This window comes from Streptomyces griseus, from assembly GCF_900460065.1.
In the GTDB taxonomy this organism is placed as follows: domain Bacteria; phylum Actinomycetota; class Actinomycetes; order Streptomycetales; family Streptomycetaceae; genus Streptomyces; species Streptomyces griseus.
Window position 1 is genome coordinate 346029 of sequence record NZ_UAVD01000026.1, and the last position, 40440, is coordinate 386468.

General features: G+C 70.9%; 38 protein-coding genes and 3 tRNA genes (1 of these 41 cut by a window edge). 26 read left to right on the plus strand and 15 right to left on the minus strand.

Features of this window, described 5'->3' with window-relative positions; genetic code table 11:
* From dnaN to DTB53_RS15550, 8 genes are all read left to right on the plus strand, one after another.
* Positions 1-833: the 3' portion of a DNA polymerase III subunit beta gene (gene dnaN, locus DTB53_RS15515; protein WP_003967886.1), read on the plus strand. Its footprint begins 298 nt before the window's first position; only the last 833 of its 1131 coding nucleotides appear in the window; the start codon falls outside the window, past its left edge; it ends in the stop codon at positions 831-833.
* A gap of 161 nt (positions 834-994) precedes the next feature.
* Positions 995-1879 carry a phosphogluconate dehydrogenase (NAD(+)-dependent, decarboxylating) gene (gene gnd, locus DTB53_RS15520; protein ID WP_003967887.1) on the plus strand — a complete coding sequence of 295 codons (885 nt, stop codon included), beginning with the start codon at positions 995-997 and terminating at the stop codon, positions 1877-1879.
* 66 nt (positions 1880-1945) lie between these two features.
* Complete coding sequence (gene recF, locus DTB53_RS15525; protein ID WP_003967888.1) at positions 1946-3076, plus strand: DNA replication/repair protein RecF; 1131 nt, start codon at positions 1946-1948, stop codon at positions 3074-3076.
* A 200-nt stretch (positions 3077-3276) separates the two neighbouring features.
* Complete coding sequence (locus tag DTB53_RS15530; RefSeq protein ID WP_012380084.1) at positions 3277-3780, plus strand: DciA family protein; 504 nt, start codon at positions 3277-3279, stop codon at positions 3778-3780.
* 435 nt (positions 3781-4215) lie between these two features.
* A complete protein-coding gene (gene gyrB / locus DTB53_RS15535; RefSeq protein ID WP_003967890.1) occupies positions 4216-6285 on the plus strand; it encodes a DNA topoisomerase (ATP-hydrolyzing) subunit B in 2070 nt (689 codons plus the stop codon).
* Between the two features lie 47 nt (positions 6286-6332).
* Positions 6333-8972, plus strand: coding sequence for a DNA gyrase subunit A (gene gyrA / locus DTB53_RS15540; protein ID WP_003967891.1), 2640 nt, complete (start codon positions 6333-6335; stop codon positions 8970-8972).
* Between the two features lie 93 nt (positions 8973-9065).
* On the plus strand, positions 9066-9686 hold the full coding sequence (locus DTB53_RS15545; RefSeq protein ID WP_003967892.1) for a DUF3566 domain-containing protein: 621 nt from the start codon (positions 9066-9068) through the stop codon (positions 9684-9686).
* Between the two features lie 78 nt (positions 9687-9764).
* Positions 9765-9841: transfer RNA gene (locus DTB53_RS15550), tRNA-Ile, on the plus strand.
* Between the two features lie 72 nt (positions 9842-9913).
* On the opposite strand, the gene DTB53_RS15555 is transcribed toward DTB53_RS15550, so the two are convergent.
* Together DTB53_RS15555 and DTB53_RS15560 are read right to left on the minus strand one after the other, a co-directional pair.
* A complete protein-coding gene (locus DTB53_RS15555) occupies positions 9914-10099 on the minus strand; it encodes a hypothetical protein (protein WP_236586388.1) in 186 nt (61 codons plus the stop codon).
* Positions 10100-10250: 151 nt separating this feature from the next.
* Complete coding sequence (locus DTB53_RS15560) at positions 10251-10628, minus strand: DUF6344 domain-containing protein (protein ID WP_012380088.1); 378 nt, start codon at positions 10626-10628, stop codon at positions 10251-10253.
* Between the two features lie 291 nt (positions 10629-10919).
* Here DTB53_RS15560 and DTB53_RS15565 point away from each other — a divergent pair, with 291 nt between their 5' ends.
* Together DTB53_RS15565 and DTB53_RS15570 are read left to right on the plus strand one after the other, a co-directional pair.
* Entirely contained in the window at positions 10920-11054 is a 135-nt protein-coding gene (locus DTB53_RS15565; RefSeq protein ID WP_003958712.1) for a DLW-39 family protein, read from the plus strand.
* 314 nt (positions 11055-11368) lie between these two features.
* A complete protein-coding gene (locus DTB53_RS15570; RefSeq protein ID WP_012380089.1) occupies positions 11369-12703 on the plus strand; it encodes a hypothetical protein in 1335 nt (444 codons plus the stop codon).
* A gap of 16 nt (positions 12704-12719) precedes the next feature.
* On the opposite strand, the gene DTB53_RS15575 is transcribed toward DTB53_RS15570, so the two are convergent.
* Both DTB53_RS15575 and DTB53_RS15580 read right to left on the minus strand, forming a co-directional pair.
* Entirely contained in the window at positions 12720-14120 is a 1401-nt protein-coding gene (locus DTB53_RS15575; protein ID WP_012380090.1) for a serine/threonine-protein kinase, read from the minus strand.
* Between the two features lie 136 nt (positions 14121-14256).
* Positions 14257-14805, minus strand: a complete 549-nt coding sequence (locus DTB53_RS15580) for a helix-turn-helix domain-containing protein (protein ID WP_003967897.1) — start codon at positions 14803-14805, stop codon at positions 14257-14259.
* Positions 14806-14983: 178 nt separating this feature from the next.
* On the opposite strand from DTB53_RS15580, the gene DTB53_RS15585 reads away from it, so the two are divergent.
* Positions 14984-15056, plus strand: a tRNA-Ala gene (locus DTB53_RS15585).
* Between the two features lie 151 nt (positions 15057-15207).
* A complete protein-coding gene (locus DTB53_RS15590; RefSeq protein WP_003967898.1) occupies positions 15208-15792 on the plus strand; it encodes a TerD family protein in 585 nt (194 codons plus the stop codon).
* Positions 15793-15930: 138 nt separating this feature from the next.
* On the opposite strand, the gene DTB53_RS15595 is transcribed toward DTB53_RS15590, so the two are convergent.
* Complete coding sequence (locus tag DTB53_RS15595; RefSeq protein ID WP_012380091.1) at positions 15931-16650, minus strand: DUF5324 family protein; 720 nt, start codon at positions 16648-16650, stop codon at positions 15931-15933.
* Positions 16651-16931: 281 nt separating this feature from the next.
* Here DTB53_RS15595 and DTB53_RS15600 point away from each other — a divergent pair, with 281 nt between their 5' ends.
* Entirely contained in the window at positions 16932-17459 is a 528-nt protein-coding gene (locus DTB53_RS15600) for a peptidylprolyl isomerase (RefSeq protein WP_012380092.1), read from the plus strand.
* Between the two features lie 198 nt (positions 17460-17657).
* Positions 17658-18560, plus strand: a complete 903-nt coding sequence (locus tag DTB53_RS15605) for a rhomboid family intramembrane serine protease (protein ID WP_042496729.1) — start codon at positions 17658-17660, stop codon at positions 18558-18560.
* Between the two features lie 338 nt (positions 18561-18898).
* On the opposite strand, the gene crgA is transcribed toward DTB53_RS15605, so the two are convergent.
* Entirely contained in the window at positions 18899-19153 is a 255-nt protein-coding gene (crgA, locus tag DTB53_RS15610) for a cell division protein CrgA (protein WP_003967902.1), read from the minus strand.
* A 141-nt stretch (positions 19154-19294) separates the two neighbouring features.
* Here crgA and DTB53_RS15615 point away from each other — a divergent pair, with 141 nt between their 5' ends.
* The 6 genes from DTB53_RS15615 (at position 19295) to DTB53_RS15640 (ending at position 23892) form a co-directional block, all read left to right on the plus strand.
* Positions 19295-20062: a DUF881 domain-containing protein gene (locus DTB53_RS15615; RefSeq protein WP_030701381.1), complete on the plus strand. Its 768-nt coding sequence runs from the start codon at positions 19295-19297 to the stop codon at positions 20060-20062.
* Between the two features lie 30 nt (positions 20063-20092).
* Positions 20093-20797 carry a class E sortase gene (locus DTB53_RS15620; RefSeq protein WP_012380094.1) on the plus strand — a complete coding sequence of 235 codons (705 nt, stop codon included), beginning with the start codon at positions 20093-20095 and terminating at the stop codon, positions 20795-20797.
* An 87-nt stretch (positions 20798-20884) separates the two neighbouring features.
* Positions 20885-21073 (plus strand): hypothetical protein, encoded by a 189-nt coding sequence (locus DTB53_RS15625; protein WP_003967905.1) that lies wholly within the window; start codon positions 20885-20887, stop codon positions 21071-21073.
* The gene (locus DTB53_RS15630) at positions 21070-21708 is read left to right on the plus strand and encodes an aminodeoxychorismate/anthranilate synthase component II (protein ID WP_003967906.1); all 639 of its coding nucleotides are present in this window, start codon (positions 21070-21072) and stop codon (positions 21706-21708) included. Before DTB53_RS15625 ends, DTB53_RS15630 begins: the two co-directional genes overlap by 4 nt.
* Entirely contained in the window at positions 21705-23129 is a 1425-nt protein-coding gene (locus DTB53_RS15635; RefSeq protein ID WP_012380095.1) for a class E sortase, read from the plus strand. The genes DTB53_RS15630 and DTB53_RS15635 overlap by 4 nt, the downstream gene beginning before the upstream one ends.
* A 25-nt stretch (positions 23130-23154) precedes the next feature.
* The gene (locus DTB53_RS15640; protein WP_012380096.1) at positions 23155-23892 is read left to right on the plus strand and encodes a class E sortase; all 738 of its coding nucleotides are present in this window, start codon (positions 23155-23157) and stop codon (positions 23890-23892) included.
* Positions 23893-24019: 127 nt separating this feature from the next.
* On the opposite strand, the gene pknB is transcribed toward DTB53_RS15640, so the two are convergent.
* The 6 genes from pknB to DTB53_RS15670 all read right to left on the minus strand — a co-directional run bounded on the left by pknB (position 24020) and on the right by DTB53_RS15670 (position 32072).
* Entirely contained in the window at positions 24020-26014 is a 1995-nt protein-coding gene (gene pknB, locus DTB53_RS15645) for a Stk1 family PASTA domain-containing Ser/Thr kinase (protein WP_012380097.1), read from the minus strand.
* Between the two features lie 171 nt (positions 26015-26185).
* Positions 26186-27643 carry a peptidoglycan D,D-transpeptidase FtsI family protein gene (locus tag DTB53_RS15650; protein WP_012380098.1) on the minus strand — a complete coding sequence of 486 codons (1458 nt, stop codon included), beginning with the start codon at positions 27641-27643 and terminating at the stop codon, positions 26186-26188.
* Positions 27640-29040, minus strand: a complete 1401-nt coding sequence (locus tag DTB53_RS15655) for an FtsW/RodA/SpoVE family cell cycle protein (RefSeq protein ID WP_003967911.1) — start codon at positions 29038-29040, stop codon at positions 27640-27642. The genes DTB53_RS15650 and DTB53_RS15655 overlap by 4 nt, the downstream gene beginning before the upstream one ends.
* Before the next feature lie 22 nt (positions 29041-29062).
* Positions 29063-30562: a PP2C family protein-serine/threonine phosphatase gene (locus DTB53_RS15660; RefSeq protein ID WP_012380099.1), complete on the minus strand. Its 1500-nt coding sequence runs from the start codon at positions 30560-30562 to the stop codon at positions 29063-29065.
* Positions 30563-30697: 135 nt separating this feature from the next.
* On the minus strand, positions 30698-31219 hold the full coding sequence (locus DTB53_RS15665) for an FHA domain-containing protein FhaB/FipA (protein ID WP_012380100.1): 522 nt from the start codon (positions 31217-31219) through the stop codon (positions 30698-30700).
* A gap of 10 nt (positions 31220-31229) precedes the next feature.
* On the minus strand, positions 31230-32072 hold the full coding sequence (locus DTB53_RS15670; RefSeq protein WP_003967914.1) for an FHA domain-containing protein: 843 nt from the start codon (positions 32070-32072) through the stop codon (positions 31230-31232).
* Positions 32073-32387: 315 nt separating this feature from the next.
* Here DTB53_RS15670 and DTB53_RS15675 point away from each other — a divergent pair.
* The 6 genes from DTB53_RS15675 (at position 32388) to DTB53_RS15700 (ending at position 37683) form a co-directional block, all read left to right on the plus strand.
* A tRNA-Leu gene (locus DTB53_RS15675) sits at positions 32388-32470 on the plus strand.
* 626 nt (positions 32471-33096) lie between these two features.
* Entirely contained in the window at positions 33097-33927 is an 831-nt protein-coding gene (locus DTB53_RS15680; RefSeq protein WP_003967915.1) for a ScbR family autoregulator-binding transcription factor, read from the plus strand.
* A 161-nt stretch (positions 33928-34088) separates the two neighbouring features.
* Positions 34089-34448: a winged helix-turn-helix transcriptional regulator gene (locus tag DTB53_RS15685; RefSeq protein WP_003967916.1), complete on the plus strand. Its 360-nt coding sequence runs from the start codon at positions 34089-34091 to the stop codon at positions 34446-34448.
* Between the two features lie 195 nt (positions 34449-34643).
* Entirely contained in the window at positions 34644-36119 is a 1476-nt protein-coding gene (locus DTB53_RS15690; protein ID WP_042496733.1) for a DUF2252 domain-containing protein, read from the plus strand.
* Positions 36120-36281: 162 nt separating this feature from the next.
* Entirely contained in the window at positions 36282-37232 is a 951-nt protein-coding gene (locus tag DTB53_RS15695) for a J domain-containing protein (RefSeq protein ID WP_042496735.1), read from the plus strand.
* Between the two features lie 106 nt (positions 37233-37338).
* Positions 37339-37683, plus strand: a complete 345-nt coding sequence (locus DTB53_RS15700) for a rhodanese-like domain-containing protein (RefSeq protein WP_003967919.1) — start codon at positions 37339-37341, stop codon at positions 37681-37683.
* Between the two features lie 3 nt (positions 37684-37686).
* Here DTB53_RS15700 and DTB53_RS15705 read toward each other — a convergent pair whose 3' ends face one another.
* The 3 genes from DTB53_RS15705 to paaD all read right to left on the minus strand — a co-directional run.
* On the minus strand, positions 37687-38865 hold the full coding sequence (locus tag DTB53_RS15705; RefSeq protein ID WP_012380104.1) for an acyl-CoA dehydrogenase family protein: 1179 nt from the start codon (positions 38863-38865) through the stop codon (positions 37687-37689).
* A 134-nt stretch (positions 38866-38999) separates the two neighbouring features.
* Positions 39000-40058 carry a 2Fe-2S iron-sulfur cluster-binding protein gene (locus tag DTB53_RS15710; RefSeq protein ID WP_003967921.1) on the minus strand — a complete coding sequence of 353 codons (1059 nt, stop codon included), beginning with the start codon at positions 40056-40058 and terminating at the stop codon, positions 39000-39002.
* The coding region (gene paaD / locus DTB53_RS15715) for a 1,2-phenylacetyl-CoA epoxidase subunit PaaD (RefSeq protein ID WP_112416009.1) at positions 40059-40440 on the minus strand (382 nt) is incomplete at its 5' end. It lies immediately after the preceding gene.

The window sequence follows — 40440 nt, forward strand, 5'->3', positions numbered from 1 at the left end:
GCTCCTCCCGCTTCACCCTCCACACCCTGCCTGTGGAGGAGTACCCCGCGCTGCCGCAGATGCCGACCGCCACGGGCACCGTCCCCGGTGAGGTCTTCGCCTCGGCCGCCGCCCAGGTCGCCATCGCAGCGGGCCGCGACGACACGCTGCCGGTGCTCACCGGTGTGCGGATCGAGATCGAGGGCGACACCGTCACCCTCGCCTCCACCGACCGCTACCGCTTCGCGGTCCGCGAGTTCCTCTGGAAGCCGGAGAACGCCGACGCCTCCGCGGTCGCCCTGGTGCCCGCCAAGACGCTTCTGGACACCGCCAAGGCGCTCACGAGCGGCGACACGGTCACCCTGGCGCTCTCCGGGTCCGGCGCCGGCGAGGGCCTGATCGGCTTCGAGGGCGCCGGACGCCGGACGACCACGCGTCTCCTCGAAGGCGATCTGCCGAAGTACCGCACGCTGTTCCCGACCGAGTTCAACTCCGTCGCCGTGATCGAGACGGCCCCCTTTGTCGAGGCCGTCAAGCGTGTGGCCCTGGTCGCCGAGCGCAACACCCCCGTCCGGCTCAGCTTCGAGCAGGGCGTCCTCATCCTGGAAGCCGGTTCCAGCGACGACGCACAGGCTGTGGAGCGCGTCGACGCGGTGCTGGAGGGCGACGACATCTCGATCGCCTTCAACCCGACGTTCCTGCTGGACGGCCTGAGCGCGATCGACTCCCCGGTCGCCCAGCTCTCCTTCACCACGTCCACCAAGCCCGCCCTGCTCAGCGGCCGCCCGGCCGTCGACGCCGAGGCGGACGACGCGTACAAGTACCTGATCATGCCGGTCCGCCTCTCCGGCTGATCCCGGCTTCCCCCGGCCGATCGGGGGACGTAACCGCGGCAGTTTCCGGCGGGCCCGCTCGGCGCGGAGCGGGCCCGCCGCGCTGTCCACCGCCGGGCGTAGGCTCGTTCCCGGGCGCACACGCCCCGACGCTTATCGCCACGACGCTTAAGGAATCTCTGATGGAGCTCGGTCTCGTCGGCCTCGGCAAGATGGGCGGCAACATGCGCGAGCGCATCCGCCGCGCAGGCCACACCGTCATCGGTTACGACCGCAACCCGGATGTCGCCGATGTCCACAGTCTCGAAGAGCTTGTGGGCAAGCTGAAGGGCCCGCGGGTCGTCTGGGTCATGGTCCCGGCCGGTGCCGCGACCCAGTCCACGATCGACGAGCTCGCCGACCTGCTCTCGCCCGGCGACGTCGTCGTCGACGGCGGGAACTCCCGGTGGACCGACGACGAGAAGCACGCCGTCGAGCTGGGCATCAAGGACATCGGCTTCGTCGACTGCGGAGTCTCCGGCGGCGTCTGGGGCCTGGAGAACGGCTACGCCCTGATGTACGGCGGCACCGAGGAGAACGTGGCGAAGGTCCAGCCGATCTTCGACGCGCTGAAGCCCGAGGGCGACTTCGGCTCCGTGCACGCGGGCAAGGTCGGCGCCGGCCACTTCGCGAAGATGGTCCACAACGGCATCGAGTACGCCATGATGCAGGCCTACGCCGAGGGCTGGGAGCTGCTGGAGAAGGTCGACTCCGTCACCGACGTGCGCGAGGTCTTCCGCTCCTGGCAGGAGGGCACGGTCATCCGTTCCTGGCTGCTCGACCTCGCGGTCAACGCGCTCGACGACGACGAGCACCTCGACAAGCTCCGGGGCTTCGCCGCCGACTCGGGCGAGGGCCGCTGGACGGTGGAGGCCGCGATCGACAACGCGGTGCCGCTGCCCGCGATCACGGCGTCGCTGTTCGCGCGGTTCGCCTCGCGTCAGGACGACTCGCCGCAGATGAAGATGATCGCCGCGCTGCGCAACCAGTTCGGCGGCCACGCGGTCGAGTCCAAGAACGAGAACTGATCGCGCCGCCGGCCCCGCGCCGGCGCCGCGAGCACCGGGAAGCACTGTCGGGAGAGGTCGGCCACCATGCACGTCACCCATCTCTCGCTGGCCGACTTCCGCTCCTACGCCCGGGTCGAGGTCCCTCTCGACCCGGGCGTCACCGCGTTCGTCGGGCCCAACGGGCAGGGCAAGACCAATCTCGTCGAGGCCGTCGGCTATCTCGCCACCCTCGGCAGCCACCGGGTCTCCTCGGACGCCCCGCTGGTGCGGATGGGCGCGGAGCGGGCGGTGATCCGGGCTGCGGTCACCCAGGGCGAGCGGTCCCAGCTGATCGAGCTGGAGCTGAACCCCGGCCGCGCCAACCGGGCCCGGATCAACCGGTCCTCGCAGGTCAGACCGCGTGACGTGCTCGGGATCGTACGGACCGTGCTGTTCGCGCCGGAGGATCTGGCCCTGGTCAAGGGCGACCCCGGCGAGCGGCGGCGGTTCCTGGACGAGCTGATCACGGCGCGCTCCCCCCGGATGGCCGGGGTCCGCTCCGACTACGAGCGGGTGCTCAAACAGCGCAACACCCTGCTGAAGTCCGCGGCCATGGCCCGGCGGCACGGCGGACGCTCGATGGACCTGTCCACCCTCGACGTCTGGGACCAGCACCTGGGGCGGGTGGGCGCGGAGCTGCTCGCGCAGCGCCTCGATCTGATCGCCACGCTCCAGCCGCTGGCCGACAAGGCGTACGGGGACGTGGCTCCGGGCGGCGGTCCGGTGGCGCTGGAGTACCGCAGTTCGGTCGGCGGGGACGTGGGTCCCGCGCGGACCCGCGACGAGCTGTACGAGCAGCTGACGGCGGCCCTCGTGGGCGTCCGCAAGCAGGAGATCGAGCGGGGCGTGACGCTGGTCGGCCCCCACCGCGACGACCTGCTGCTCGGTCTGCGGGGGATGCCGGCGAAGGGGTACGCGAGCCACGGCGAGTCCTGGAGCTACGCGCTGGCGCTGCGGCTGGCCTCGTACGAGCTGCTGCGCTCCGAGGGCAACGAGCCGGTGCTGGTGCTGGACGACGTCTTCGCCGAGCTGGACGCCCGTCGCCGGGAGCGGCTGGCGGAGCTGGTGGTTCCGGGCGAGCAGGTGCTCGTGACGGCCGCGGTGGCGGAGGACGTTCCGGGCGTGCTGGCGGGAGCGCGGTACGCGGTGTCCGCGGGCGAGGTGGCGCGCGTATGACCGGCCGGGGTGAGAGCGGGGCCGGCCGGGGGGCACCGGCCTCCCGCGCCGGCGGTACGGGCGCGGCGCGGGCGAAGGGCGTGGGCCGGGCAGGCGGGCCGGGAGAGGCGTTGCCGGATCCGGCCGCCCCCGGGACGACCGCCGGGGCTGCGTCCGGTGCCGCCTCCGGTGCGCCTTCGGGGGCGTCGAAGCCGCCCGAGGTGACGGGCGTCGATCTCGCCCGGGTCGCGTTGCGGGCGGCGAAGGAGCAGGCCCGGGCGCGGGGTGCGGCGGCGCAGCAGAAGAAGCAGGCCCGGCGGGGCGGCGGGCTGCGCTCGGGCGCCCGGTCGGACGGCCGGGATCCGCAGCCGCTGGGTTCCGCGATCAACCGGTTGATCACCGAGCGCGGGTGGGAGACGCCCGCGGCGGTCGGCGGGGTGATGGGGCGGTGGCCGCAGATCGTCGGCGACGATCTGGCGAACCACTGCGTGCCCCTGCGGTACGACGACGATCCGGCCGCCCGGGTGCTGACCGTGAGCTGTGACTCGACGGCGTGGGCGACGCAGCTGCGGCTGCTGGCTCCGCAGCTGGTGGCCCGGCTGAACGCGGATCTGGGGCAGGGCACCGTACGGATGATCAAGGTGGTCGGGCCGGGGGGCCCGGAGCGCCGGTTCGGACCGTTGCGGGCGCCCGGCAGCAAGGGCCCGGGCGACACCTACGGGTGAGGGTGCGGGCCGCCGGTGCGAGGGGGCGGGCGGCCGGGGCCTCCGCATGCTCGCGCCGTCTCCGCAAGGATCACCGGTCACCGGGCTGAGCTGCACTTTCGGCGTGAAATTGTCGTGTACCGGGCGGGCGTACGGGCGGGTTCGTCAGGGTTCGCGGGAGAGGAAACCGGGCGGTACGGCCGGAGCGTCCCTCACCGTAGCGAGAGGTTGACAGGCCGAAGCGCTCAAAGCCCTTCAGGGCGTCTTGGGGCCCCTTCCCGAATATGGGGAGTCGTCAGGCGCTCATTCAGGGCGGCACATGCGTACTCAGGTACCGGCAAACCCCCACTCATGTCAGTGCTACCGGTAGACTGGTGAGTAATCCCGCCGCTGAGGCGGGAGTCGTCGATACAAGCCGAACGACGCAGCCGCTCCCGCCTGTCCGGAGAACGGCCTGTGCTGTGCCAGAAAGGGCGCTTCGTGGCCGATTCCGGCAACCCCAACGAGAACATTCCGTCCACAGCCGGTGAGCACGGCGAGGCCGCCGCCTCGTACGACGCCAGCGCGATCACCGTGCTGGAAGGGCTGGACGCGGTCCGCAAGCGGCCTGGCATGTACATCGGCTCGACCGGTGAGCGCGGCCTGCACCACCTCGTGCAGGAAGTCGTCGACAACTCGGTCGACGAGGCGATGGCGGGCCACGCGGACACCATCGACGTCACGATCCTCGCCGACGGCGGGGTGCGTGTGATCGACAACGGCCGGGGCATCCCGGTCGGCATCGTGCCGTCCGAAGGGAAGCCGGCCGTCGAGGTCGTGCTGACCGTGCTGCACGCGGGCGGCAAGTTCGGCGGTGGCGGCTACGCCGTCTCCGGCGGTCTGCACGGCGTCGGCGTCTCCGTCGTCAACGCCCTGTCCACCCGGGTCGCCGTCGAGGTCAAGACCGACGGCCACCGCTGGACCCAGGACTACAAGCTCGGTGTCCCGACGGCCCCGCTGGCCCAGCACGAGGCCACCGAGGAGACCGGTACGACGGTCACCTTCTGGGCCGACGGGGACATCTTCGAGACGACCGAGTACAGCTTCGAGACCCTCTCGCGCCGCTTCCAGGAGATGGCGTTCCTCAACAAGGGCCTCACCCTCAAGCTCACCGACGAGCGCGAGTCGGCGAAGGCGACGGCGGGCGCGGACAGCGTGGACGCCGCCGAGCCCTCCGAGGAGGAGACCGCCCGCTCGGTCACGTACCACTACGAAAACGGCATCGTCGATTTCGTGAAGTACCTCAACTCCCGCAAGGGCGACGTCATTCACCAGTCGGTGATCGACATCGAGGCCGAGGACAAGGACCGGCTCCTGTCGGTCGAGATCGCCATGCAGTGGAACACGCAGTACACCGAAGGGGTCTACTCCTTCGCCAACGCGATCCACACGCACGAGGGCGGTACGCACGAGGAGGGCTTCCGCGCGGCGCTGACCTCGCTGGTCAACCGGTACGCGCGCGACAAGAAGCTGCTGCGCGACAAGGACGACAACCTCACGGGCGAGGACGTCCGCGAGGGCCTGACCGCGATCATCTCGGTGAAGCTGGGCGAGCCGCAGTTCGAGGGCCAGACGAAGACCAAGCTGGGCAACACGGAGGCCAAGACCTTCGTGCAGAAGGTCGTCCACGAGCAGCTGACGGACTGGTTCGACCGGAATCCCAACGAGGCCGCCGACATCATCCGCAAGGGCATCGCCGCCTCGACCGCCCGCGTGGCGGCCCGCAAGGCGCGTGACCTGACGCGGCGCAAGGGGCTGCTGGAGAGCGCCTCGCTGCCGGGCAAGCTCAGCGACTGCCAGTCGAACGACCCCACCAAGTGCGAGATCTTCATCGTCGAGGGTGACTCCGCCGGTGGTTCGGCGAAGTCCGGCCGCAACCCGATGTACCAGGCGATCCTGCCCATCCGGGGCAAGATCCTGAACGTCGAGAAGGCCCGGGTCGACAAGATCCTCCAGAACACCGAGGTCCAGGCGCTGATCTCGGCGTTCGGCACCGGGGTCCACGAGGACTTCGACATCGAGAAGCTCCGCTATCACAAGATCATCCTGATGGCGGACGCCGACGTCGACGGCCAGCACATCAACACCCTGCTGCTGACGTTCCTCTTCCGCTTCATGCGGCCGCTGGTGGAGGCGGGGCACGTCTACCTCTCGCGCCCGCCGCTCTACAAGATCAAGTGGGGCCGGGACGACTTCGAGTACGCGTACTCGGACCGGGAGCGCGACGCCCTGGTGGCGCTCGGCAAGCAGAACGGCAAGCGGATCAAGGAAGACTCGATCCAGCGCTTCAAGGGTCTCGGCGAGATGAACGCCGAAGAGCTGCGCGTCACGACCATGGACGTCGACCACCGGGTCCTCGGCCAGGTCACGCTGGACGACGCGGCGCAGGCCGACGACCTGTTCTCGGTGCTCATGGGCGAGGACGTCGAGGCGCGGCGCTCGTTCATCCAGCGCAATGCCAAGGACGTCCGCTTCCTCGACATCTGAGTCGGCCGTACCAGCGACGCCGCAGCTCGAAAGGACTTTGACCAGCAATGGCCGACGAGAACACCCCTGTGACACCCGAACCCGCGACGCCCGAGGAAGTCACCGTCCCCGGTGTGGGCATGCGTGTCGAGCCCGTCGGGCTCGAGACGGAGATGCAGCGCTCCTACCTCGACTACGCGATGTCCGTCATCGTCTCGCGTGCGCTCCCCGACGTACGGGACGGCCTCAAGCCCGTCCACCGCCGGGTGCTGTACGCGATGTACGACGGCGGGTACCGCCCCGAGAAGGGCTTCTACAAGTGCGCCCGCGTCGTCGGCGACGTCATGGGTACGTACCACCCGCACGGCGACTCCTCCATCTACGACGCCCTGGTGCGCCTCGCGCAGCCGTGGTCGCTGCGGATGCCGCTGGTCGACTCCAACGGCAACTTCGGTTCCCCGGGCAACGACCCGGCCGCCGCCATGCGGTACACCGAGTGCAAGATGATGCCGCTGTCCATGGAGATGGTCCGGGACATCGACGAGGAGACCGTCGACTTCCAGGACAACTACGACGGCCGCAACCAGGAGCCGACGGTCCTGCCGGCGCGCTTCCCGAACCTGCTGGTCAACGGCTCCGCCGGGATCGCGGTCGGCATGGCGACCAACATCCCGCCGCACAACCTCCGCGAGGTCGCCGCCGGCGCCCAGTGGTACCTGGAGCACCCCGAGGCCTCGCACGAGGAGCTGCTGGACGCGCTGATCGAGCGCATCAAGGGCCCCGACTTCCCCACCGGCGCGCTGGTCGTGGGCCGCAAGGGCATCGAGGAGGCGTACCGCACCGGCCGCGGCTCCATCACGATGCGGGCGGTCGTCGCGGTCGAGGAGATCCAGGGCCGCCAGTGCCTGGTCGTCACGGAGCTGCCGTTCCAGACGAACCCCGACAACCTCGCGCAGAAGATCGCCGACCTGGTCAAGGACGGCAAGGTCGGCGGCATCGCGGACGTGCGCGACGAGACCTCCTCGCGTACGGGGCAGCGCCTGGTCGTCGTCCTCAAGCGGGACGCGGTCGCCAAGGTCGTCCTCAACAACCTGTACAAGCACACCGACCTCCAGACGAACTTCGGCGCGAACATGCTGGCGCTCGTCGACGGGGTGCCGCGCACGCTGTCGATCGACGCGTTCATCCGCCACTGGGTGACGCACCAGATCGAGGTCATCGTCCGGCGGACCAGGTTCCGGCTGCGCAAGGCGGAGGAGCGGGCGCACATCCTGCGCGGCCTCCTCAAGGCCCTGAACGCCATCGACGAGGTCATCGCCCTCATCCGGCGCTCCAACACCGTGGAGATCGCGCGTGAGGGCCTGATGGGCCTGCTGGAGATCGACGAGCTCCAGGCGAACGCGATCCTGGAGATGCAGCTGCGCCGACTGGCCGCGCTGGAGCACCAGAAGATCACCGCCGAGCACGACGAGCTCCAGGCGAAGATCAACGAGTACAACGAGATCCTGGCCTCGCCCGCCAAGCAGCGCGCCATCGTCAGCGAGGAGCTGGCGGCGATCGTCGACAAGTTCGGCGACGACCGGCGCTCCCAGCTGGTGCCCTTCGACGGTGACATGTCCATCGAGGACCTGATCGCCGAGGAGGACATCGTCGTCACGATCTCCCGCAGCGGCTACGTGAAGCGCACGAAGACGGACGACTACCGCTCGCAGAAGCGCGGCGGCAAGGGCGTGCGCGGGACCAAGCTGCGGGAAGACGACATCGTCGACCACTTCTTCGTCTCGACCACCCACCACTGGCTGCTGTTCTTCACGAACAAGGGCCGGGTCTACCGCGCCAAGGCGTACGAGCTCCCGGACGCCGGCCGGGACGCGCGCGGCCAGCACGTCGCCAACCTGCTGGCCTTCCAGCCGGACGAGAAGATCGCCCAGATCCTCGCGATCCGCGACTACGAGGCCGTGCCGTACCTGATCCTCGCGACGAAGGGCGGTCTGGTGAAGAAGACCGCGCTCAAGGACTACGACTCGCCCCGCTCCGGCGGCGTCATTGCGATCAACCTGCGCGAGATGCCGGAGGGCGGCGACGACGAGCTGATCGGCGCCGAACTGGTCTCGGCCGAGGACGACCTGCTGCTCATCAGCAAGAAGGCCCAGTCGATCCGGTTCACCGCGACCGACGACGCGCTGCGCCCGATGGGCCGCGCCACCTCGGGCGTGAAGGGGATGAGTTTCCGCGAGGGCGACGAACTGCTCTCGATGAATGTCGTCCGGCCCGGTACGTTCGTCTTCACCGCTACCGACGGCGGGTACGCGAAGCGGACCCCCGTCGACGAGTACCGCGTCCAGGGCCGCGGCGGCCTCGGCATCAAGGCCGCCAAGATCGTGGAGGACCGCGGATCGCTCGTCGGTGCGCTGGTGGTCGAGGAGACCGACGAGATTCTCGCCATCACGCTCGGCGGTGGTGTGATTCGTACGCGAGTCAATGAAGTCAGGGAGACGGGCCGTGACACCATGGGCGTTCAACTGATCAATCTGGGCAAGCGCGACGCCGTCGTCGGCATCGCGCGCAATGCCGAGGCGGGCCGTGAGGCGGAAGAGGTCGATGGGGCCGATGACGTCGATGGCGAGCCGGCCGAGGTCCACGCCGAGGGCGTGGCAGAGGGCACTGTCGAGGGCACGGAGCCCTCGACCGGGGAGCACGAGGAGTAGAGCGTGAGTGGAGCCACGGGCGCCGGTTCGGCCGCTTCCGGAGCAGGAGCGAACGGTGCCCGTGGCCCTGCCACGGACTCCCAAGGGGGCACTGTGACGGACACACGAGGGCCTCAGCCCCAGTACGAGGGTTACGCGACCGGGCCCCTGCCCGGCGAGCGTGAGCCCGCACCGGGGCCGTCGGGGCCGTACCACCCGCCCCAGGCGTATCAGGCGCCCGGTGGCGGCACCCAGGGCGGCCAGCGCCCCGGACAGCCGGGCGGAGGCACACTGGGCGGTGCGCAGGGCGTGGGCGGCGCCCAGGGGACGCGCAAGCCGCGCACGGGGGCGCGGACCACTCCGCGTACCCGCAAGGCACGTCTGCGGGTGGCCAAGGCCGACCCGTGGTCGGTGATGAAGGTCAGCTTCCTGCTGTCGATCGCGCTGGGCATCTGCACCGTGGTGGCGTCGGCGGTGCTGTGGATGGTCATGGACGCGATGGGCGTCTTCGAGACCGTCGGCGGAACGATCAGCGAGGCCACCGGCTCGAACGAGAGCAACGGCTTCGATCTGCAGTCGTTCCTGTCGCTGCCGCGGGTGCTCATCTTCACCTCGGTCATCGCGGTGATCGACGTGGTTCTGGCCACCGCGCTGGCGACGCTGGGCGCTTTCATCTACAACCTGTCGGCGGGCTTCGTGGGCGGCGTGGAGCTCACGCTGGCCGAGGACGAGTAGCGCGCCGAGTATCGATTTTGGGACTGGCCCCGACGTGCGCTAATCTTCAGAAGTCAGCGCGGAGCAGCACAGCGCGGCGGGGCTATAGCTCAGTTGGTTAGAGCGCATCCCTGATAAGGATGAGGCCACAGGTTCAAATCCTGTTAGCCCCACCAGACTGAAGGCCCCTCACCGGAGACGGTGGGGGGCCTTTCGCGTGGCCTGCCGGCGAGAACGCCGGAGGGCGCCTACAGCGTGGACGCCCACAGCAGCACCGCTATCGGAGTCAGCCCGCAGACGAGGCCGACGGAGAGGCACCCGTACGCCAGGAGCTCGAAGGCCCTGTGCTGTTGGGCCCGGCACGCGGCGAAGCAGGTGAAGCTCACGACTGCCAGGCACGGCAGGACGATGAAGACGAAACCCAGCGCGGCCACGGCGTCCCTCCCGGCTGATCGGGCCGCGGACGGGCCGCGGGTGGGAGCATCCTCGCAGGCGGCGCGGTGGGGGCGCGGGCCGGGCACACGGAAGGGGCCCCCGGCCGGTGTGAACCGGACCAGGGGCCCCGGAGTGCGGTGGGCGCCGGGATCAGGGGGGTGGCGCCGGGGAGTCGCCCTCCGGGGCCGAGGAGCGGGAGCCGGCCGGGCCGGTCGTGCGGGCGGTCTCCGCGGGGTCGAGCGACAGGTGCCGGGTGGCCGGGGAGGAGCCGTGGGCCTCGGCCCGGATGCGCTGCTTCATCGTGGGCGGCAGGGCCCGGTCACGCGGAAGGGTCCATCGGACCGAGGGGGCGACCGGGGTTGCCGAGGTGGCGGCCGTGTGCTCCTGGGTCGTGGTGCTCGGCTGCGCCGAGGCGTTCGCGGCGTTCGCGCTGCTCGCCGTGGCGGTGGCGAGGCCCAGCGACGCCAGGAGGGCGAAGAAGGCGGTGATGAAGGCGGTCCAGAGGTTCTTGGGCTGGAAGGTGCTCATGGCCCCTCGCTTTCGGACGGTCCGGTTGCTGACTTCTCCGATCATGTGGATCCGGTCCGTGATTTCGGGGAGCGACGCCCGCTCTGCACCGATCTTCGGATGAACACCACTCGTATGGTGCAACTGGAGTGGACAGGCCCTCGCGGGCGGTCGGAAGAGGGTTCCGGGAGGTCGTCCGGGGTGCCGCGGAGGGGGTGCCGCGGGGCCCCGGGGAGGTAACCGATCGGTATCGGCCGGTGTGTATAGTCGGCGACAGAAGGCCCTTACGCCAAGGAAAGACGAGGTCGCGCGGTGAAGAAGCTTCTCCTGGTCGCACTGGCCGCCATCGGCGGGCTCCTCGTGTACCGCCAGATCCAGGCGGATCGCGCCGAGCAGGATCTGTGGACGGAGGCGACCGACTCCGTGCCCGCAGGTTCGGGTGTGTGAGACGGCACAGTCTGTTACGGGCCCCGGTCGCTGAGCGGCCGGGGCTTCGTGCTGTCCGGGGCCGGATCGCCGGCGTGCGGCCCCTTGCGGTGCGCGCGTGACCTCCGCGCCTCCGGCCCCTTGAGTTCACTGGAGCACATACATAAATTGCTCTGGTGAACTCCGGTGGGGTGTCGGTGCGGCCCGGTGCGCGGACAAGAGGGGCAATGCCGCTGTGGCCGGAGACACCGGCGGTGCGGGCGGGGCAGGATGGACCGGCATCACGGGCCGGGCGGTCGACGGCACCGGCGCGTGAGGACGACGAGGGGAAGCGCGTGAAGAGGCAGCGCAACAGGGGCCGGGTGGTGGCCGCGGTTCTCGCGGCGGTGTGCGCGGCGGCGGCCCTGCCGGGGCAGGCCCGGGCGGCCGGCCCCGGGGTGTACGCGTTCGACCCCGACGCGAAGAACGTGCAGGGCGCGACGACCAACGTCGAGGCGTCCACGCTGGACGAGGGCGTCCCGTACCGCAGCATGATCAAGCCGGGCGAGAAGCTCTACTACCGGGTCACGCTGGACGACGCCTCCGCCGCCTATGTCTCGGCGGTCGCGGTCCCCGGCGACAGCGGCGAGGTCGCCTACGGCGACGGCATCAACGTCAGCCTCCGGGAGACCGACGACACCTCGTGCGGTTCGGAGCGGGCGAACTTCGGCTCGGGGGAGTACGCGCGTCCCATCGCCGCGTACGTCTCCCGGACCATCAAGGAGGGCGGCTCCACCTGCCAGGAGAGCGGCCAGTACGACGTCCTCGTCGAACGCGAGAGCAAGGACGCCTCCAACTCCGAAGCCTGGGGGCTGGAGTTGCGCTTCCTGGAGGAGCCGCGGCTGAGGAGCGGGGTCGCCATGCCGACCGACGGGCCCGAGAGTTGGCCCTCGGCCTCGGCGAAGCCGCTGACCGGGAAGCAGCAGAAGAGGTCCGGAGGGGCCGGGTACTCCGAGGCCACCAGCCTGGAGAACGGCCGCTGGCAGGACACGGTCGCCCCGGGACAGACCCGCTTCTACCGGGTGCCGGTCGACTGGGGCCAGCAGATCCACGCCACCGCCGAGCTCTCCAACAGCACCGGCACCTCAACGGAGTTCGTGGGCAACGCGCTCACCCTGTCGCTGGACAACCCCGCCCAGGGGCACGTCTCGAACGCCACGCTGTCGTACTCCGGAGGGCCCGCCTCCGCCTCCTTGAGGCCGCTGCCGCCGGTGGCCTACCGCAACCGCTTCGACTCCTCGACCCAGGTCAGCACCATGCGCTTCGCGGGCTGGTACTACCTGTCGGTGTCCCTCAGCCCGAAGCTCAAGGAGTTCTACGGCTCCGAGCCGATCCCGTTCGAGCTGGCGGTCCAGGTGAAGAACAAGGCGGAGGCGTCACCGTACGAGGGCGATGCCGGGGTCTTCGGCGTCACCGACCAGGACCGGGAAGTGGCCCGGAAGGGGAAGAACGCCCGGGAGGCGGCGCAGAGCGGCCCGATGACGGTGGTCGCCGCGGCCGGGATCGGCACGGGTTCCGTGCTGCTGCTCGGGCTGGGCGTCTGGACCCTGCTCGCCCGCCGCCGCGCCGCCGTGACCCCGGCCCCGGGTTCGCCGGCCGTCGGGGGCCACCGGCCGCCGCGGGGCCGGTAGCCCGGCGGCGGGACCGTCAGATCCGGGTCAGGGCCCAGATTCCGACCGCGAAGCAGATCAGCGCCACCACCAGCACCGGGATCGCCACCTTCGGGGGCGGTCCCGGACGCGTTCCCCGTGCGGGCGTGCGGGGAACGGCGTGCTGCACCGGCGGGGCCGGCACCGGTGGTTGCCGCTGCTGGGCGGTGTAGGCGCGGGTGGCGGCGGGATCGCGCGGCACGGCGGAGGTCGGCGCCTGGGAGAGGTCCGGCGCGCCGACGGCGTACGGGGACGGCGCGTCCGGCGTGGACGGCGCGGCCGGCTGTTGCGCGAAACCCGGCTGCTGCGGGAACCCCGTTGGCGCGTGGGGCTGTTGCGGTGAGGGCGCGGCTTCGGCCGGGGCCGGGGCTCCGGGCGGGGGCGCGAGGTGGAAGCTTCCCGTCTCGGACATCGACGTGGGGGGCGGTGCGTAGGCCTGCTGACCGGGCCCCGGGTCGGCCGGCCGCGCCGGTGCCGCCACGGGTGCGGGTGCGGGTTCCTCGGGCCGCTGAGGGGCGGTCCGGGGCCCGTCGGGGCCGAATCCCGCCGGCAGCGGCCCGATCTGGTCGAACACCTCCACCGGCTCGTCGTCCGGGCCGGGTTCGGGAAGCATCTCGACCGCCGCGGTCAGGGCCTTGCGGGCGCCCGTCGCGGTCCGGAACCGGGCGTGCGGGTCCGGCTGGAGCAGCCCGGCGAGAACCTGCCACAGCGGCTCGGGAATGCCGTTCGGAGCGCTCGGGGTGCCGTGCGCGGCGAAGTGCTCCACCAGCGCCCGCGCGTCGGGCTTCTGACCCTGGAGGAGGTAGAGCGCGACCAGGCCGACCGCGAAGAGGTCCGCGGGGAAGTCGGGCTCGGCGCCCATCATCTGCTCGGGGGCGAAGTAACCGGGCGTACCGACCACGTAGTTGGTCTCGGTCAGCCGGGGCTCGCCCTTGCGCATCGAGATGCCGAAGTCGGAGAGGCGCAGATGCGGGCGGCCCGTACCGGTCGCCTCCATCAGGATGTTGGCGGGCTTGATGTCGCGGTGCACCACCCCTTCGGCGTGCACCGTGGAGAGCCCGGAGAGCAACTGGTCCAGCAGCAGACAGACGAAGCGCGGGGGCAACGGGCCGTAGTCGCCGATGACATGGGCGAGCGAGCCGCCGCTCACCAGGTCCATGGTGAACAGGACCTGGTCGTCGTCGGCGGCCCAGCTGGCCGGGGCCAGCACGTGCGGGTGCTCGATGCGCAGGGCCTGTTCGCGGACGAAGCGCAGCAGCGTGTGCGCGTCGCTCTGCTGCAGCACCTTGGCCGCGACGTACCTGCGGCGGCGGTGGTCCCAGGCGCGCCAGACGGCGCCGACCCCGCCCCGTCCGATCGGATCGACCAGTTCGTACCGACCGGCGAAGACCTCACCCATGTGCTGCGCCCGCTCCCCGTTCCCGTGGCGCCGCGGCGTCCGCCGCGGCCCGTGTCCGGCCCCCGTGCCCTGCCGGCCCCAGGGCTCCGCACGGTGCGCGCGCCCTGGCTCCGTCTTCCGTCGTGGCCCGGAGCCGCTAGCTCTGGTGCCCCTCGTAGTGCGCGACCGCCTCCGCGGTGCGTCCCGCTCCGTACACCTTGAGGAACTCTGCCAGTTCCGGGTGGGTCGGGGCGAGGGCGTCCGCGGCGTCGATGATGTCGCCGGCCGCCGCGACCGAGCGCAGCAGGGACTGGATCTCGCGCACCACGCGGCGGACGGTGGGAGCGCCGCCGGTGGAGGTGGTCTGGCCGGTGGCGGTCAGGACCGACCCGCCCTGCGACTTCTTGATCTCCTCCATGCGGTCGGTGGCCTCGCCCGCGCTGACGCTGCCGTCGGCCACCTGGCTCGCCAGTTCCTGGAGGGCCTGGACGCGCTGGACCACCGCGGGATTCCCGATCTTGGCCCGCTGGCCGCTCATCAGCTGGGAGAGCATCGGGGCGGAGAGCCCGAGAACGGCGGCCAGCCGGGCCTGGTTCAGGCCGAGATCATCGATCAGCCGACGGAAGAGTGCCCCCAACGGCTCCCCGTACCAACTGCGTTGAAGCTCTCTGGCTCTTGCCGTCGCCTCTTGTTGCGCTGCGTCCATGGCGTCTCCCCATCGCTGCGGCTTCGCTGCTGCGAACCTTGCGAGCATCTTACGGAGCGTGGTCGTCCACGGGGAGTCCCTATCCTTTTGCAGGATTACGGGGGTCACCCGGTACTCTGGTCTGCGATGGTGGCCCTGGCACGGACGTGCTGGGCGTTGCCCTCGTTCGTTGTGGCCCGGGGCCTTAGCTCAGTTGGTAGAGCGCTGCCTTTGCAAGGCAGATGTCAGGAGTTCGAATCTCCTAGGCTCCACCCTTTCAAGACCCCTCTGAACTGCGGTGACGCGGCTCAGGGGGGTCTTTCTCGTACGATCCGGAACCGGTGCGCTTCCTCCCGGGACCGCCCGCCGGGGGCACCAGGCACACTTCCTACGTACACAGTCGAGCCACAAAAGGACTCAGGCATGATCACGTTGACGAAGGAAGACGGCCCGGCCGACCTGGGTGGGGTGACCCATCTGTCCATCGGGGCGTCCTGGGACCCCACCGTCGGGAGCAGCGGCGGCCTGATGGGGAAGCTCCGGCAGAAGGCCGGTACGGACCTCGACCTGATCGCCATCGCATTGCAGGGCGGGGACCCGGTGCGGCTGGCCGGTCTGGACTCGCTGGACCCGCTGGGCAACGGCTCGCTGGTGCACAGCGGGGACAACCAGACCGGGCACGGTGACGGTGACGACGAGACGGTGACCGTCGAGTTCGCCAGGATTCCCTCGAACATCACGTCGATCGTTTTCATCGCCGCCGCGTACAAGAAGCGCAGCGCGTTCAGCAACGCGCGCAACATCAGCTTCAAGGTGTACGACGCGACGGGCGGCAGCTCGCAGCAGGTCGCCGACATCTGGCCGAGCATGCTCACCCAGGACAACGGCGTCGCCGTGGCCAAGGCGATCCGCGAGGGCGCCGGCTGGAAGCTCCAGGTGATCAACGAGACCGGGAAGATCAAGCAGGGCGACGAGCAGGCCCTGATGCGCTTCGCCGTGAGCCGGTAGTCGCCGGGAGCGGGACTGCCCCGCCGCCGTCCCGCGGTGGAGCGGGGGAAGAACGAACGGACGCGGCTGCGGTCACCACCCAAGTGGTGACCGCAGCCGCGTCCGTTCTGTCAGGGGGTGCGCCCGGGGCGCCCCGGCTCAGGGCCGGTCGTCGAGACCGGGGGTGTCCCCCTCGCCCGACTCGGCCTCGGCCTGCTTGGCCTTGACCTCGGGGTCGAGGTCGGCCCGGGCGCTGCCGTCGACCGAGCTGAGCGGCGAACGCTCGTCACCCACCTCGGTGGCGACGGGCGGCTCGACCAGCCAGTCCGGGTTGGCCTGCTTGTCCCACCAGCGCCAGGCGGCGTAGGCGCCGCCGGCCAGGGCGCCCAGCACCAGGAACCCCTTCGCGGCCCGGCCCGCCTTGGCCCGCCGCTGGTGCTTCCTGGCCAGCTTCTGGATCTCCTTGGCCGTCACCTGGGTGCGCAGCGCCGCGAGGGCCGCCGCGCTGCGGGCGGACGCCTGCTCGGCGACGGGCAGGGCCACCGCGCGGGCGTGCTCGACGCGGGGGGCGGTGTAGTCGGCGGCGGTCCGTGCGGCCTTGCGGGTGGAGGCCGCGGCGCGGTGCGCGGCCTCGTCGACTCGGGGCGGCACGTGCGTGAGGGCTTGTTCGAGGCGAGGGGCGAGGTGGGACGCGTACTGGACACGGGCCTGCTGGGCCGCCTTCGTCACCTTCGGCGCCAGTTGTGCACGAGCCTCGTGTGCGTAGTGGGCCGCCTGCTTCCTGGCCGTGTCGGCGTAGGGCGCCACCACTTCCGCGGCGTGCTGCGCGCTGTCCTTCGCCGAGTCGGTTGCGGCGCGCACGCTGTCGATGCGGGTCACGAGATCCTCCTCCTTGGTGGCGGGTAGGTACTCCGCCTGTCCGCCCAGTTCGAAATCATGCCTGCTGCGTCCGAGCCCGGCACGCGGGACGGGCATCCGGGGCATGGTCGTCATGTGCGGTCATAACGGTTCATGTGAAGTGTGCCGACGACAATGCCATGGTTCGGTGTCGAACGCGCCGGTTCGTCCGGCATCCGGCCGCACATTTACCGGTCCGTGGGAGGATCGGCGGACGTCAGCGATGGAGGTGACGTCAGGTGAAGGACGAAGGAAGGCAGACCGTGGCCGAGCAGCTTTACGCCACCTTGAAGACCAATCAGGGCGACATCGAGATCCGGCTCCTGCCGAACCACGCGCCCAAGACGGTCCGGAACTTCGTCGAACTGGCCACCGGGCAGCGCGAGTGGGTCAACCCGGAGACCGGCGAGAAGTCCACGGCCCGGCTGTACGACGGCACCGTCTTCCACCGCGTCATCAGCGGCTTCATGATCCAGGGCGGCGATCCGCTGGGCAACGGCACCGGCGGCCCCGGCTACAAGTTCGCCGACGAGTTCCACCCGGATCTGGCCTTCACCCAGCCCTACCTGCTCGCCATGGCGAACGCGGGCCCGGGGACGAACGGCTCGCAGTTCTTCCTGACCGTGTCCCCCACCGCCTGGCTGACCGGCAAGCACACCATCTTCGGCGAGGTGTCCGCCGAGGCCGGACGCAAGGTCGTCGACGCCATCGCGGCCACCCCGACCAATCCGCGCACCGACCGTCCGCTGCAGGACGTGGTGATCGAGTCGGTGGTCGTCGAGACCCGCTGACGTCCGCCTCCTGCCGGAGCCCTTGGGGGAAGCCGCCGGCCGGCCCCCTCGGGAGCCGCCGGCCCTCTCCGGGGGAGCCGCCGGGCACCCCTCGCGGGAACAAACCGCCCTGCCCGTCCGTACTGATACAGAGCGGACCAGCGGGGCGGCCCCGTTCGCGCCGCCGAGCGACGAGGACCGAGAGGCAGGCCAGGACCGATGGACCAGCAGCCGCCGGGGGACCGTGCAGCCGCGGGAAGCGGTGTGCCGACGCCGACCTGCTACCGCCACCCCGACCGCGAGACGGGCATCAGCTGTACGCGTTGCGGGCGGCCCATCTGCCCCGAGTGCATGGTCAGCGCCTCCGTCGGCTTCCAGTGCCCCGACTGCGTGCGCCAGGGCACGGGCACCGGGCACCACCCGGCCGCCGCCCGGCCGCGCACGCTGGCGGGCGGTTCGGTGGCCGCCGATCCGCGCCTGGTCACCAAGATCCTGCTCGGCATCAATCTGGCCGTCTTCCTCCTGGTCTCCGTCCGTCCCGGGCTGGTGGGCGATCTGACGCTGCTCGGGCGGGCCTGGGACCCGAGCCCGCCGCCGGGATCCATCGAAGGCGTCGCCGAGGGCCAGTGGTACCGCCTGGTGACCTCGATGTTCCTGCACCAGGAAGTGGTGCACATCGCGTTCAACATGCTGGGGCTGTGGTGGCTCGGCGGGCAGCTTGAGGCGGCGCTCGGCCGGAGCCGGTATCTCGCGCTCTATCTGCTGTCCGGCCTCGCGGGCAGCGCCCTGACCTACTTGATCGCCGCGCCCAACCAGGGCTCGCTCGGCGCGTCCGGCGCGGTCTACGGCCTGTTCGGCGCCACCGCCGTCCTGATGCGCCGGATGAACTACGACATGCGTCCGGTGCTGGTGCTCCTGGCGATCAACATGGTCTTCACCTTCACCTGGGGCGGTATCGCCTGGGAGGCGCACGTCGGCGGTCTGATCGCGGGCGTCGTCATCGCCGTCGGGATGGTCCACGCCCCGCGCGAACGGCGTACGGCGGTGCAGGCGGGCACCTGCGCGCTCGTCCTGCTGGCGACCGTCGCGATCATCGTCGCCCGCACGATGTCCCTCACCTGACCCGCACGATGTGCCTCACCTGAGCAGGGCCGTCACCCGACCCGGGCCGGATCCTGAGCGGAACCGGGCCCTCCACCCCCAGGTCGACCGAAGTTGTCCACAGTGTGCGCAGAATCTTGTGCATGGCAAGAGGAACATGCGTTCCCCTCGTCGCTGAGCTGGGTCTTTCCGCCTGAACAACGGGGTGCAGCCCCCCTCGGCGAGGGAGGCTGCGATCACACCGGCGTCAACATGAGCAGAGGTTATCCACAGATCGTCTGACCTTTTCCCCCGACTGTGGATAACTCTGTGGGTAACTCAGGGCAAGGCTTGTGCGGGGGCGTCCGTGAGGGGGCCCGTCACTTCCACTGCGTCGACACGGCGAAACCGCCGGCGATGAAGCCGAAGCCGACCACGATGTTCCAGTTGCCCAGGGCGTCGACCGGAAGATCACCTTCGGTCACGTAGAACACCACGATCCAGGCCAGCCCGATGAGGAACAGGGCCAGCATCACCGGAGCCACCCAACTGCGGTTGGTCAGCTTGATAGCGGTTGCCTGCTTCGCCGGGGGCGGCGTGAAGTCGGCCTTCTTGCGGATACGTGACTTCGGCACGAGGGACTCTCCTGTCGATGCGCTGCGTGACCGCGCAGGGATCTGTGGCGGGCGCCGGGGGCGGGTGCCAGGGGGAATGCTGCCTCCCCCGAGCGTCCGTTAGCGTAGTGCTTCTCTGGCGCCTGATGAGATAAGGGTACGTTGAGCAATTTGGCCGACTCCCCAGAAGGTCCGGCCCGGCGCACCTCCGTGTGGGCGGTCCGGGGCCTCACCGCTGCGGTTTTCGCCCTGGCCGGACTCATCTTCGTCACCAGCGCCAACACCGCCAAGGGCACCAACCTGCGCAGTGACTCCTCCCTGCTCAAGCTCTCCGACCTGATCAGGGAGCGCAGCGAGAACAACGGCCGGCTCAACGACGCGGTGGCCGGAGCCCGCGCCGACGTCGACGCCCTCGCCCAGCGCGACGACGGCTCGACCAAGGCCGAGGACGCCCGGCTGAAGGCCCTGGAGAAGGCCGCCGGCACCACGAAGATCAGCGGCGACTCCGTCAGCGTGACGCTCAACGACGCGCCCCCCGACGCCACCGCCAACCCCGGCTACCCCGAGCCGCAGCCCAACGACCTGGTCATCCACCAGCAGGACCTGCAGGCCGTGGTGAACGCGCTGTGGCAGGGCGGGGCGCAGGGCATCCAGGTGATGGACCAGCGGTTGATCTCCACCAGCGCCGTCCGCTGCGTGGGCAACACGCTCATCCTCCAGGGCCGCGTCTACTCCCCGCCGTACAAGGTCACCGCGGTCGGCGACCCGGGCAAGCTCAAGCGGGCGCTCAACGACTCCACCGCGATCCAGAACTACCTGCTGTACGTGAAGGCGTACGGGCTGGGCTGGAAAGTCGACGAGAACGAGGCGGTGACTCTTCCCGGGTACTCGGGCACAGTGGATCTCCACTACGCACAGCCTGTGGAATGAGCCCGAGCTGAGCCCCGGGGAGGCCGTCCGGTGTCGGTGCGACTCGTCGTCAGAACGTTCAGCGAACTCTGCATCACCGCGGGCGCGCTGATCATCCTCTTCGTCGTCTACTTCCTGTTCTGGACGGGGGTGAAGGCGGCCGACGCGGCCGAGGGCGAGATCGACGCCCTCCAGAGCCAGTGGGCCCGGGAGCCCGTGGCCCCCGCCCCGCCGCCCGCCTCCCCGGAGGCGTCCCCCTCGAAGTCCCCGGACCCGGTCCCGTACCGCGCCGGAAAGCCCTTCGCGACGATGCACATCCCGCGCTTCGGCGCCGACTGGGAATGGCCCGTCCTGGAGAACACCGCGGTCGGAACCCTGAAGAAGGGGCTCGGGCACTACAGCGCGACGGCCCGCCCCGGCGACACCGGCAACTTCGCGGTGGCCGGGCACCGGCGGACGTACGGCGACCCCTTCAAGGACTTCCCGCGGCTGCGGCCGGGGGACGCGGTCGTCGTGAACGACGGCACGACCTGGTTCACCTACCGCGTCGCGAAGAAGCCGCACCGGACCGTGCCCACCGACACCGCCGTCGTCGACCCGGTGCCCCGCGGCTCGGGATTCGAGGGCGCCGGACGCTATCTGACGCTCACCACGTGCGAGCCGGAATGGGGCAGCAGCCACCGGCTGATCGCCTGGGCGCATCTGGACGCCACACGTCCGGTGGGCGACGGAAGGCCGCCGGAGCTCACGGACTGACCGCGCTCGTCCACGCTTTTCCCCAGCTGACCCCCTCCCCGGCCGCGGCACTCTAGTCTGGTACGGGTACCGAATGGAGGGGTCAGCATGTACGGCTGGATCTGGCGGCATCTGCCGGGCAACGCATGGGTGCGGGGCGTCATCTCGCTCGTGCTGGTTCTGGCGGTCGTCTACGCGCTGTTCCAGTACGTGTTCCCCTGGGCGGAGCCGCTGCTTCCGTTCGGTGACGTGACCGTCGACGGCGAGAGCGCCGGTGGAGCAGGAGCCGATCAGTGAGCGCACGCGTCCTCGTCGTGGACAACTACGACAGCTTCGTCTTCAACCTCGTCCAGTACCTCTACCAGCTCGGCGCCGAGTGCGAGGTGCTGCGCAACGACGAGGTGACGCCCGCCCACGCGCAGGACGGCTTCGACGGGGTCCTCCTCTCCCCGGGGCCCGGCACGCCCGAGCAGGCCGGCGTCTGCGTCGAGATGGTGCGCCACTGCGCGGACACCGGCGTCCCGGTCTTCGGCGTCTGCCTGGGCATGCAGTCGATGGCGGTCGCGTACGGCGGCGTCGTCGACCGGGCCCCCGAACTGCTGCACGGCAAGACCTCCGCCGTCACCCACGAGGGCAAGGGCGTCTTCGCCGGACTGCCCTCCCCCTTCACCGCGACGCGCTACCACTCGCTCGCGGCCGAGCCCGGCGCGCTGCCCCCGGAGCTGGAGGTCACCGCCCGCACGGCGGACGGCATCATCATGGGGCTGCGCCACCGTGACCGGGCGGTGGAGGGCGTGCAGTTCCACCCCGAGTCCGTGCTCACCGAGCACGGCCACCTGATGCTCGCCAACTGGCTGGAGCAGTGCGGAGACCAGGGGGCCGTCGCGCGGTCGGCGGGGCTCGCGCCGGTGGTGGGCAAGGCCGCCGCGTGACCGAAGGCCGCCCCGGGCCCGGCGCCGGACCGGAGGGCCCCCTCGCGCAGGGGGCGTACGGGGCCGACGGAGCGTTCGTGGCGGCGGTGGACGGCCTCGCCGATCCGCTCAACGACCCGCTGCCCGGAGGGCACGCCTCGCCCTGGTTCCGGGCGGACAACATCCCGAGCGGACCGGGTGCGGTCCGGGGTCCCGGGCCGGTGTCCGCACCAGGATCCGGAGCGTCGGCATCCGCACCCGCGCCCACGCCAGGACTCGCACCGGAGCCCACGCCCGGGCGCGTACCGGAGCCGGTGCTCGGGCACGTACCGACGGCGGCGCCGTCGCACGCGGCCGGTCACCCGCCTCACCAAGGGCCTCAGCAGCCCCACGGAGCCCCGAACGAGTGGTACGACCCCGCCGGGTACCAGCGCGACTGGTACGGGCCGCAGGAGCCGTCTGCGCGAATAGCTCCGGCCGAGGACCGGGCCCCGGCCCAGGACCTCCCCGCAGAACCGCCCACCGAAGTCATGGCCGCTGTCGTCGGGACGCCCGCCGAGCCCCGCACCGAAGTCATCGGCCGCATCCCGGCCGACCCCGGTCCCGAGCCGGCCTCCCGTCCCGGTGACCTTCCCCCGGGAGGGCGGGCCGAGCGCCGGCGGGCGGCGAAGGGGCGCGGCCGTCGGCGCCCGGAACCGGTCGCCGAACAGGCCGCCCCGGCCGCCCCCATGTCCCGGATGGAGGCCCGGCGCGCGGCGAAGGCGGCCAAGGACAGCCCCGCGGTCGTCGCCAGCCGCGCGGTCGGAGAGGTGTTCATCTCGCTGGGCGTCCTGATGCTGCTGTTCGTCACCTACCAGCTCTGGTGGACCAACATCCGGGCCGAGCAGATCGCCGGCAAGGAGACGAGCCGGATCCAGGACGAGTGGGCCAACGGCGAGCGCAAGCCCGGGGTGTTCGCACCCGGCCAGGGCTTCGCGATCATGCACATCCCCAAGCTGGACGTCGTCGCCCCGATCGCCGAGGGCATCGACAAGGAGAAGGTGCTGGACCGGGGGATGCTCGGCCACTACGCCGAGGGCAGGCTCAAGACCGCGATGCCCTCCGACAAGCAGGGCAACTTCTCGGTGGCCGGCCACCGCAACACCCACGGCGAGCCGTTCCGCTACATCAACAAGCTGGTGCCCGGTGACCCGATCGTGGTCGAGACACAGGACGCGTACTACACGTACGAGATGGCCAGCGTCCTCCCGCAGACCGCGCCGTCCAACATCTCGGTGATCGAGCCGATCCCGGTGGGTTCCGGGTTCGAGGGACCCGGCCGGTACCTGACGATGACGACCTGCACCCCGGAATTCACGAGTACCTACCGGCTGATCGTCTGGGGCAAGATGGTCGACGAACGGCCGCGCAGCCAGGGAAAGCCCGACGCGCTCGTCGGCTGAACATCCTCACGACAGGGACGGTGCGGTGGCAGCGAGGACCGAGCACGACGAGCGGGCCGACACGTCCACGGCACCGCCCCCGGCTCCACGCCGGCGAGGCCGCCACCCCGTCGCGACGGCCGTCAGCGTCTTCGGCGAACTGCTGATCACCGCGGGCCTGGTGCTCGCGCTGTTCGTCGCGTACTCCCTGTGGTGGACCAATGTGCTCGCCGACCGCGAGGCCGACCGACAGGGCGACACGGTCCGCAGCCGATGGGCGGACGGTCCGGGCGCCCTGGACACCAAGGACGGCATCGGCTTCCTGCACGTGCCCGCCATGAAGAACGGCGAGGTGCTGGTCAAGAAGGGCACCGACCCCGAGACCCTGAACAACGGCATCGCGGGCTACTACACGGACCCGGTCGAGTCGGCCCTCCCCTGGGACGACGAGGGCAACTTCACGCTGGCGGCGCACCGCGACGGGCACGGCGCGAAGTTCCACAACATCCACCAGCTGAAGAACGGTGATCCGGTCGTCTTCGAGACCAAGGACACCTGGTACGTCTACAAGGTCTACAAGACGCTCCCCGAGACGTCGAAGTTCAACGTCGACGTGATCCAGCCGGTCCCGGAGGAGTCGGGCGTCAAGGAGCCCGGCCGCTACATCACGCTGACGACCTGCACCCCGGTCTACACCTCGAAGTACCGGTACATCGTGTGGGGCGAGCTGGAGCGCACCGAGAAGGTCGACAAGGACCGCACCAAGCCCGTCGAACTGCGCTGAGCCGCACGGAGGAACAGCCGTTCGCGCGGCGGGGCACACGGCGCCGCTCGCGCGGGCACACGGGAAGGGCCCCGGTCACCGTCGCGGTGACCGGGGCCCTTCCCGTGCCGGGTGGGGCGGGCGGTGGTCAGTCGTCGCCGCCCAGTCCTCCGATGAAGCCGCCGTTCCCGCCGTTGCCGCCGCCCTCGATGGTCACGAGGGTGACGGTGCTGCCCTTGGGCGCCTGGGTGGTCGGCGCCGGGGTGCTGGTGATCACCCGGGCGTTCGGCTTGTCGACCGAGTTGGGGGCGAGCGCCACCACGAAGCCGAGCCCTTCGAGCTGGCCCTTGACGTCCTGGTACGGCCTGTTGCCGATGTCACCGGGGATCTGGACCTGCTCCGGCTGGGCCGGTCCCTTGGAGACCTTCAGGACGATCTGCGCGTCCTTGGCCTGCTTGCTCGGGCCCGCGGGGGTCTGCTCGATCACCTCTCCGGCAGGCTTGTCCGAGTCCACGTCGGCGCGTGAGACGTTGGTGAATCCGAGCTGGTTGAGCTGGGCCACCGCGGCGTCGTACTGACGGGTCCGCACGTCCGGCATCGGGTCGGTCGCCTGCACGGCCACGGTGATGGTGATCTCGGACCCGTCCTCGGCCTTCTCGCCGCCCTTGGGGTCCTGCTGGATCACGGTGCCCTCGGTCTTCTCGGACTCCTCCGTGGTGACGTTGACCGTGAAGCCCTTCTTCTCCAGCTCCTCGCGGGCGCCGTCCTCCGACTTCTCCAGGACGTTGGGGATCTCGATCTTCGGCGCTCCGGCGGAGACGACGACCGTGACGGTGCCGTTCTTGTCCATCAGCGCGTCGGCCGCCGGATCCTGCGAGCAGATCTCGCCCTTCTCCTGCTCCTCGCACGGCTCCTCGGCGCCGACCTTCACGGTGACGTCGGTTCTGGCCGCGAGTTTCTCCGCCTGCTGGACCGTGGAGCCCACCAGGTTCGGGGCGTTGACCTGGCCGTCGTCGTCGGCCGGGGAGAACATCACCCGGCCGATCAGGATCGCGCCGATCAGCACCAGGATGCCCGCGACGACGAGCAGGATCGTCGAGGTGTTGCTCTTCTTCTGCTGGCGCCGACGGCCCTGGCGGTCGTCGTAGCCGTAGCCGCCGTCGTCCGGGTTGACCGGGGGCAGCATCGAGGTCTGCGCGTTGTTCGGGTCGGTCGGGCGCAGGGCGGTGGTGGGCTGGTCGGGGTTGTAGCCGTCGTAGCCCCCGTACCCCGCGGCGCCCATCGCCGCCGTGGCCGCGACCGGCTGGCCGTCGAGGCAGGCCTCGATGTCGGCCCGCATCTCGTCGGCGGACTGGTAGCGGTAGTCCGGGTCCTTGGTGAGCGCCTTCAGCACGATCGCGTCCATCTCGGGCGTGATCTCGGGGTCGAAGTTGCTCGGCGGCTGCGGTTCCTCCCGGACGTGCTGGTAGGCCACCGCGACGGGCGAGTCCCCGACGAACGGGGGTCGCACGGCGAGCAGCTCGTACAGCAGGCAGCCGGTGGAGTAGAGGTCGGAGCGCGCGTCGACCTGCTCGCCCTTGGCCTGCTCCGGGGAGAGGTACTGGGCGGTGCCGATGACCGCGGCGGTCTGCGTCATGGTCATCCCGGAGTCGCCCATGGCGCGGGCGATGCCGAAGTCCATGACCTTGACCTGGCCGGTGCGCGTCAGCATGACGTTCGCCGGCTTGATGTCGCGGTGGACGATCTGGGCGCGGTGCGAGTACTCCAGGGCCTGGAGGATGCCGACCGTCATCTCCAGCGTGCGCTCGGGGAGCAGCCTGCGACCGGAGTGCAGGAGCTCCCGCAGCGTCGACCCGTCGACGTACTCCATCACGATGTACGGGATGGAGACCCCGTCGACGTAGTCCTCGCCGGTGTCGTACACGGCGACGATCGCGGGGTGGTTGAGCGAGGCGGCCGACTGGGCCTCACGGCGGAACCGGGCCTGGAACGACGGGTCACGGGCCAGGTCGGCCCGGAGCGTCTTCACCGCTACGGTGCGGCCGAGCCGGGTGTCGTGGGCGAGGTAGACCTCGGCCATGCCACCACGGCCGAGCACCGAGCCCAGCTCGTACCGGCCGCCGAGGCGACGCGGCTCTTCCATAACTGTTCCAGCCCTCTCCGTCAGTCCCGACCGCACCCGTGTGTGGTCCGCGGCGGTGCGCTGTTCGCGCATACGCTACCGGGCACGGGTTACGTGATCAGCCCGCACCCGTCAGCCGATATCCGACCGGTATCCGATGTCCGGTATGACGGGCGGGCGCCGTGACAGGTCTCACTTCTTGCTGTCGATGACCGCTTTCATCACGTCGCGCGCGATGGGGGCGGCCAGCCCGCCACCGGAGATGTCGTCCCGGTTGGCGTTGCCGTCCTCGACCACGACGGCGACGGCGACCGGGGAGCCGCTGTCGGTCTTCGCGTACGAGATGAACCAGGCGTAGGGCTTCTCGCTGTTGTTCAGACCGTGCTGTGCCGTACCGGTCTTGCCGCCCACTGTGACGCCGGGGATCCGCGCGTTGGTTCCCGTGCCGTCCTTGACGACGGTCTCCATCAGCTGCTGGACCTTCTGGGCGTTCTCACCGGAGAGCGCCCGGCTGAGCTCCTCGGGCTCGTGCGTGTAGACGGGGTCCAGGTTGGGCGCCTGGCGCTCCGCGACCATGTACGGCTGCATCAGCTTGCCGTCGTTGGCGATCGCGGAGGCGACCATGGCCATCTGGAGCGGGGTGGTCCGGTTGGACGCCTGGCCGATGCCGGCCATCGCGTTCTGCGGCCTGTTGTCCTCGGGGTAGACGCTCGCGTCGGCGCGGACGGGCGTGAAGACTTCCTTGTTGAAGCCGAACTTCTCCGTCTGCTCGATCATCTTCTTGTTGCCGAGGTCGTCGCTCATCTTCCCGAAGACGGTGTTGCACGACACCCGCAGGGCCTCGCGCAGCGTGGCGTTCTCGCAGGGGATGTCGCCCTCGTTGCGCAGCTCCGTGGTGGACTGCGGCAGCGTCCAGGGCAGCGGGGATTCCGTCTTGGCGTCGATGTCGTCGTAGAGCCCGTTCTCCAGGGCGGCGGCGGCGGTGACGACCTTGAAGGTGGAGCCCGGGGGGTAGGTCTCGCGCAGGGCCCGGTTGAGCATCGGCTTGTCCTCGTCCTTCAGGAGCTCCTGCCGGTTGTCCGAGTCCTTGAGCGAGTTGCCGGCGAAGACCGAGGGGTCGTAGGACGGGGTGCTGGCGAGGGCGAGGATGGCGCCGCTCTTGGGGTCGAGGGCGACCACGGCGCCCTTCTTCCGGCCGAGCCCCTTGAAGGCCGCCTTCTGCGCGTCGCCGTTCAGCGTGGTGACGATGTTGCCGCCGCGCTTCTTCTCGCCGGTGAACATCGACAGCGTCCGGTCGAAGAACAGCTGGTCGTCGTTGCCGGTGAGGATGCCGTCCTCCAGGTTCTCCAACTGCGAGGAGTCGAAGGCCTGTGAGGAGTAGCCGGTCACGGGGGCCCACAGGGGGCCGTCCTTCCAGACCCGCTTGTACCGGAAGTCGCCGTCCTCGGTCTCGACGGAGCCGGTGATCGCCTTGCCGTCGACGATGATGTCGCCGCGCTCGTGGGCGTAGCGCTCGATCTCGACGCGGCGGTTGTACTTGTGGCTGTTCAGCTCGTCGGCGCGGACGTACTGGAGCCAGTTGTCCCGGATGAGGAGCGAGAGGACGAGGATGCCGCAGAAGATCGCGATCCGGCGCAGGGGCTTGTTCACGGCCTGACCACCTGGGTCATTTCCGCGTCGGTGGACGGTGAGGGCGCCGGGGCCGGGCGGCGGGCGGTGTCGCTGATTCTGATGAGGATGGCGATCAGCGCCCAGTTGGCCAGGACGGATGACCCGCCTGCCGCCAGGAACGGCATCGTCATACCGGTGAGCGGGATAAGGCCCATCACACCGCCGGCGACGACGAAGACCTGGATGGCGAACGAGCCGGAGAGGCCGATCGCGAGCAGTTTGCCGAACGGGTCGCGGGCCGCCAGGGCGGTGCGCACTCCGCGCTCGACGATCAGGCCGTAGACGAGGAGCACGGCCATCATCCCGGCGAGCCCGAGCTCCTCGCCGACCGTGGCGAGGATGAAGTCGGAGTTGGCGGCGAAGCCGATCAGGTCGGAGTTGCCCTGCCCGAGCCCGGTCCCGAGGGTGCCTCCGGAGCCGAAGGCCATCAGGGACTTCGCCATCTGCTCGCTCGCGTTCAGCTTGCCCCAGCCCGCGAACGGGTCGAGCCAGGCGGTGATGCGCTCCTGGACGTGCGGTTCGAACGTGGCGACGCTGACCGCGCCGACGGCCGACATCAGCAGGCCGAAGACGATCCAGCTGGTGCGCTCGGTCGCCACGTAGAGCATGACGACGAACATGCCGAAGAAGAGCAGCGAGGTGCCGAGGTCGGTCTCGAAGACGAGGATGAGGATCGACATCGCCCAGATGGCGAGGATCGGACCGAGGTCCCGTCCGCGAGGCAGGTACAGGCCCATGAACCGGCGGCTGGCCAGGGCCAGCGCGTCCCGCTTGACCATCAGGTAGCCCGAGAAGAACACGGTGATGATGATCTTGGCGAACTCGCCGGGCTGGAGCGTTCCGAAGCCCGGGATCTTGATCCAGATCTTGGCGCCGTTCACCGCGGGGAAGAACATCGGCAGGATCAGCAGGAACAGCGCCACGACCATGGAGATGTACGTGTAGCGCTGAAGGATGCGGTGGTCCTTCAGGATGGCCAGGACGGCGACCAGCGTGGCCACGCCGATGGCGGAGAACAGCAGCTGCTTCGAGGCGGCCGGGACGAAGGTGTCCAGTGCCTGGAAGCGCTCGGACTGGTCCAGGCGCCAGATCAGCGCCAGGCCCAGGCCGTTCAGCAGGGTGGCCAGGGGCAGCAGCAGCGGATCGGCGTACTTGGCGAACCGGCGCACCACGAGGTGCGCGACCCCGCCGAGCAGCGCGAGCCCCGCTCCGTAGCCGAGCATCCCCGAGGGCAGTTCGCCGTTGAGGGCGAGGCCCACGTTGGCGTAGGCGAACACCGAGATGGCGACGGCGAAGACGACGAGTGCCAGCTCGGTGTTGCGGCGGCTCGGTGCGTCGATCGCGCCGATGGTGGTCGTGTTGGTGACAACGCTCATGGTGCTGAAGGCCCCCTACGGCTTACTGCTTACCGCACTGCGGGACCAGCTTCTTCTCTTCCTCCGAGAGGCTGGGGCCGGGAGTGGGAGCGGTGGTCGGCTTGGTCCCCTTGGCGGAGGACGTGGCGGAAGTCCTGGTGGCGGGGGCCCCGGCGGTTCCGCCGGCCTCGCCCTCGCCCGTGCGGGCCCGGTTCTCGGCGTCGGCCGCGCGGCGCTGCGCGTCCTTCTTGCAGGCGGAGGCCTGGGCGGCGAGCTCGGCGACCTTCTCGCGGGCGTCGGTGATGTTGCCCTCGGCGATCGTCGCCTCGACCTGCTTGCGCTGGTACGGCGGCAGGTACTTGAGCTCGATCTCGGGGTGGTTCTTCTCGACCTGCGAGAGCGAGACCCAGGCGAGGTCCTGGCTGATGCCCTGGAACAGGGCGACGTTCTCGTCCTTGGCGCCGACGTAGTACTGCGTCTGCGTCCAGCGGTATCCGCCGTACAGACCGCCGCCGATCACGGCCAGGGCCAGCACGACGTAGACGGAACGCTTCAGCCATTTACGGCCGCCGCCCGGTTTGGTGAAGTCCTCGTCGGTGTAGGCGTCGTAGGAGCCGTCCGGCATGCCTCCGTAGCCGACGTCGCCGCTGCCGGGCGGGCCGAAGCCGCCGGCGGGCGGGGGCACGGGGCGGCCGAGGCCGGCCGCGCGGCCGGCGGGCGTCTGCATGGCCCCGCCGTCGCCGAGCTGTGCCTGGTTCTCCGCGACCGCGCCGACGACGACCGGGGTGTCGTTGAGCTGCCCGGCCAGGGTGTCGTTGTTGTCGACGTCCAGGACGTCGGCCACGATGCAGGTGATGTTGTCCGGGCCGCCGCCGCGCAGAGCGAGCTGGATCAGCTCCTGGATGGTCTCCTGCGGGCCCTGATAGCTGGCGAGGGTCTCTTCCATCGTCTGGTGCGAGACGACGCCGGAGAGGCCGTCGGAGCAGATCAGATAGCGGTCGCCGGCGCGGACCTCGCGGATGGAGAGGTCCGGTTCGACGTGGTCGCCGCTGCCCAGCGCCCGCATCAGCAGGGAGCGCTGCGGGTGGGTGGTGGCCTCTTCCTCGGTGATCCGGCCCTCGTCGACGAGGCGCTGCACCCAGGTGTGGTCCTGGGTGATCTGCGTCAGGACGTCGTCCCGCAGCAGGTAGGCCCGGGAGTCGCCGACGTGCACCAGGCCGAGGCGCTGACCGGTCCAGAGCAGGGCGGTGAGCGTGGTGCCCATGCCCTCCAGCTGGGGGTCCTCCTCGACCATGACGCGCAGCTGGTCGTTGGCCTGCTGCACGGCCGTGCCGAGCGAGGTCAGGAGGTCGGACCCCGGTACGTCGTCGTCGAGCGGGACGAGCGTGGAGATCACCTCGGAGCTGGCGACCTCACCGGCCGCCTGACCGCCCATGCCGTCGGCGATGGCGAGGAGCCGGGGGCCGGCGTAGCCGGAGTCCTCGTTGCCCTCCCGGATCATGCCCTTGTGCGACCCGGCGGCGAAGCGCAGCGACAGACTCATGCGCACCTGCCCCGTCGAGTCCGCCTCGGGGTACAGCCTGTCTCGAGCCACACTGCCCACCCTCCGGTCGGGAACCGGGCAGCGTCCGCCGTCGGGACCGCTGCGGCTCGCTCGCTCCGCTCGCTCATTGTCGTACTACTTCCGCAGCTCGATGACGGTCTTGCCGATACGGATCGGCGCGCCCAGCGGAACTGGTGTCGGGGTGGTGAGCCGGGTCCGTTCCAGATACGTGCCGTTGGTGGACCCGAGATCCTCGACGATCCACTGACCGTCACGGTCCGGGTAGATCCTGGCATGCCTGCTGGACGCGTAGTCGTCGTCCAGCACGATCGTCGAATCGTGGGCCCGGCCCAGGGTGATGGTCTGGCCCTGGAGCGCGACCGTCGTGCCCGTGAGCGTGCCTTCGGACACGACCAGCTTGGTGGGTGCCCCGCGGCGCTGCCGCCCGGGCTGCTGGCGCTGCTGGGGCGGCGCCGCTTGTTGTTGTTGTTGGCGGCCCTGCTGCGGGCGCGCGTCGGCGGCGGTGCGGCGTGAGCCGCGCTGCGTGACACGCGTTCCGAACAGGTCGCTGCGGATGACCTGAACGGCCACGATGACGAACAGCCACAGAACAGCCAGGAAACCTAGCCGCATGACCGTCAGGGTCAGCTCTGACATTGCCCCCGCTTCACCCTTCGGCTTGCCGGTAAACGATGGTGGTGCTGCCCACGACGATCCGCGAGCCGTCGCGGAGCGTAGCGCGGGTGGTGTGCTGCCCGTCTACCACGATGCCGTTGGTAGACCCGAGATCCTGGATCGTCGAGGGCGTTCCGGTCCGGATCTCACAGTGCCGGCGCGATACGCCGGGGTCGTCGATCCGCACGTCGGCGTCGGTGGATCGTCCCATCACCAACGTCGGGCGGGAGATCTGATGGCGGGTGCCGTTGATCTCGATCCAGCGCCGTGTCCGGGCGTCCGGCAGGGGGCCGGGCGCGGCCGGCTGGCGCCGGTCGTTCGAGGGGGCGGGGGGCCGTCCGGCGCCGGGCGGTGGAGCCGCGGGCATCGGCGGAGCGGAGCTCGGGGGGTAGCCGTAGCCGCCGGGAGCCTGCGGGGCGGCGGGCCGCCCGGCAGGGGCCGACGGCTCCTGCTGTGACGAACTCGACGCCAGCGTGCGGCTGCGGACCCGGTAGAGCCCGGTGTCGAGGTCGTCGGCCTTCTCCAGGTGGACCTTGATGGGCCCCATGAAGGTGTAGCGCTGCTGCTTGGCGTAGTCGCGCACCAGCCCGGAGAGCTCGTCGCCCAGCTGACCGGAGTACGGGCTGAGCCGCTCGTAGTCGGGTGTGCTGAGCTCGACGATGAAGTCGTTGGGGACGACGGTCCGCTCACGGTTCCAGATCGTCGCGTTGTTGTCGCACTCGCGCTGGAGGGCGCCGGCGATCTCGACGGGCTGCACCTCGGACTTGAAGACCTTGGCGAAGGTGCCGTTGACCAGCCCCTCGAGGCGCTGCTCGAAACGCTTCATGACCCCCATGGGGCACCTCCTCCGTTGTCATCGTCCCTGTACTGCTTACTGATCGTATCCACGCGTCGGGAAATCGGCTGGTTCCCCTTGTCTGGCCTGTGGATGAGTGTCACCCCTCACACGGATCGTAGAGGTGGCCTCCTCACAGTGTCCCGCACCCGGGACGCACTCTGGAGGAGTGGGGGCGATGGTTCGGGGTTCCCGCTTCCCCTCCGGGGGCCGGTGAAACAACGGATGTGATTCCACCCTGTTCAGCGTGCTAATCTTCCGGATGTCGCCAGGCGCTCGCACCACACGGTGAGAGAGTCTGAAAACACCACTCATGCGCGAGTGGCGGAACGGCAGACGCGCTGGCTTCAGGTGCCAGTGTCCTTAGGGACGTGGGGGTTCAAATCCCCCCTCGCGCACGACGGACATCGAAGTCGATGTCCTGGTAGCACCGACGAGAGGGTCGGCACCGTGATCACGGTGCCGACCCTCTCGCTTTCCCCCGATGGTTCTACGGCGATCGTGGGCGGGCCGCCTCCTGCTCGCGGATGAGGTGGCCGCCCCGACCGTCCGCCGGACCGTTCAGGTCCCGGCCGGGCGCCACCGGTGAGAGCGGGACGCAGCCGGAGGCGCGGGCGCTCCTCGGCAGCCCGAGGGGAATCCGCCGTGCGGACAGCCGGTTTCCCCCGCCTATTCTCAGTCGCTCGCGACGGCCGGGTTCGGTTCGCCGGGACCTCCGTCTCGAAGGGATCCGGAGCGGAGGTCCCGGAGTTGTTCCGGGGTCCGATGCCGGGTATCCGGGCGTTCCTCCCCCTCCGCGTTCCGGCCGGTCCGTGTTTTCGAGGGGCGGGTGGGGTACCAACAGGCGGGTGAGGAGGAGGTGCGGCGGGTGTCCGCGGGCCGTGATCCACCGGGTGCGGGCACGGTTTCCGGACAGACCGATGGCCCGTGCAACGGCACACTTGCATACGCTGGCCGCAGAGGTTGGATCGACGGCGACTCGGCGGTGAAGGGCTGAGCGCACAGAACGTCCCGGAGGCAGGAAATGGCGAAGCAGGCTCGCGCAGTCCAGACGTGGCGGTCGATCGTGGATGCCGCGGCGAGTGTCTTCGACGACTACGGCTACGAGCGTGCCGCCATCTCGGAGATTCTGCGCCGCGCCAAGGTCACCAAGGGGGCCTTGTACTTCCACTTCGCCTCCAAGGAGGCCATCGCCCAGGCGATCATGGACGAGCAGACGTCCACGGTGGAGTTCGAGCAGGAGGGCTCGCCGCTTCAGTCCCTGGTGGACGGGGGCCAGCAGTTCGCTTTCGCCCTGCGCCACAACTCGATGGCCCGGGCCGGTACCAGGCTCTCCATCGAGGGCGTCTTCCTCGGCGGGCCGCACCCCTGGGGCGACTGGATCGACGCGACGGCCCGGATGCTGGAGCTGGGCCAGGAGCGCGGCGAGGTGTTCCCGCAGATCGACCCGATGGTGTCAGCCAAAATCATCGTCGCTTCGTTCACCGGTATCCAGCTGGTCTCGGAGGCCGATTCCGGCCGGGCCGATCTCCGCGAGCAGGTGGCGGAGATGTGGCGGCACATCCTGCCGTCGATCGCCCACCCCGGGGTCATCGCCCACATCAAACCGGAGGGCCGGGTGGATCTGGCGGCCCAGGCGCGCGAGAAGGCCGAGCGTGAGGAGCAGGAGGCCAGGATCGCCGCGGAGGCCAAGGGGGCGGGCTCCGATCCCACGAGCGAGGGCGGCACCCGGTCGGGCGGGTCGGGGCTGCGGGGCGGGGGATCCGGCCGTGGTCCGCGCGCCGGGGTGACCGGCGACGAGGGCGACGAGGAGCCCGCAGGTGCCGGGGTGGCGGCCGGGGGGATCGTCGCCTGAGTCGCTCCGGGCATGCTGTGTTTCACGTGAAACGTCCGATTCTTCATGATCATCATACGACAGGGTCGCGGTGCTCCCGGAGCCTCCCCGGCGGGGTCGGAGTTCACCGGGCGGTCGCTCACCTTGAGTGAGCCGCCAAGTGCGGCCCGTACTCTGAGGACATGGCGGATCACGGCGAGCAGCCCTGTCGGCGGGTCGACCGGGGGATCAGCCGCGTCTTCACGTTGTTCGGCAAGCGCTGGACCGGCCAGATCGTCTCGGTGCTGCTCCAACGGCCGGTGCACTTCGCCGAATTGCGACGGGCGATTCCCGGCATCAGTGAGCGCATGCTCTCGGACCGGTTGACCGAACTCGGCGCGGCCGGCCTGGTGATCCGCGAGGCCGACGCGGGACCGCCCCTGCGCGTCGCGTACCGGCTCACCGAGGCGGGGGCCGCGATGGAGCCCGCGCTCAACGAACTGGGGCGGTGGGCCGACACGTACCTGACGCGGGACGACGCGGCCTCCGGGACCGGCTGCTGACCTCGCCGGGCCGCCTCCGGCCGCGCCACCGCCGCGTCCTCCGGATCGGCCCCGGCCCCGGCGTCCGGCCGACGGCCCGGCGGGCGGGAGGCATCCGGCGGTACCGTCGTGCTCGGTCGCTGGCGGACAGGGCCGCTGACCGGTGGGACGGCCGGTCAGCCGGAGGCGGTACGAGGGTGGGGGAGGCGACGCTCCATGGGCGGAACCGAGACGAACGGGCCTGAGCGGCGGGCTGCGGGACCGACGGGAGGCGCGGCGGCCGGGGCGACGGCGACCGTGAGTGCGGAACCACGCATTCCGGTCGTGCCCGGGTTCGCCCGGCGTGCTGCCGCGAGTTCACCGAAGGCGGCGGGCAAGGCACTCCGCAAACGGGTGCCGCGGTCCTCGCACGCCTCCTTGGTCCTGCCGCCGGGGCGGCCGGACGCCGTGCGGGCGGTCGAGGAGTCGAACCGGGGCCGGGTGCCTGGCCTGACGCCGATACGGGTGGGACGGATGGCGGCGACCCCGTTCGCCTTCCTGCGCGGTGCGGCCGGGCTGATGGCCCACGATCTGACGGGCACCCCGGTCACCGGGGTGGGCGCCCAGCTCTGCGGCGACGCGCACGCGGCCAACTTCGGCCTCTACGGCGATGCCCGGGGCAGCCTGGTCATCGACCTGAACGACTTCGACGAGACCGTCTTCGGGCCGTGGGAGTGGGACCTCAAGCGGCTCGCGACCTCCCTGGTGCTCGCGGGCCGGGCCGCCGGCGCCGACGAGGACACCTGCCGCCGGGGCGCGTACGACGCCGTCGGCGCCTACCGGCGCACGATGCGGCTGCTGGCCCGGCTGCCCGCACTCGACGCCTGGAACGCCATCGCGGACGAGGAGCTGGTCTCGCACACGGACGCGCGCGACCTGGTCGGCACCCTGGAGCGGGTCTCGGAGAAGGCCCGCAACAACACCAGCGCCCGCTTCGCCGCCCGCTCCACCGAGGAGTGCCCCGACGGCGGCCGGCGCTTCGTCGACGCCCGGCCCGTGCTGCGCCGGGTGCCGGACGCCGAGGCCGCGGTCGTGGCCGCCGGGCTCGGCGGCTACCTCTCCACCGTCTCCGAGGACCGGGTTCCGCTGCTGGCCCGGTACACGATCCACGACGTGGCGTTCCGGGTGGTCGGCACCGGCAGCGTGGGCACCCGGTCGTACGTGGTGCTGCTGCTCGACCACCGGGGAGAGCCGCTGGTCCTCCAGGTGAAGGAGGCGCGCCCCTCGGTGCTCGCCCCCTATCTGCCCGCGGTCGGTTTCGACGTACCGGAGGTGGCGCACGAGGGCCGCCGGGTGGTGCTCGGGCAGAAGCGGATGCAGGTCGTCAGCGACATCCTGCTCGGCTGGGCGGACGTCGACGGCCGGCAGTTCCAGGTCCGGCAGTTCCGGAACCGCAAGGGCAGTGTGGACCCCGCCGCGCTCGCCGCCGACCAGGTGGACGACTACGGGCGGATGACCGGGGCGCTGCTCGCGCGGGCGCACGCGCACAGCGCCGACCCCCGCCTGCTGGCGGGCTACTGCGGCAAGAACGACAAGCTCGACGAGGCGGTGGCCGCCTTCGCGGTGACGTACGCCGACCGTACGGAAGCGGACCACGCCGAGCTGGTGCGGGCGATCAAGGCGGGCAGACTGGCCGCCGAGTTCGGTATATGACGGCTCCCCGAGGCGCCCGAGCCGGTCCGCGGGGCGGTGGGGGATCTTCGGGAGGCGGTGGGGCCCTGCCCGGGACGGGCCTGGGTCGACAGGGCCCGGGCCGGGGCGGCGGGGCCCCACCGTGTGTCCTGGGCCGCCCGGCCGGGGCCATACGCTGGACGGGTGACCCACGAAGCCGCCGGGGTGCCGACCACCCGGAACGATGAAGACCGGCAGGACAACCACCGGCCGGACGCGCCCCGACCCGCACCCGGGGCGGGGGACGCCCCGGAGGCGCCGGACGCTTCCGGCGCCGCGGAGGCCGCCGCCGGGGAGCCCGGCGGCCCCGAGGACGCCGCGCAGCGCCCCGAGACGCGGCTGGCCAGGGCGGTGCAGGTCGCCGAGCAGGCGCTGATCGAGTTCGAGATCGCGGTGGAGACCTTCCGGGTGGAGGTCGAGAACTTCTCCCGGCTGCACCACCAGAAGCTCGGCCCGATGTACACCCGTCTCGACGAGCTGGACGCCCTGATCGCCGAGGCGCGGGCGGCCAGGACCGGGGATCCGGAGGACGAGCGCAAGGCGCGCGAGGCGCGGGCCGTCGTCATGCCGATGCCCGGGGTCGACGAGCTGTTCCACGACTGGATGGACACCGACGGGCTGTCCCCCGAGGCCGCCGCGATGCTCACCGAGCAGCCGGTCCGGCCGCCGAAGCGGGTCAGGCCGAGCGAGGAGGCCCGCAGGCTCTACCGGGACCTGGCCCGCAAGGCGCACCCGGACCTCGCCCAGGACGAGGTGGAGCGGCAGCGCAGGGACGAGTTCATCGCCCGGGTGAACGCCGCCTACGGGCGCGGTGACGTCGAGCTGCTCAAGGAGCTCGTGGCGGAGTGGGAGGCCGGACCGGTGCAGCCGCCGGCCCCCCTGAGCGAGAGCGAGGAGCTCTACGCCCGGCTGGAGTGGCTCAGCCGACGCAAGGAGCTGCTGACGGTGCTCGCCAAGGAGCTGGAGGACGGGGCGATCGGCTCGATGCTGCGGATGGCTCCGGACGACCCGGACCAGCTGCTGGAGGACATCGCGGAGCAACTGCTGGGCGAGGTGTCCCGGCGCGAGGCCGAGCTCGCGGAGATGGTGCAGTAGCGTTCCGGATTGACTCCGCCGCGTAGGCACGGGGACCCGCGCAGGAGGACCCCTGCAAGAGGCCCCGTGCCCGAGGCCCAAGACCGCACGAGAGAAGGCATGACCCATGAACTTCGCCCCGCTGCCCTCGGTGGACGCCGCGGCGGTTCCGTCGGACGGCTTCGTCCTGGACGTCCGTGAGAACGACGAGTGGGCGGCCGGTCACGTCGAGGGTGCGCTGCACATCCCGATGAGCGACTTCGTGGGCCGGCTCGGCGAGCTGACCGAGTCCGCCGAGGACGGCCGCCGCGTGCATGTGATGTGCCGGGTCGGCGGCCGGTCGGCCCAGGTCACGCAGTACCTGGTCCAGCAGGGCATCGACGCCGTGAACATCGACGGCGGCATGCAGGCCTGGGAGGGCGCCGGACGTCCCATGGTCACGGACAACGGGACGCCCGCCTTCGTCCTCTGACGGTCAGCCGAGCGGGTGGGCGGCCAGCAGGTCGCCCAGGGCCTCCTCATGGGCCGCCGCCGGGCCCAGGGAGAGCTCGATCTGTTTCGCCCAGGCGTGGAAGCGGTGCAACGGGTAGTCGGTGTCCGCGCCGAAGCCGCCGTGCAGGTGCTGTGCGGTCTGCACGACGCGGCGGACGCCGTCGGAGGCCCAGATCTTCGCCACGGCGACATCGCCCGCGGCGGGGAGCGGCCCCCCGGCGTCGGCCGAGATCCGCCAGGCGGCCTGCCAGAGCGTCGCCTCCATGGCCCGCAGATCGATGTACCGGTCAGCGGCCTGGACGGCCACCGCCTGGAACGTGGCGACCGGGAATCCGAACTGCTCGCGCCCGCCGGTGTACGCGGCGGTCATCGCGAGCACCCGTTCCCCCAGGCCGAGCGCGAGCGCGCAGGTTCCCGTGGTGAGCAGGGACCGCAGCCACTCCCAGCAGCCCGGGGCGTCGATCAGCTCGCGGTCCGTCACCCGCACCCCGTCGAGGCGGACCTCGGCCAGGCGCTCGCCGCTGGTGGACACCTGGTCCGCCAGGGTGAGACCGTCCCGGGTGCGGGGCACGAGGGCCAGGACCGGCCGGCCTCCCCCGTTGTGCGCGGGGACGGCGATCCAGTCGGCCGCTCGGGCCCAGGGAACCGCGGACTGCACGCCGTCGAGCACCCAGCCGGAGCCCCCCGCCGACGCCCCGCCGCTCTCCCCGCTCCCGGCGATCTCCCCGTACCGCCGTGCGGTGACGGCGAGTTCGGCGGGATCGTGACCGGTGCGCCCGTTGGCGCCGACGGTCAGGATCCGTTCACCCCGGCCGACCGGGGGCAGCAGCTCCGCGGCGAGGGCGCTCCCGGCGTACCGCTGGACGGCCATGGCCACCGCACAGCTCTCCAGCAGCGGGACCCTGGCCAGCACCTTCGCCGACTCCCGCAGGACCAGGCAGAGCGCGATCGGATCGAGGCCCGCGCCCCCGTGGTCCGGCGACAGGGTGAGCCCGAGCAGGTCCGTGCGCGCCAGCTCGTTCCACAGCTGCCGGTCGATGTCCTCCGCCACGGCACCCGGGGTCAGGGCGGGACTGGGAACGCCGTCGGGTGCGACGTCCGCGAAGACCGCCCTGGCCGCCTCGGCGGCCGCCTGCTGTTCCTCGGTGAAGGTGAAGTCCACTGTCCCGGCCTCCCGCTAACCGTTCAGGATCTGACGGATCGTCAAGATAGAACAGGTTCTAGGGGAAGGGAACAGCGCGGAGGGGGGAAGGGGCAAGCGCACAGGACCTGGCGCACGGGCGCGGGAGCGCGTCCTCAGCGGTCGAAGTCCAGCTCCACCTCCGGGGTGAGCGGATGCGACTGGCAGGCCAGCACGAAGCCCGCCTCCGTCTCCTCCGGTTCCAGCGCGAAGTTGCGGTCCATCCGGACCTCGCCCGAGACGAGGAACGCCCGGCAGGTCCCGCACACGCCTCCCTTGCAGGCGTACGGAGCGTCCGAGCGGCTTCGCAGCACCGTCTCCAGCAGGGATTCGGCGTCCTGCACGGGCCAGCTGCCCGAACGGCCGTGGAGGGTGGCCGTCAGCACGGCGTCGGACGGGGCGGCGACCTTGACCACCGTCACATCGGTGGGGCCCTCGTCGACGTGGAAGATCTCCTGGTGGACCCGGGAGCGGTCGACGCCGAGGGCCTTCAGGGCCTTCTCCGTGCCCCGTACGAGACCGAGCGGCCCGCACAGGAACCAGCCGTCCACCTCCGCCACCGGAAGCACGGCGGGAAGCAGGCCGGTGAGCCGTTCGGTGTCCAGCCGCCCGGAGGGGAGCCCGGCCGACTGCTCCTCCCGGGAGAGGGCGGTGACCAGCTGGAAGCGGGCCGGGTAGCGGTCCTTGAGGTCGGCCACCTCGTCGAGGAACATCGTCGAGGCCGCCGTGCGGTCGCTGCGGATCAGGCAGAACCGGGCCGTGGGCTCCCGGTCGAGCAGGGTGGCCGCCATGGACAGCACCGGGGTGATCCCGCTGCCGCCGACCACCGCCGCGAACAGACCGGGGCGCGGCTTCAGGGTGAAGCGGCCCATCGGCGGCATGGCCTCCACCCGGTCCCCGACGGCCAGCTCCTTCAGGGCGTACGTGGAGAACGCCCCGCCCTCGACCATGCGGATGCCCACCCGCAGCACCGGTTCGCCGGGTTGCTCGGTGGCCGGTGCGCAGATCGAGTAGGACCGGCGGATCTCCTGGCCGTCCACGGTGTAGCGCACGTTCAGATGCTGGCCGGGGGTGTGGCGGAAGGTCTCGCGCAGCTCGGCCGGAACGGCGAGCGTCACGGCCACCGCGTCGTCCGTGATCCGTTCGATCGCGCTGACCCGGAGCGGATGGAACATCTACAACTCCTTGAAGTGGTCGAACGGTTCGCGGCAGGCGACGCAGCGGCGCAGGGCCTTGCACGCCGTGGAGGAGAACCGGCTGAGCAGCTCCGTGTCCGTGGAGCCGCAGTGCGGGCAGCGCACCGAGAGCGTCAGCGGCACGGGGCCGCCGTCCGCGCTGTGGGCGCGCGGCGGTGCTATGCCGAACTCGGCGAGCTTGCGGCGTCCCTCGGCGCTGATGTCGTCCGTCGACCAGGCGGGTGCCAGGACCGTGACCACGGAGACCTCCGGGACGCCGTGGTCGTGCAGCACCCGCTCGATGTCGGCGGACATCGCCTCGATCGCCGGGCAGCCGGTGTAGGTCGGGGTGAGCCGCACGGTCACCCGGCCCGGGCCCTCC

Coding starts and splice junctions, on each gene's coding strand:
- DTB53_RS15665 (WP_012380100.1), bottom strand. CDS start 31,219: ATGTCAGAGCTGACCCTGACGGTCATGCGGCTAGGTTTCCTGGCTGTT.
- recF (WP_003967888.1), top strand. CDS start 1,946: ATGCACGTCACCCATCTCTCGCTGGCCGACTTCCGCTCCTACGCCCGG.
- DTB53_RS15670 (WP_003967914.1), bottom strand. CDS start 32,072: ATGGGGGTCATGAAGCGTTTCGAGCAGCGCCTCGAGGGGCTGGTCAAC.
- DTB53_RS15700 (WP_003967919.1), top strand. CDS start 37,339: ATGAACTTCGCCCCGCTGCCCTCGGTGGACGCCGCGGCGGTTCCGTCG.
- DTB53_RS15710 (WP_003967921.1), bottom strand. CDS start 40,058: ATGTTCCATCCGCTCCGGGTCAGCGCGATCGAACGGATCACGGACGAC.
- DTB53_RS15625 (WP_003967905.1), top strand. CDS start 20,885: ATGTACGGCTGGATCTGGCGGCATCTGCCGGGCAACGCATGGGTGCGG.
- DTB53_RS15680 (WP_003967915.1), top strand. CDS start 33,097: ATGGCGAAGCAGGCTCGCGCAGTCCAGACGTGGCGGTCGATCGTGGAT.
- pknB (WP_012380097.1), bottom strand. CDS start 26,014: ATGGAAGAGCCGCGTCGCCTCGGCGGCCGGTACGAGCTGGGCTCGGTG.
- DTB53_RS15590 (WP_003967898.1), top strand. CDS start 15,208: ATGATCACGTTGACGAAGGAAGACGGCCCGGCCGACCTGGGTGGGGTG.
- DTB53_RS15660 (WP_012380099.1), bottom strand. CDS start 30,562: ATGAGTCTGTCGCTGCGCTTCGCCGCCGGGTCGCACAAGGGCATGATC.
- DTB53_RS15685 (WP_003967916.1), top strand. CDS start 34,089: ATGGCGGATCACGGCGAGCAGCCCTGTCGGCGGGTCGACCGGGGGATC.
- DTB53_RS15655 (WP_003967911.1), bottom strand. CDS start 29,040: ATGAGCGTTGTCACCAACACGACCACCATCGGCGCGATCGACGCACCG.
- DTB53_RS15580 (WP_003967897.1), bottom strand. CDS start 14,805: ATGGACGCAGCGCAACAAGAGGCGACGGCAAGAGCCAGAGAGCTTCAA.
- DTB53_RS15560 (WP_012380088.1), bottom strand. CDS start 10,628: ATGAGCACCTTCCAGCCCAAGAACCTCTGGACCGCCTTCATCACCGCC.
- DTB53_RS15605 (WP_042496729.1), top strand. CDS start 17,658: ATGGACCAGCAGCCGCCGGGGGACCGTGCAGCCGCGGGAAGCGGTGTG.
- DTB53_RS15690 (WP_042496733.1), top strand. CDS start 34,644: ATGGGCGGAACCGAGACGAACGGGCCTGAGCGGCGGGCTGCGGGACCG.
- DTB53_RS15575 (WP_012380090.1), bottom strand. CDS start 14,120: ATGGGTGAGGTCTTCGCCGGTCGGTACGAACTGGTCGATCCGATCGGA.
- gyrA (WP_003967891.1), top strand. CDS start 6,333: ATGGCCGACGAGAACACCCCTGTGACACCCGAACCCGCGACGCCCGAG.
- gnd (WP_003967887.1), top strand. CDS start 995: ATGGAGCTCGGTCTCGTCGGCCTCGGCAAGATGGGCGGCAACATGCGC.